Origin of the sequence: Thauera sp. SWB20, assembly GCF_000831325.1 — a bacterium.
Taxonomy (GTDB): Bacteria; Pseudomonadota; Gammaproteobacteria; order Burkholderiales; family Rhodocyclaceae; genus Thauera; species Thauera aminoaromatica.
The window spans coordinates 112203-168457 of the sequence record NZ_JTDM01000013.1; the positions used below are offsets into that span (position 1 = coordinate 112203).

General features: G+C 70.4%; 50 protein-coding genes (1 of these 50 only partly in view). 24 read left to right on the top strand and 26 right to left on the bottom strand.

All coding sequences use genetic code 11. From position 1 onward, the window contains the following. Positions 1 to 62 precede the first annotated feature (62 nt). Positions 63 to 668 (top strand): cytochrome c oxidase subunit 3 family protein, encoded by a 606-nt coding sequence (locus tag PO78_RS04450; RefSeq protein ID WP_043742329.1) that lies wholly within the window; start codon positions 63 to 65, stop codon positions 666 to 668. Positions 669 to 670: 2 nt separating this feature from the next. After that, complete coding sequence (locus tag PO78_RS04455; protein WP_043742331.1) at positions 671 to 979, top strand: hypothetical protein; 309 nt, start codon at positions 671 to 673, stop codon at positions 977 to 979. On the opposite strand, the gene PO78_RS04460 is transcribed toward PO78_RS04455, so the two are convergent. Beyond that, positions 974 to 2386: an aminotransferase-like domain-containing protein gene (locus PO78_RS04460; RefSeq protein WP_043742333.1), complete on the bottom strand. Its 1413-nt coding sequence runs from the start codon at positions 2384 to 2386 to the stop codon at positions 974 to 976. The two genes, PO78_RS04455 and PO78_RS04460, sit on opposite strands and share 6 nt — an antisense overlap. A 322-nt stretch (positions 2387 to 2708) precedes the next feature. Here PO78_RS04460 and PO78_RS04465 point away from each other — a divergent pair, with 322 nt between their 5' ends. Next, on the top strand, positions 2709 to 3239 hold the full coding sequence (locus PO78_RS04465) for a DMT family transporter (RefSeq protein ID WP_231570616.1): 531 nt from the start codon (positions 2709 to 2711) through the stop codon (positions 3237 to 3239). A 153-nt stretch (positions 3240 to 3392) separates the two neighbouring features. Here the strand turns inward: PO78_RS04465 and PO78_RS23140 are convergent, their stop codons facing one another. After that, entirely contained in the window at positions 3393 to 3776 is a 384-nt protein-coding gene (locus PO78_RS23140; RefSeq protein WP_043742335.1) for a hypothetical protein, read from the bottom strand. A gap of 208 nt (positions 3777 to 3984) precedes the next feature. On the opposite strand from PO78_RS23140, the gene PO78_RS04475 reads away from it, so the two are divergent. The 6 genes from PO78_RS04475 to PO78_RS04500 all read left to right on the top strand — a co-directional run bounded on the left by PO78_RS04475 (position 3985) and on the right by PO78_RS04500 (position 10854). Then, entirely contained in the window at positions 3985 to 5082 is a 1098-nt protein-coding gene (locus tag PO78_RS04475) for a hypothetical protein (protein WP_043742337.1), read from the top strand. Next, complete coding sequence (gene recJ, locus PO78_RS04480) at positions 5079 to 6782, top strand: single-stranded-DNA-specific exonuclease RecJ (RefSeq protein WP_043742339.1); 1704 nt, start codon at positions 5079 to 5081, stop codon at positions 6780 to 6782. Before PO78_RS04475 ends, recJ begins: the two co-directional genes overlap by 4 nt. Before the next feature lie 16 nt (positions 6783 to 6798). Beyond that, complete coding sequence (locus PO78_RS04485; RefSeq protein ID WP_043742341.1) at positions 6799 to 7479, top strand: histidine phosphatase family protein; 681 nt, start codon at positions 6799 to 6801, stop codon at positions 7477 to 7479. A 189-nt stretch (positions 7480 to 7668) separates the two neighbouring features. Next, positions 7669 to 8772 (top strand): pyruvate dehydrogenase (acetyl-transferring) E1 component subunit alpha, encoded by a 1104-nt coding sequence (gene pdhA / locus PO78_RS04490; protein WP_043742342.1) that lies wholly within the window; start codon positions 7669 to 7671, stop codon positions 8770 to 8772. Continuing rightward, complete coding sequence (locus PO78_RS04495; RefSeq protein WP_043742344.1) at positions 8765 to 9745, top strand: alpha-ketoacid dehydrogenase subunit beta; 981 nt, start codon at positions 8765 to 8767, stop codon at positions 9743 to 9745. The genes pdhA and PO78_RS04495 overlap by 8 nt, the downstream gene beginning before the upstream one ends. After that, on the top strand, positions 9742 to 10854 hold the full coding sequence (locus tag PO78_RS04500; protein ID WP_012585284.1) for a dihydrolipoamide acetyltransferase family protein: 1113 nt from the start codon (positions 9742 to 9744) through the stop codon (positions 10852 to 10854). The genes PO78_RS04495 and PO78_RS04500 overlap by 4 nt, the downstream gene beginning before the upstream one ends. A gap of 8 nt (positions 10855 to 10862) precedes the next feature. Here the strand turns inward: PO78_RS04500 and PO78_RS04505 are convergent, their stop codons facing one another. Beyond that, positions 10863 to 13517: a bifunctional diguanylate cyclase/phosphodiesterase gene (locus PO78_RS04505; protein ID WP_043742348.1), complete on the bottom strand. Its 2655-nt coding sequence runs from the start codon at positions 13515 to 13517 to the stop codon at positions 10863 to 10865. A 248-nt stretch (positions 13518 to 13765) separates the two neighbouring features. Here PO78_RS04505 and prfB point away from each other — a divergent pair. The 5 genes from prfB (at position 13766) to PO78_RS04530 (ending at position 20841) form a co-directional block, all read left to right on the top strand. Then, positions 13766 to 14870, top strand: a protein-coding gene (gene prfB, locus PO78_RS04510; RefSeq protein WP_012585282.1) for a peptide chain release factor 2 whose coding sequence is annotated in 2 segments (ribosomal slippage) — positions 13766 to 13846 and positions 13848 to 14870 — 1104 coding nt in all. Because the reading frame shifts where the segments join, the coding sequence is not laid out codon by codon here. A gap of 18 nt (positions 14871 to 14888) precedes the next feature. Then, positions 14889 to 16172 (top strand): hypothetical protein, encoded by a 1284-nt coding sequence (locus tag PO78_RS04515; RefSeq protein WP_043742350.1) that lies wholly within the window; start codon positions 14889 to 14891, stop codon positions 16170 to 16172. Positions 16173 to 16205: 33 nt separating this feature from the next. Next, positions 16206 to 16916, top strand: a complete 711-nt coding sequence (locus PO78_RS04520) for a hypothetical protein (RefSeq protein ID WP_004322461.1) — start codon at positions 16206 to 16208, stop codon at positions 16914 to 16916. Positions 16917 to 16920: 4 nt separating this feature from the next. Next, positions 16921 to 18027, top strand: a complete 1107-nt coding sequence (gene trmA, locus PO78_RS04525) for a tRNA (uridine(54)-C5)-methyltransferase TrmA (protein WP_043742354.1) — start codon at positions 16921 to 16923, stop codon at positions 18025 to 18027. Positions 18028 to 18048: 21 nt separating this feature from the next. Beyond that, entirely contained in the window at positions 18049 to 20841 is a 2793-nt protein-coding gene (locus tag PO78_RS04530; protein ID WP_043742355.1) for an AAA family ATPase, read from the top strand. A gap of 107 nt (positions 20842 to 20948) precedes the next feature. Here the strand turns inward: PO78_RS04530 and PO78_RS04535 are convergent, their stop codons facing one another. After that, positions 20949 to 22745, bottom strand: a complete 1797-nt coding sequence (locus tag PO78_RS04535; protein WP_043742357.1) for a methyl-accepting chemotaxis protein — start codon at positions 22743 to 22745, stop codon at positions 20949 to 20951. A gap of 326 nt (positions 22746 to 23071) precedes the next feature. On the opposite strand from PO78_RS04535, the gene lysS reads away from it, so the two are divergent. The 5 genes from lysS (at position 23072) to PO78_RS04560 (ending at position 28970) form a co-directional block, all read left to right on the top strand. Next, positions 23072 to 24613, top strand: coding sequence for a lysine--tRNA ligase (lysS, locus tag PO78_RS04540; RefSeq protein ID WP_012585277.1), 1542 nt, complete (start codon positions 23072 to 23074; stop codon positions 24611 to 24613). 64 nt (positions 24614 to 24677) lie between these two features. Continuing rightward, positions 24678 to 26612, top strand: a complete 1935-nt coding sequence (gene mnmC, locus PO78_RS04545) for a bifunctional tRNA (5-methylaminomethyl-2-thiouridine)(34)-methyltransferase MnmD/FAD-dependent 5-carboxymethylaminomethyl-2-thiouridine(34) oxidoreductase MnmC (RefSeq protein WP_043742358.1) — start codon at positions 24678 to 24680, stop codon at positions 26610 to 26612. Beyond that, positions 26609 to 27733 carry a PAS domain-containing sensor histidine kinase gene (locus tag PO78_RS04550; protein WP_043742359.1) on the top strand — a complete coding sequence of 375 codons (1125 nt, stop codon included), beginning with the start codon at positions 26609 to 26611 and terminating at the stop codon, positions 27731 to 27733. The genes mnmC and PO78_RS04550 overlap by 4 nt, the downstream gene beginning before the upstream one ends. Continuing rightward, a complete protein-coding gene (locus PO78_RS04555; protein WP_012585274.1) occupies positions 27730 to 28392 on the top strand; it encodes a response regulator in 663 nt (220 codons plus the stop codon). The genes PO78_RS04550 and PO78_RS04555 overlap by 4 nt, the downstream gene beginning before the upstream one ends. Positions 28393 to 28529: 137 nt before the next feature. Continuing rightward, complete coding sequence (locus PO78_RS04560; RefSeq protein ID WP_012585273.1) at positions 28530 to 28970, top strand: phasin family protein; 441 nt, start codon at positions 28530 to 28532, stop codon at positions 28968 to 28970. Positions 28971 to 29310: 340 nt separating this feature from the next. On the opposite strand, the gene gltX is transcribed toward PO78_RS04560, so the two are convergent. The 4 genes from gltX to PO78_RS04580 all read right to left on the bottom strand — a co-directional run bounded on the left by gltX (position 29311) and on the right by PO78_RS04580 (position 33603). Beyond that, entirely contained in the window at positions 29311 to 30729 is a 1419-nt protein-coding gene (gltX, locus tag PO78_RS04565) for a glutamate--tRNA ligase (RefSeq protein ID WP_004323764.1), read from the bottom strand. Between the two features lie 115 nt (positions 30730 to 30844). Next, complete coding sequence (locus tag PO78_RS04570; protein ID WP_004323766.1) at positions 30845 to 31639, bottom strand: ABC transporter ATP-binding protein; 795 nt, start codon at positions 31637 to 31639, stop codon at positions 30845 to 30847. A gap of 3 nt (positions 31640 to 31642) precedes the next feature. Next, a complete protein-coding gene (locus PO78_RS04575; RefSeq protein ID WP_004323767.1) occupies positions 31643 to 32533 on the bottom strand; it encodes an ABC transporter permease in 891 nt (296 codons plus the stop codon). A gap of 98 nt (positions 32534 to 32631) precedes the next feature. Continuing rightward, on the bottom strand, positions 32632 to 33603 hold the full coding sequence (locus PO78_RS04580; RefSeq protein WP_043742360.1) for an ABC transporter substrate-binding protein: 972 nt from the start codon (positions 33601 to 33603) through the stop codon (positions 32632 to 32634). 195 nt (positions 33604 to 33798) lie between these two features. Between PO78_RS04580 and PO78_RS04585 the strand changes: the two genes are divergently transcribed. Together PO78_RS04585 and PO78_RS04590 are read left to right on the top strand one after the other, a co-directional pair. Continuing rightward, positions 33799 to 37026, top strand: coding sequence for an error-prone DNA polymerase (locus PO78_RS04585; RefSeq protein WP_043742361.1), 3228 nt, complete (start codon positions 33799 to 33801; stop codon positions 37024 to 37026). 74 nt (positions 37027 to 37100) lie between these two features. Further along, the gene (locus tag PO78_RS04590) at positions 37101 to 37349 is read left to right on the top strand and encodes a hypothetical protein (RefSeq protein WP_043742362.1); all 249 of its coding nucleotides are present in this window, start codon (positions 37101 to 37103) and stop codon (positions 37347 to 37349) included. Between the two features lie 72 nt (positions 37350 to 37421). On the opposite strand, the gene PO78_RS04595 is transcribed toward PO78_RS04590, so the two are convergent. From PO78_RS04595 to PO78_RS04650, 12 genes are all read right to left on the bottom strand, one after another. Continuing rightward, positions 37422 to 38045 (bottom strand): acyl carrier protein phosphodiesterase, encoded by a 624-nt coding sequence (locus PO78_RS04595; protein ID WP_052484360.1) that lies wholly within the window; start codon positions 38043 to 38045, stop codon positions 37422 to 37424. Beyond that, positions 38042 to 39223 carry an MFS transporter gene (locus tag PO78_RS04600; protein ID WP_004305335.1) on the bottom strand — a complete coding sequence of 394 codons (1182 nt, stop codon included), beginning with the start codon at positions 39221 to 39223 and terminating at the stop codon, positions 38042 to 38044. Before PO78_RS04600 ends, PO78_RS04595 begins: the two co-directional genes overlap by 4 nt. A gap of 375 nt (positions 39224 to 39598) precedes the next feature. Beyond that, positions 39599 to 40105: a hypothetical protein gene (locus PO78_RS04605; RefSeq protein WP_043742363.1), complete on the bottom strand. Its 507-nt coding sequence runs from the start codon at positions 40103 to 40105 to the stop codon at positions 39599 to 39601. 172 nt (positions 40106 to 40277) lie between these two features. After that, positions 40278 to 41225 carry a radical SAM protein gene (locus PO78_RS04610; RefSeq protein ID WP_043742365.1) on the bottom strand — a complete coding sequence of 316 codons (948 nt, stop codon included), beginning with the start codon at positions 41223 to 41225 and terminating at the stop codon, positions 40278 to 40280. Further along, positions 41222 to 41740, bottom strand: coding sequence for a pyridoxamine 5'-phosphate oxidase family protein (locus PO78_RS04615; protein ID WP_043742366.1), 519 nt, complete (start codon positions 41738 to 41740; stop codon positions 41222 to 41224). Before PO78_RS04615 ends, PO78_RS04610 begins: the two co-directional genes overlap by 4 nt. A 124-nt stretch (positions 41741 to 41864) precedes the next feature. After that, a complete protein-coding gene (locus PO78_RS04620; RefSeq protein ID WP_043742367.1) occupies positions 41865 to 43409 on the bottom strand; it encodes an ATP-binding protein in 1545 nt (514 codons plus the stop codon). Then, a complete protein-coding gene (locus PO78_RS04625) occupies positions 43409 to 44068 on the bottom strand; it encodes a response regulator (protein WP_043742368.1) in 660 nt (219 codons plus the stop codon). The genes PO78_RS04620 and PO78_RS04625 overlap by 1 nt, the downstream gene beginning before the upstream one ends. 61 nt (positions 44069 to 44129) lie before the next feature. Then, on the bottom strand, positions 44130 to 44846 hold the full coding sequence (locus tag PO78_RS04630) for a tetratricopeptide repeat protein (RefSeq protein WP_043742370.1): 717 nt from the start codon (positions 44844 to 44846) through the stop codon (positions 44130 to 44132). Continuing rightward, entirely contained in the window at positions 44843 to 45649 is an 807-nt protein-coding gene (locus PO78_RS04635) for an SDR family oxidoreductase (protein ID WP_043742371.1), read from the bottom strand. Before PO78_RS04635 ends, PO78_RS04630 begins: the two co-directional genes overlap by 4 nt. Positions 45650 to 45660: 11 nt before the next feature. Further along, on the bottom strand, positions 45661 to 46314 hold the full coding sequence (locus tag PO78_RS04640) for a TenA family transcriptional regulator (protein ID WP_043742373.1): 654 nt from the start codon (positions 46312 to 46314) through the stop codon (positions 45661 to 45663). Continuing rightward, complete coding sequence (locus PO78_RS04645; RefSeq protein WP_043742374.1) at positions 46311 to 47831, bottom strand: AMP-binding protein; 1521 nt, start codon at positions 47829 to 47831, stop codon at positions 46311 to 46313. Before PO78_RS04645 ends, PO78_RS04640 begins: the two co-directional genes overlap by 4 nt. Further along, the gene (locus tag PO78_RS04650) at positions 47815 to 48483 is read right to left on the bottom strand and encodes a thermostable hemolysin (protein ID WP_043742376.1); all 669 of its coding nucleotides are present in this window, start codon (positions 48481 to 48483) and stop codon (positions 47815 to 47817) included. Before PO78_RS04650 ends, PO78_RS04645 begins: the two co-directional genes overlap by 17 nt. Before the next feature lie 199 nt (positions 48484 to 48682). On the opposite strand from PO78_RS04650, the gene PO78_RS04655 reads away from it, so the two are divergent. Then, a complete protein-coding gene (locus PO78_RS04655) occupies positions 48683 to 48940 on the top strand; it encodes a PepSY domain-containing protein (protein WP_043742377.1) in 258 nt (85 codons plus the stop codon). A gap of 65 nt (positions 48941 to 49005) precedes the next feature. Further along, positions 49006 to 49563 (top strand): cytochrome b/b6 domain-containing protein, encoded by a 558-nt coding sequence (locus PO78_RS04660; protein WP_043742378.1) that lies wholly within the window; start codon positions 49006 to 49008, stop codon positions 49561 to 49563. A 36-nt stretch (positions 49564 to 49599) separates the two neighbouring features. Here the strand turns inward: PO78_RS04660 and PO78_RS04665 are convergent, their stop codons facing one another. The 6 genes from PO78_RS04665 to PO78_RS04690 form a co-directional block, all read right to left on the bottom strand. Then, entirely contained in the window at positions 49600 to 50346 is a 747-nt protein-coding gene (locus tag PO78_RS04665) for a phosphatase PAP2 family protein (protein WP_043742379.1), read from the bottom strand. Between the two features lie 4 nt (positions 50347 to 50350). Next, positions 50351 to 52105, bottom strand: a complete 1755-nt coding sequence (locus PO78_RS04670; RefSeq protein WP_043742381.1) for a phosphoethanolamine transferase — start codon at positions 52103 to 52105, stop codon at positions 50351 to 50353. A gap of 113 nt (positions 52106 to 52218) precedes the next feature. Then, entirely contained in the window at positions 52219 to 53550 is a 1332-nt protein-coding gene (locus PO78_RS04675; RefSeq protein ID WP_231570617.1) for a sensor histidine kinase, read from the bottom strand. After that, on the bottom strand, positions 53519 to 54187 hold the full coding sequence (locus PO78_RS04680) for a response regulator transcription factor (RefSeq protein WP_043742386.1): 669 nt from the start codon (positions 54185 to 54187) through the stop codon (positions 53519 to 53521). The genes PO78_RS04675 and PO78_RS04680 overlap by 32 nt, the downstream gene beginning before the upstream one ends. 23 nt (positions 54188 to 54210) lie before the next feature. Then, entirely contained in the window at positions 54211 to 55128 is a 918-nt protein-coding gene (locus tag PO78_RS04685; protein WP_043742388.1) for a cation diffusion facilitator family transporter, read from the bottom strand. 4 nt (positions 55129 to 55132) lie between these two features. Beyond that, positions 55133 to 55579, bottom strand: a complete 447-nt coding sequence (locus PO78_RS04690) for a hypothetical protein (protein ID WP_043742390.1) — start codon at positions 55577 to 55579, stop codon at positions 55133 to 55135. A gap of 226 nt (positions 55580 to 55805) precedes the next feature. Between PO78_RS04690 and PO78_RS04695 the strand changes: the two genes are divergently transcribed. Then, a protein-coding gene (locus PO78_RS04695; RefSeq protein ID WP_043742473.1) for a ferredoxin reductase family protein crosses the window boundary here: on the top strand, positions 55806 to 56255 show its 5' end (the start). The gene runs 891 nt beyond the window's last position; only the first 450 of its 1341 coding nucleotides appear in the window; its start codon is at positions 55806 to 55808; its stop codon lies beyond the right edge, outside the window.

Below are 56255 nucleotides of genomic sequence, written 5' to 3' on the forward strand. Positions count from 1 at the left end.
TGTATCTGCCCTCCCGTTTTCGGACGCTCACAATGACGACATCGAATCAGGAGGGAAACACCATGATCGCCAGCACCATGAGCCTGCCCATGGCAGGTGACGCATCTCCCGGTACCAGCCGTGTGCCGGGCAACAAAGGCATCTGGGTCGGGATCTGCTGCGAGTTCGTCGAATTCATGCTGCTGTTCATCGTGTACTTCGTCGCGCGTGCGCACTTTCCGGAGGCCTTTCACGCCGGGGCGGAGCGGCTGTCGCAGACGGCAGGGGTGATCATCACCCTGCTGATGGTGACGAGCAGCTTCTTCATCGCATGTTCGGTCACCAGTCTGCGCGCCGGGCGCAGGCGCCAATCGATGGCGTGGCTGATCGCGGGGCTGGTCGCGGCGCTGGGCTATCCGGTGGCGAAGTACCTGGAGATCCAGTGGAACTTCGCCCACGGCATCGACGGGGAATCGGGGATCTTCTTCACCGTCTATTACTACCTGACCTTCACCCACATGGTGCATGCCTTCTGGGGCATCCTCGGCATCCTCTGGGTCCTGACACGCCACACGTTCGGGATCTATACCGCCGAAGAGCACAGCGGCCTGGAAGCGCTCGCAAGCTATTGGCACGCGACCGACATCATCTGGCTCGTCATCTTTCCCTTCTTCTACGTCCTGGCCTGATCATGGAAAACATCGAACGCAAACCCTCCACGTCGCTTCGTCCGCTGGTCCTGACCTGGCTGCTCCTGGTCGGGCTGACCCTGGTGAGTCCGCAACTCGGCGCAGGCTTCGGCGGCGATCACGCGGTGCAACTGGTCGTGGCCGCGATCATCTGGTTCAAGGGCAGCCTGGTTGCGCGCCATTTCATCGAGGCGGAGCTGGCCCACCCCTTCATCCGCAACGTGCTGCGCATCTTCATCGCCTTCGCGCCGATCGCGATCGTGCTGACGACCTTCTTTGGCGACAGCTTCGCTCGCTTTGCGAGCCTATAGCTGGCGCTTAATCAGACGGCCTAGCGTAGCCAGTGCATCCCCCTGGCGCTCGGTTGCGGGGTGGCCAAAATTGAGCCGCAGATAGTTGGAAAACTCGCGCTTTGCGGAGAAGATCGGCCCCGGTGCGATACTGATACCACTCACCAGGGCCTCTTCGTATAAGCGTAGAGTATCGACCTGACTGGGCAATTCGAGCCATAGGAAATACCCGCCGTCCGGTCGCGCCAATCGTGTACCTACCGGAAAATGCTCTTCAACCCCCGCAATGATTCGGGCCTCCTGCGTCATCAACTGTCGGCGCAACTTTCGCAGGTGATTGTCGAAGCCACCATGCTTCAGGTATGCCGCCAGCGCAATCTGCATGGGCACCGCTGTGGCAAGGCTAGTCGAATATTTCTGCCGTTGAACCTCTTTCGCGAAACGGCCTGCTGCGACCCAGCCGACGCGGTAACCCGGCGCGAGGCACTTCGAAAATGAGGAGACATGGAGGACTAGGCCGTCCTCATCCACTGCCTTGCTGGAAACTGGCGTATCACACCCGAAGTACAGTTCACCGTAGACGTCATCTTCAATCAACGGAACTTGGTGCTTGTGAAGCAACTCGACGAGCGCCCTCTTATTCTCATCCGAAACGCGGCTTCCCGTCGGATTCGCAAAATTCAGCATGAAAAGGCAAGCCTTGATCGAATGATGCCGCAGCGCGTCTGCAAGCGCGCTGATACTCACGCCTTCGCGCGGATGGCTTGGAATCTCGATCACCTTGAGACCGAGTCGTTCACTTGCCTGCAGCCCTGCATAGAAGGTTGGCGACTCGATAGCGATCAGATCTCCAGGCTTTGTCAAGGCTTGGAGGCAAAGGCTGAGTCCTTCCATCGCACCGGAGGTCACGATGACCTCGTGCGGCGAGACCGAAGCGCCATGCGCCAAGTAACGTAGAGCTAGCTGCCTTCGTAACTCCTCATTGCCCGGAGGAAGGTCCGTGACCGTCGCCAACGGATCGAGCCTTCGTGCAGCCGCTGCCAAGAATCGTCCAAGCCTTTCGAGTGGGAATAGTCGCGAATCAGGAAAACTCGAACCGAGTGGAACAATAGAAGGATCTCGCGCACTATCAAGGATCTGGAAGATGAAATCGCTTACCTGAAGGGCTGTCGAACCTCCAACCGGATGGGTCATCTCTGGTTCAGGCAACTTGTGACCGAGGCGCGCACGAACGAAGTACCCGGACTTCGGCCTCGCTTCGATCAAGCCACGGCTCTCCAGCAGATGGTAGGCTTTGGTAACCGTAACTGGACTGATTGCATTCACTTTACATGCTTGCCGAACAGACGGAAGTCGTTCTCCCGGACGCAGCACACCATCTGCGATCAGCTTTGCGGTTCGATCCGCGAATTCTTGATAGAGGCTCATGTTCGCATCGTAACAATCAAATAGTCCCGCGGCTTTGGCACAGATCATTCCTGACGATCACTCTAGGCGCTATATCAAACGTGTTTCCGCTGTCCCGAGCTCGTAGAACGACAACATTCGGGCGCCTCGAAAAACTGGCCTCCGCCCTCGAACATCATCGCGCCAGCGCTCTCTAAGCAACTGATCTTAAATACACTCCTCGCCGGATCCGAATCGCAGCGAGCGGCGAAGGAACCAAAATTCGCAGGCTTCGGCTAAGAGAAACTTTCGGGTGATACCGGCTCGGCGCCTTGATTTTATTGATGAAATCCATGGGTGCATTATGCAAGCCGAGTGCGGAGACCCTGGCTCTCAAAGCCTGTTCGCCCCTTCGGCCGAAGGCGTATGGATCGGCGATGGCCTCTTCCTCGTTGCAGCTCTGTGCTGGGCGATCTTCGGTCTCCTAATGCGGCACTGGCAGATCCGCCCCCAGATGGACATTATCGGCATCGCGAGCTTTTCGCTGGTGATCTATCTGCCAGTCTATCTATTTTGGCTGCCAAGTAACATCGCACACGCCAGCTGGGGTGAGATCGGCCTGCAGGCGATGTACCAGGGCATCATCGCCGCATTGCTAGCAGCGGGCATGTACAGCTACGCAAACCAGAAGATTGGCGCCTGTCAGGCGTCGATGATACTCGTGCTGGTACCCGCCTTCTCTGCCATCGGCGGCGTACTGATCCTCGACGAATTGCTGGGGATCACGACCGCGCTTGGGATCGTTGTTGTATCGATCGGCGCACTGCTGGGGGCACTGCCGACAGGCTCGATGGCCCGTCAAAAAACCATCCGTAAGAAAAACCAAGCCGCTTGACCGCTCACATCCGGAAGCCATTCGAGACACGTTAAACCAATCCGGGAAATCCCCCCAGCTCTGCGGGGGTGGCAGTAAAAGTTTGATTTTTACGGGAATCCATCGATGAAAACCTCCAAAGTGAGCCCCCAAGAGCTAATTCAAGTCATTCCGCTAACCAATCCCGTGGCGCCGCATCCACTCCCGGAACGCCGCATCTACCGCCCCATCGGCGCCTGCCGCCGAGCCCCCCTCCGCCCCGGCCCCCTGCGGCTCACCGCCACGCACCTTCGCCCGCTCATGCAGCGCCGCCACCGCGCGCAACTGCACCAGCTGCAGCAGCATGTTCTCGACCAACGCGTGCGCGGCGATCGCCGCCATCATTTCCAGCCGGTCCTCGAGCAGCAGGCCGCAGGCCGCCAGGCGCGCGTCGATTTCACAGAAATGGCTCGCCATCAGCCGCCGCGCATACTGCGCATCGATGGCCGCGGCGCTGAAATCGAGCGGAGTTTCCGCCTCGATCTCGGCGATCAGTGCGCTCAGGTGTTCCGGGCTCATGGCCTGTCCTCCTCGATCAACCCCATTTTTCTTCGACACACCGCGGCGCGCTCGGTTGCGCGCCCGGTCGCACACTCGGTTGCACACTCGGTTGCACACGCGCCGGCGTGTCGCCCGTCGGGCGCCCCCGTGCACGGCCCGTGGCCGGCACGGCAGCGCCCGACAGGTGCCGTGCTAGACTCGCGCCGCTTCTTCTCCTGCTCCCGTGATGCCGATCCAGCTCCTGATTCCCGGCCTGCTGTGGCCGTCCGCCAGTCTCGTCGGCCCCGCCAGCGGCCTCGCCCTGCCCGGACTGGAGCGCCTGCTCGGCCTCGGGCGCTGGCGGATCGGCGCCCCCGAAGCGCTCGACCGCCGGCTCGCGCGCTGCTTCGGCCTGCCCCCGGCCACCGCCGGCGCGCCCTTGCCCCTGGCCGCCCTGCGCCGCCTCGGCGAAGCCGGCGAGCATCCCAGCGATCCGACCCAGGGCGCCGGCACCGATGCATTCTGGCTGTGCGCCGACCCGGTCAACCTGTCCTTCGCGCGCGAACACCTGCTGCTGAACGGCTTCGCCGAAGACGAGCTCGACGCGGCCGAAGCCGCGGAGCTGGTCGCCGCGCTCGGCGAGGTCTTTGCCGGTCTCGGCCGTTTCGAAGCGTGCGCACCGACGCGCTGGTACCTGCGCCTGGCCGCGCCGACGCGGGTCGATCTGTACCCGCTCGACGACGTCGTCGGCCGCCCGGTGAAGCACTTTCTTCCCGAAGGCGAAGACGCCCGCCGGTGGCAGCGGACGATGAACGAAGCGCAGATCGTGCTGCACAACCATCGGCTCAACCGCCGCCGCGAAGAAGCCGGCCGGCGTGCGGTCAACAGCCTGTGGCTGTGGGGTGCGGGAGCGCTGGGCACAGCCCCGCGCGCACCCGCCGCCGCCGTCCAGGCGGTCGATCCGCTGGGCGCAGGGCTGGCCCGGGCCGCAGGCCTCGAACCCACCCCGCCGCAGCTCGAAACCGCCCTGCGCAGCGACACCCTGGTCCTGCTCGACACCCTGCACCGCGCGGCGCAGCAGCGCGACGTGAACGCCTGGCGCAGCGGCCTCGAAACGCTCGAGCGCGACTGGTTCGCTCCGCTTGCCGCGGCCCTCGGCGAAGGCACGCTCGATGCGCTGCACCTGAGCGCGCCGGGCGACCGCGGCACCCTGGAGCTCGACCTCCGCGCCCGCGACCGCTGGAAGTTCTGGCGCAAGCCCTGCGCCTTCGGCACCCTGCTCGAGACCCTCGCCCCGCTCCCCGCCCCGCCGCTTTCCGACGCCCCCACCGCCGCCTCCCGATGAGCCCCGCCGCCCCCCGCATCCAGCCCCGCGCCGTACCTCAGCGCGCCTTCGACCGCCTCGCCGACGCCGGCCTGCATCCGCTGCTCGCCCGCCTCTACGCCGCCCGCGGCATCACCCGCGCCGACGAGCTCGACACCGCGCTGAAGAACCTGCTGCCGCCCGAGGCGCTGCGCGGCACCGGCGAAGCGGCGCAGTTGCTCGCCGACGCGATCGAGGCCGGCGCGCGCCTGGTCATCGTCGCCGACTACGACTGCGACGGCGCCACCGCCTGCGCGGTGGGCATGCGCGCGCTACGCGCCTTCGGCGCCGACGTGCACTACCTGGTGCCCGACCGCATCACCCTCGGCTACGGCCTCACTCCGGCGATGGTGGAGATCGCCGCGCGGCTCGAGCCCGACGTCCTCATCACCGTCGACAACGGCATCGCCAGCGTCGAAGGGATCGCCGCCGCACGCGCCCACGGCATGGCGACGGTGATCACCGACCACCACCTGCCCGGCGAGGTCCTGCCCGCAGCCGACGTCATCGTCAATCCGAACCAGCCCGGCTGCGACTTCCCGAGCAAGGCGCTGGCCGGCGTGGGCGCGATGTTCTACACCATGCTCGCGCTGCGCGCCGAACTGCGCGAGCGCGGCGCCTTCGCCGGCGCCAAGGAACCCAACCTTGCCGACCTGCTCGACCTCGTCGCGCTCGGCACCGTGGCCGACGTGGTCAAGCTCGACCGCAACAACCGCATCCTGGTCGCGCAGGGCCTCGCGCGCATGCGCGCCGGGCGCCTGCAGCCCGGCATCCGCGCGCTGTTCGGGCTCGCCGGGCGCGACCCGGCGCGCGCCAGCACGATGGACCTCGGCTTCATGATCGGCCCGCGCCTCAACGCAGCCGGGCGACTCTCCGACATGAGCCTGGGCATCGAGTGCCTGATCACCGACGACCCCGGCCGGGCGATGAACATCGCCCAGGAGCTCGACAAGCTCAACCGCGAACGCCGCAGCATCGAGGCCGGCATGCAGGAAGAAGCGCTCGCCCGCCTGGCGGGTTTCGACGCCGGCAACCGCGCCACCGTGGCGCTCTTCGAACCCGACTGGCACCAAGGTGTGATCGGCATCGTCGCCGGCCGCATCAAGGAGCGGCTGCACCGCCCCACCATCGCCTTCGCGCGCGCGAGCGACGGCGAACTCAAGGGCTCCGGGCGCTCGATCCCCGGCCTGCACCTGCGCGACGCGCTCGACCTCGTCACCAAGCGCCAGCCCGACCTCATCGTGCGCTTCGGCGGCCACGCCATGGCGGCCGGCCTGACCATCCGCGAATCGGAACTCGCACGCTTCGACGCGGCCTTCGAGGAGGTCGTCGGCGAACTGCTCGAGCCCGCCCAGCTCGAGCGCCGCATCGATACCGACGGCAACCTGGAATCGGGCTACTTCGCGCTCGACGCCGCGCGCATGCTCGACAACGAGATCTGGGGCCAAGGCTTCCCGGCGCCGCTGTTCGACGACGTCTTCCGCGTGGAGCGCCAGCGCCTGTTGAAGGACAAGCACCTCAAGCTCGAGCTCGCGCGCGGCAGCACGCGCTACGAGGCCATCCGCTTCAACCACGCCGAGGGCGCCGCCGGCCAGATCCACGCCGCCTTCCGCCTCGGCATCAATGAATACAACGGCGTCGCCAGCGTGCAGCTGATGCTCGAACATTTCGAGGCGGCGTAGGCCCGCCGCCATCGCGATGAGCGCGCAAGCCTCGGACTGGCGGGTCCCCGCCGCCACCCTGCGCTGGCTGGACGCGGTGCCGGCCGACCGCGGCGTGGCCATGCTGGTCCGCCATTCGGTGCGCGACCCCTTGCCGCCCGGCGACCTCGGCTACGCCAACGCGCTCAACGCCGAAGGCGTCGAGCTCGCGCGCAGCCTTGGCGAGCGCCTGCACGGACGCCTGCGCAGCCTGCACACCAGCCCGCTGCAGCGCTGTGTGCACACCGCCGAGGTCTTCGCGCGCGTGGCCGGCGACACGCCACCGATCGTCACCGACCGCATGCTCGGCGACCCCGGCGCCTGGGTGCTCGACCGCGCGCTGGCGGGCGAGAACTGGAAACGCCTCGGCAGCGAGGGAATCATGGAGCAGTTGGCGACGACCGACGAGGACCTGCCCGGCACGCGTCCGGCGCGCGTGGGCGCGCAGAACCTCGCCATGCACATGCTCGCGATCGCCGCGGGCTCGCCCGGTCTGCACGTCTTCGTCACCCACGACATCCTGCTCGCGATCGCGGCGGCGCGCTTCCTCGGCCCGCCGCCGGCCGGCCCGGAGCGCTGGCCGGGCTACCTCGAGGCCGCCTTCTTCTGGCAGGACGACGACGGCCTCCACGCCGGCTATCGCGACCGCCACCGCGGCGGCCTCACCGGCGCGCGCTGACGAAGCGGCAACCGCGTCGGGAACATCCGCGCACGGGCGCGCTCCAACCCCGCAAACGGAAAACGTCGCGGCGCCGCCACCCGGTCGCCGACGACATCCACGCCCGGATGCCACCGGCGCCCAGAGGAGACCCACCCCGACCGGGGAGCGCAGGCATGCGGGGCCGACCGAGCCTGAAGGGAGCGCGCCATGAGCACTGTCGCCCGGTTCCAGATCGATCACGTCCGTTTCCTCGACCCGCAGGGCGAGGCGCTCGGGCCGCTGCCCGACTTCGCGCGCGATCCCGCGCGGCTGATCCCGATGTACCGCGCGATGCACCTCACGCGCAGCTTCGACGCCAAGGCGATCGCGCTGCAGCGCACCGGCAAGCTCGGGACCTTCGCGTCGGCGCTCGGCCAGGAGGCGATCGGGGTCGGGGTGGCGAGCGCGATGCGTGCCGAGGATGCGCTGTTTCCCTCCTATCGCGAGCACGCCGCCCAGCTCGTGCGCGGCGTGCGCATCGAGGAGAGCCTGCGCTACTGGGGCGGCGACGAGCGCGGCAGCGACTTCGCCCAGGCCCGCCACGACTTTCCCAACTGCGTGCCGATCGGCACCCAGGTCTGCCACGCCGCGGGCGCGGCCTATGTCTTCAAGCTGCGCGGCGAGGCGCGCGCGGCGGTGTGCTTCCTTGGCGACGGCGGCAGCTCGAAGGGCGACTTCTACGAGGGGCTCAACTTCGCCGCCGTCTGGAATGCACCCCTGCTGATCGTGCTCAGCAACAACCAGTGGGCGATCTCGGTGCCGCGCAGCGCGCAGAGCGCCACCGCCACGCTGGCGCAGAAGGCGATCGCCGCCGGCGTCGCGGGCGTGCAGGTCGACGGCAACGACCTCGTCGCGGTGCACCACGTTGCCCGTGAAGCGCTGGCGAAGGCCCGCGCCGGCGGTGGACCGACCCTGATCGAGGCGGTCACCTATCGCCTCGGCGACCACACCACCGCCGACGACGCCTCGCGCTACCGCGACCCTGCGGTGGTGCAGGAGCAGTGGTCCTTCGAGCCGCTGACCCGCCTGCGCAAGCATCTGGTCAAGCTCGGCGCCTGGGGGCCGGACAAGGAAGAGGCGCTCGCGCGCGAATGTACCGAGACGGTGAGCGCCGCGGTCGAGGCCTATCTGAACACCCCGCCGCCCACCACCGCGGCGATGTTCGAGCACCTCTTCGCGACCCTGCCCGCCGCGCTCGTGGCCCAGCGCGACGAGGCCCTGCGCTTCGCGCCGCGCAAGGCGGGCGGACAACCGGGAGGCGATCATGGCTGAGATCAATCTGGTCGAGGCGGTCAACCTGGCCCTCGCCCACGAGCTCGCGCGCGACGAGGCGGTCGTGCTGCTCGGCGAGGACATCGGCGCCAACGGCGGCGTGTTCCGCGCCACGGTCGGGCTGCAGCAGCGTTTCGGCGCCGGGCGCGTGGTCGACACCCCGCTCGCCGAGACCGCGATCGTCGGCACCGCGATCGGCATGGCGGCGATGGGCCTCAGGCCGGTGGCGGAGATCCAGTTCTCCGGCTTCCTGTATCCGGCGATCGACCACCTGATCAACCATGCCGCGCGCCTGCGCAACCGCACCCGCGGCCGCCTCAGCTGCCCGCTGGTGGTGCGCACGCCCTGCGGCGGAGGCATCCATGCGCCCGAGCACCACTCCGAGAGCCCGGAGGCGATGCTCGCCCACACCCCCGGCCTGCGCGTGGTCATGCCGTCCTCGCCCGCACGCGCCTACGGCCTGCTGCTCGCGGCGATCCGCGACCCCGACCCGGTGATGTTTCTCGAGCCGACGCGGATGTACCGCCTGTTCCGCCAGGAGGTGGCCGACGACGGCGAGGCGCTGCCGCTGGACGTGTGCTTCACCCTGCGCGGCGGCACCGACCTCACCCTGGTGAGCTGGGGCGCGATGCTGCACGAGACCCAGGCCGCGGCCGACGCGCTCGCCACCGAGGGCATCTCGGCCGAGGTCATCGACGTCGCCACGCTCAAGCCGCTCGACCTGCCGACCATCCTGGAGTCGGTCGCCCGCACCGGGCGTTGCGTGATCGTGCACGAGGCCGCGCGCACCGCCGGCCTGGGCGCCGAGATCGCGGCCGGCCTCGCCGAAGAGGGCCTGTATTCCCTGCTCGCGCCGGTGCAGCGCGTCACCGGCTACGACACGGTGATGCCGCTGTCGCGGCTCGAAACCCAGTACCTGCCGAGCGTCGAACGCATCGTCGCGGCGGCGCGCAAGACCCTGGAGGCATCATGAAGATCTTCAAGCTGCCCGACCTGGGCGAAGGACTGCAGGAAGCCGAGATCGTCGAATGGCATGTCAAGGCGGGCGACGAGATCGCCGCCGACCAGCCGCTGGTATCGGTCGAGACCGCCAAGGCGATCGTGGACATCCCCTCCCCTTACGATGGGCGGGTCGCGAAGCTGTACGGCGAGGTCGGCCAGCTCGTGCATGTGGGCGCACCGCTGGCCGGCTTCGAGGGCGGCGCCGAGACCGCCGACACCGGCACCGTGGTCGGCGAGATGCAGGTCGGCCAGGAGGTGCGCGCCGAGGCGCCGGCCGCGCTCGCACCGGCAGCCCACGGCGGAGCGGGGATCCGCGCCACCCCGGCGGTGCGCGCGCTGGCGCGCCAGTTGAAGGTCGAGCTCGAGATGGTGACGCCCTCCGGCGCCGACGGCGTGATCACCCGCGAGGACGTGCAGCGCGCCGCGCGCGTGCTCGCCGAGGCCGGCCCCGCCGAAGCGCTGCGCGGCGTGCGCCGGGCGATGGCGCAGAACATGAGCCTGGCGCAGAGCGAGGTCGCCGGCGCCACCGTGATCGACGACGCGGTGATCCACGCCTGGCCGCCCGGTACCGACGTCACCGTGCGCCTGATCCGCGCCCTGGTCGCCGGCTGCCGCGCCGCGCCGGCGCTCAACGCCTGGTACGAGAGCCACGCCATGGCGCGCCGGCTGGTGCCGCAGGTGCACGTCGGCATCGCGGTCGACCTGCCCGACGGCCTCTTCGTGCCGGTGCTGCGCGACGTCGCCAACCGCAGCCCCGACGACCTGCGCCAGGGCCTCGAGCGCATGCGCGCCGACGTCAGGGCGCGCAGGATTCCGCCCGAGGAGATGCGCGGCCACACCATCACGCTGTCCAACTTCGGCATGATCGGCGGCAAGTACGCCTCGCCGCTGGTGGTGCCGCCCACGGTGGCCATCCTCGGCGCCGGGCGGGTGCACGAGCAGGTGCTCGCGGTCGATGGCGCCCCGGCGGTACGCCGCGTGCTGCCGCTGAGCCTGTCCTTCGACCACCGCGTGGTCACCGGCGGCGAGGCCGCGCGCTTCCTGAAGGCGGTGATCGACGATCTGGAACGCGCCGACTGAGCGCTCCTTCAGCGCGCCGGCCGAGACCTTCGGGCGTCGAGGAAGGCCTCGAGCGCGTCGATCGGCTGCGGCGCACTGAAAAGGTAGCCCTGATAGGTCGAGCAGCCGTTGCGGGCGAGGAAGTCGCGCTGCTCCTCGCACTCCACGCCTTCCGCGATCACACGCAGGCCGAGGTTGTCGGCGAGCACGATGATCATGCGCGCGATCGCCGCGTCGTTGGGATCGACCAGGATGTCGCGCACGAAGCTGCGATCGATCTTCAACTGATCCAGCGGCAAGCGCTTGAGATAGGCGAGCGAGGAATAGCCGGTCCCGAAGTCGTCGAGCGAGAATCCCACGCCGAGCGCCTTGAGGGCCTCCATCTTCTCGCTGACCTTGTCGACGTCGGTCACCAGCGAGCTCTCGGTCAGCTCCAGGTCGAGCCGGCCCGGGTCGGCCCCCGAGCACTCGAGCGCGGCGACCACCCCGGCGACGAAGTCTTCATGGAGGAACTGGCGTGCGCTGACATTGACCGCGATCACCAGCCTGCTGCGCCACGGGTCGTCCGCCCACGCCGCCAGCTGCGCGCAGGCGGCCTCGAGCACCCAGCGCCCGAGTGGAAGGATCAACCCGCACTCTTCGGCGAGCGGAATGAACTCACCCGGCGGTACCAGGCCGCGCACCGGGTGATGCCAACGCACCAGCGCCTCCACGCCGAACACCGCACCGTCGGCGGCGACCTGGGGCTGGTAATGCAGCACGAACTGGCGCTGCTCGAGCGCGATCCACAGCCCTGCCTCCACGTCGGCCCGGGCGCGCACGTCGGCCAGCATCGAGGGGTCGAAGAAGCACACCGCGTTGCGTCCGCCGAGCTTGGCCCGGTACATCGCCATGTCGGCCCGTCGCAGGGGCTCGTCGACCGGTTCGTCGGCCAACTCGCCGAAAATGCTCACGCCGATGCTCACCGAGGTGCGATGTTCCGAACTGCCGAGCTGGAAACGCTGGTTCAGCGCCGCGAGGATCTTGCTGCCCACCGCCGCGGCCTGTTCCGCCGCCTCCCGCCCCTCCCCGCCCAGTTCCTCCAGCATGACGATGAACTCGTCGCCACCGAGCCGGGCCACGGTATCGTCCTTGCGCACGCAGCGTACGAGGATGGCGGCGACCTGCACGAGCAGCCGATCGCCCTCCTGGTGGCCCACGGTGTCATTGACCGCCTTGAAGTTGTCCAGGTCGATGAACAGCAAGGCGCCGACCGTGCCCTGACGCGCGCAGCTCGCCTGCGCCCGCTCCAGCCGCTCCATCAGCAGCCGCCGGTTGGGCAAGCCGGTCAAGGCGTCGAAGTAGGCCAGCTTCCTGACCTCGGCCTCCGCCGACTTGCGCGCGGAGATGTCGCGCGCGGAGTTGAACAGCACCGTCCTGCCGTCCACCTCGAGCGGGAACGCGGTCACCTCGACGGGATACACGCTTCCATCCTTGCGCCGATGTGCCGTTTCGAAGGTGTGCACTTCGCTCGAGGCGAACAGCTCGCTGATCAGCGCACGCATGTCGGGCTCCGGATGGCAGGCATCCCAGCTCCCCGCCCGCATGCCGATGACCTCGCTGCGCGATCGCCCGAGCATGCGGCAGAAGGCGTCGCTGGCCTCGATGACGATGCCCTCCGCATCGGTGATGTGGATGCCGTCGCTGGCGTTCTGCAGCAGGATGCGGCTGCGCTCGTTGGCACGGTCGTTGGCGTCGACCAGCCGATACAGCAGCCAGGCGGCCAGCCCGGTCACGCCGAGGAAAAGTGCCCACAGCAGCATGGCCTTGCCGACGTCCTCCTTCCACTGCGCGAGGTAGTCCTTCTCGCCCCAGCCGACGACCACGAAGGCCGGCAGGCGCTCGAGCCGGCGGTAGGCATTGATGCGCGCCACGCCGTCGGCCGTGCGCGCGCTATAGAAGGACTGCGCGCGAACGTCGGAGGCGACGATCTCGTTGAGCTCCTGCGACCCGCCGCGACTGCCGATCACGCCGGCCGGGGCATCGAGACGCGGCCAGCGCGCGATCAGCGTCATGTCGAGGTCGCGCACCAGGGCGATGCCATGCGGCCCGAGCTGCAGGCCCGAAAGCAGGCGCTGGAAATGATCGGCCGGCACGGCTGCGGTCACGACGCCCGCGAAGTCGCCATCGGGCGCGTTGTAGCGGCGCGAGAACACCACGATCCACGTATTTGAAATGCGCCCGTGCAGCAGCTTGCTGGCCTGCATCTCGCCATCGTCGAGCGCGCGATGATCGATGAAGAACGGGCGGTCGGCATAGCTTGTACGCGTCTCGGCCGTCACCTGGTCGCCGAGGACAACCGTGCCGGTGGCATCACTGACCCGGACCTGGGCGGTCTGCGACAGCCCGTCGCGATGCACGTCGATCACCGAGTCGAAATCGTCGCGCTCCAGGCGCCCCTTGTCGCGCAACGCACGCTCGATCCGGTTCTGCGCTCCGCGCAGCAGGAGGTCGATCTCGCGCACCGAGGAACCGACGCTCTGGTCGAGGAGCAGGGCCAGGTTCTCGACCGTGGTGCGCACCTCCCGCTCCTTGCGTGCCTTCGCCTCCAGCATCGCATAGCCCAGCAGTCCCGCAATGAATGCGTTGAGCGCCAGCACCGTGGCGATCAATACCCCGAGGATTTTCCTGCTGTTGTGCTGCATGTGCCCGCCAGACGAGTTCCTACCGCGTTCCCCGGGTCGATGACGGCACGCGGATCCTGAATTGGGCGTAATTGTAACCGTCCCGCCTGCAGGTACTCCAGCCTGGAAGCGGGAGGCGAACGAGGCTCTCGCTGCGTCTGCGCGGAGTCGGCGGGACGTCCCTGCTCATGAAGCTGCGCTGCAGCCGACGGCGCTGCTCCGGTAACCGGTATAATGTGCGGTTTCCCAGATTCCGCCGGAGCCTCGCCATGGAAGCCGAACGCCAGAACGCCATCGCCGAAAAACTCGCCGACCTCGCCGCCCGGGGTCGCGAACTACGGAGGTATCTTTGACTACGATGTGAAGGCATCGAAGCTCGAAGAGGTCAATCGCGCGCTCGAAGACCCGGCGGTGTGGAACAACGCCGAGCGCGCGCAGGAACTCGGCAAGGAGAAGCGCCAGCTCGAGGACGTGGTGCTGACGCTGCAGAAGATCGACGCGCAGTCGCGCGACCTCAAGGATCTGTTCGAGCTCGCCGAGGCCGAGGACGACGACGACACCTTCGAGGCGGTCGAGGCCGACCTGGTGGAGCTGCAGGGCGCGATCGAAAAGCTCGAGTTCCGCCGCATGTTCAGCAACCCGATGGACCCCAACAACTGCTTCATCGAGATCCAGGCCGGCGCCGGCGGCACCGAGGCGCAGGACTGGGCGGGCATGCTCGAGCGCATGTACCTGCGCTACGGCGAGAAGAAGGGCTTCACCGTCGAGCTCATGGAAGAGACCGAGGGCGAGGTCGCCGGCATCAAGAACTGCACGATCAAGTTCTCCGGCGAATACGCCTACGGCTACCTGCGCACCGAGACCGGCATCCACCGCCTCGTGCGCAAGTCGCCGTTCGACTCCAACGCGCGCCGCCACACCAGCTTCACCTCGGTGTTCGTGTATCCGGAGGTCGACGACTCGATCGAGATCGAGATCAACCCGGCCGACCTGCGCATCGACACCTACCGTGCCTCGGGCGCGGGCGGCCAGCACATTAACAAGACCGACTCCGCGGTGCGCATCACCCACGAGCCCACCGGCATCGTCGTGCAGTGCCAGAACGACCGCTCGCAGCACAAGAACAAGGCCGAGGCCATGTCGATGCTGAAGGCGCGCCTGTACGAGGCCGAGCTGCGCAAGCGCCAGTCCGAGCAGCAGAAGCTCGAAGACTCCAAGAGCGACATCGGCTGGGGCCACCAGATCCGCAGCTACGTGCTCGATCAGTCGCGCATCAAGGATCTGCGCACCAACTACGAGGTCGGCAACACGCAGGCCGTGCTCGACGGCGATCTCGACGATTTCATCGGGGCAAGCCTCAAGCAGGGCGTCTGAGGAAAGGGCGTTGCAGGCTTGAACGACCCCTTCCTCTCCGACTTCCTCGCCGCGGGCGTGGACGCCGACGAAGTGCCCGAGCTCGCGGCGCTGGCTTCGGCGCGCCCGCTGCTCGACGCCTTCATCACGCTGTTCCGCGGCACCGAGACCGAGGTGCTGATGCGCCTGCTGGTGCTGCGCGAGATCGGCCGCGAAGCCGACGCGCCGCGCTGGGCGCCCGAGGCGCTGCGCGCACGCTTCAGCTATCTCGACCCGGTCAAGCTCGAGACGGTCCTGAAGCGCCTGCGCGAGAACGGCCTGCTCGCGATCGGCGAGGACGGCCACTACGCGCTCTCCGACCATGGTCGCAACGCGGTGGCGGCGATCGCGATGCTGCTGCGCTTCGGCGAGGAAGAAGACGCCGAGCTCGGCTTCCTCACCGCCCAGCTCGCCGGCCTGCAGGCAGTCGGCGGCATCACCGCCGAGTCGCTCGGCCATCTGCTGTCCAAGCTCAACGACCTCACCTGGCACTTCGAGGAGGCGATCGCCTCCGGCTCCGAGTTCCGCATCCTCGACGCCCGCCGCCGCCTGTCTGCCAACGGGCGCTGGCTCGAGCGCGGCACCGAGCTCCTCGACAAGCTGCTCGCCGACCCCGAGGTCGACTTCGACATCGCCCGCATCGCGCAGCGCATCGGGCTGGCGCAGTCGCGCCTGGCGCGCGCCGACGCCTCCTTCCAGCGCGCGCTGAACAAGATCGAGGCGCAGCGCGTGACGCTGGGGGCCTCGGGCATCTCGTCCTCGGACGTCGCCGCCTGGCTGCGCGGGCTCGATGCCGCGGCGCTCGCCACGCTGGCGGCGGACGCCTGCGCGAGCGTGCCGGAGCTGCCTCTGCTCGCCGGCGGGCACGAGCTGCTCGACCGCGCCGAATCCTTGCTCGAGGGCGGCGGTAGCGCGGCCCCGGCCGACACCACCCTGCCCCCGGCCGACGACGCCGCGACCGGCTTCGCCCCACAGGCCGAAGACCTGCGCATGCTCGAACACTTCACCCATCGTCTCGGGGCCCTGCCCGCGCCGCAGCCCCTGCACCACGTGATTGCCGGCGGCGGTTTCGCCCCGGCGAGCTACCGCCTGTCGCTGCTCGCGCTGCTCGCCGACGGCGCGGAGACCGCTCCGGAGGGCGGCCCGGAGGATGGCCCGGTGAGCAGCTTCATGCGCCTGCCGGTGGAGGTCGAGTTCGGCGACACGCTGACCGCGGTCGGCGAGGACGAGATCGGCGCGATGACGCTCGGCGAGGTGCGCCCGCGCGCCACCACCGCGGCTTGAGCCCCGCCCCCGGCCCGAGCCCCCAGGATTTCCATGGAACACGAACTCAAGACCCTCACCGCGCGCCTGCTCGCCCAGCGCTGGCTGCCGCGCGGCGACAAGCTGGTGCGACGCGCACTGGTGGATGAAACCTTCCGCCTCGAACTCGACCGGCGGCTGGCCGACGTCGGCCTGCGCCTGCTCGACAACCCCTATGCCGCCCACGTCGGCGTGGCGCTGCAGCCCGAACTCGCCGAACCGGTGTTCGGCGCCGGGCGCGAGTACGCGGCCAGCAACCTCGGCCTGACGCGCGACGAGGTCGCGCTGCTGGTGATCCTCTGGGCGCTGATCGTGCTGCCCAAGCGGCAGCGCCAGGTGACCCGGCGCGAGCTCGTCGACGACGGCCAGACCGATCTCTTCGGTGGCGACAAGCCGGTGGCGCATGGCGATGCCGTCTCGGGCACGCTCACCGAGGCCTCCCTGATCGCCGACTTCGGCCCGCGCCTGGGAGGGCGCACCAAGGTGCGCAACTTCATGCTCGGCAAGCTCGCCCGCCTCGGCTTCATCGAGCGCCGCAACGGGCTCGTCACCGAGGGACCACTGCTCGACCTCGCGCTCGACTACCGCGTGATGGCCGACCGCATCATCCACGGCACCCTGGGCGAGATCCTCGAAGCCGCCGGCCACGCGCCGCCGGAGAGCAACGCCTTCGAACTCGCCGAGGTCCTGCCCGACGAAGCTGAAGCCCTCGACGAGGAAGACTGAGCCCATGCCCCTGCCCTGCATCGACCCCGCGCGCTACGAGGACCAGCTCGCCGCCAAGCTCGCGCGCTACCGCAGCGACTTCGCCGAGTTCGACCTGCCCGAGCCGGCGGTCTTCCGCTCCGCGCCGCTGCACTACCGCCTGCGCGCCGAGTTCCGCCTGTGGCATCACGAGGGCCGCATCGACTACGCGATGTTCGACAGCGCGGACCCGAAGCAGCCCATCCTGCTCGAGACCTTCCCCGCGGCTGCAGAACCGATCGCCAAGCTGATGCCGCGCCTGCGCGACGCGCTCCAGGCCAGCGAGGCGCTGCGGCGCAAGATCTTCCAGGTCGACTTCCTGGCCACCCTGAGCGGCGAGTGCCTGGTCAGCCTGGTCTACCACCGTCCGCTCGACGCGGACTGGGAAACCGCCGCGCGCGCGCTCGCCGCCGCGCTCGACATCCAGGTGATCGGGCGCAGCCGCAAGCAGAAGATCGTGCTCGAGCGCGACTGGGTACAGGAGGTGCTCGAGGTCGACGGCCAGCGTCTGCGCTACCAGCAGTTCGAGGGCAGCTTCACCCAGCCCAACGGCGGCGTGAACCAGCACATGCTGGCCTGGGCGCGCGCGCAGGCGAAGGCCGTGGGCGCGCGTCCGCAAGGCCCGGGTGACCTGCTCGAACTCTACTGCGGCAACGGCAACTTCACCGTGGCGCTGGCGCCGCTGTTCGGCCGCGTGCTCGCGACCGAGATGAGCAAGACCTCGGTGCGCGCCGCGCACACCAACCTCGCCGACAACGGCTTCGCCAACGTCACCATGGTGCGCATGGCGAGCGAGGAGATCAGCGACGCCCTCGCCGGCGGGCGCGAATACCGCCGCATGCAGGGCGTGGACCTGGCCGGCTACCGCTTCTCCACGCTCTTCGTGGACCCGCCGCGCGCCGGCCTCGACGACGGCACGATCGCGCTGGCGAAGGGCTTCGAGCACATCCTCTACATCTCCTGCAACCCGGAGACCCTGCGCGCCAACGTCGCCGCGCTGGCGACGACGCACCGCATCGCCGCGGCCGCGGCCTTCGACCAGTTCCCCTACACCCACCACCTCGAGTGCGGGCTGCTGCTGCAGCGGCGCTGAGCCTCACCGCGACCCCGGCCCATGTTCCACATCAAGACCCTCGAGCTCGTTCACTGGGACTTCTGGCGGCGCTTCACGCTGCCGCTGGATGCCCAGATCATCACCATCGTCGGCCCCAACGGCTCGGGCAAGACCACGCTGCTCGACGCCCTGCGCACGCTGTTCGCGCTGCGCTGCTCGGGCAAGCGCGATTTCCGCCGCTACGTGCGCCGCGCCGACCGCAGCTTCGCGTGGATCCGCGCGGTGGTCGCCAACCAGCCCGGCCACACCGGCAAGCGTCCCTTCTTCCCCTGCCTGGCCGACGAGGTCACGCTCGCCTGCCGCATCCGCAAGGCCGGCGGCGACTGGATCCGCGACTACACCATCGTCGACGGCAACCAGCCGATCGAGGCGCTGGAAGCCACCAACGACTGGACCGGCCTGCGCGACTACCAGCACCGCCTGGCCTGGGGCGGCCTCACCCCGGCGATCACCAAGGTGCTGGCGCTCGAGCAGGGCGACACCGACAAGCTGTGCGAGTACTCGCCCAAGGCCTTGCTCGAGCTCGTCTTCGACGTCTTCGGCGACAAGGAGGTCCTGGACAACTACCAGGCCGCGCGCGAGGAGCAGAAATCGGCCGAGCGCGAGCTCGGCGAGCTCGGCATCGACCTCGATCGCCTGAAGACCCAGGCCGAGGAGAAGAAGGCCGAGGCCAACCGCTTCCTGGAATGGAAACAGCTCGCCGACGAGATCCACGCGCTCGAGGCCGGGATCGTGCCGCGCCTGGAGATCGCCGAGCTCGAGCGCGCGCTCGCCGCCGAGCGCGAGACCTTGTTCCGCGTCGGCCACGAGCGCGCCGACAAGCTCGTCGAGCAGCGCGAATCGCGCCAGCGCCTGGAGATCGTGCGCGCCGAGCAGGAGTCCGTGCAGGCCGAGCGCAAGCGCCTGAAGGAGGACGACCGCGCCTCCGAACAGCGCTACCTCGCCGCCCACGACCGCGTGCGCGACCTCGAAAGGCTGCTCGAGGAGCGCGACATGCTGCGCGCCCAGCTCGCCAGCGAGCACGGCGCCGACGCCGTGGCGCTGGAGAAGGAGCACGAGGAGGCCGACGCCGCGCTCGCCGCGCTGCGCCGCAAGGAGCGCGAGCTCGTCGCCGCCTTCGAGGAGCGCAGCGAGACCCTGCGCGGCGAGCGTAACCGCGCCGGCGCGCCGGGGGACGCCGAGGTCGCACGCTTCCGCGTCCGGCTGAGCGCCGAGGGCATCGCCCACCGCAGCCTCGCCGAGGTGGTGGAGGTCACCGACCCCGCCTGGCAGGCCGCGCTCGAAGCCATCCTGCGCCCCTACCGACACCTCGTCCTGCTCGAACGCGAAGCCGACCGCCACGCCGCCTGGGCGCTCGGCGAGCGCGAGCGCTTCCGCCACTTCATCGTGGCCGAGCGCGAGAGCGCACCTCCGCCGCGCCCGATGAGCCTCGCCGAGGTGGTGGAATTCGGCGCGCCGGTGCCGCGCTGGCTAGCCGACCTGTTGAACCGCATCCGCCGCGTCGACGACGCCGAGGCCGCGCGCGATCTGCCGCGCGAGCAGGAGTGGATCACCCGCGACGGCTACCACCGCGAGCGCCGCGGCGCCCGCCACCTCGGCCGGCCGCAGGAGTTCCACTTCGGCGAACTCGCCCGCCAGGCGCGCATCGCCGCGCTGCAGGACGAGATCGGCGGGGTGGACAAGCAGCTCCAGGCCCTGCGCCCCAGGCTCGACGCCGCGAGCGCCCGCCTCACCACGCTGCGCCAGCGCCTGCTCGGCCTGCAGTCGGCACAGCTTCTCGCCGCCCGCGCCGAGGCCTACGCCAGCGCCGAGGCCGAGCTGCCCGCCGCGCGCAAGGCCCTCACCGAGGCGATCGCCGAACGCAGCGACACGCGCGGCGAGATCGACCGCCTCGCCGAGAAGGCGAACGGCATCCAGATCGAGCTCGACCGCCGCACCCGCGAACTCAAGGCGATCGACCTGCGCCTGGCCGACATCGCGCGCGAGCACGGCCCGCGCCGCCGCGCCCAGGCCGAGCGCATCCTCGCCCTGCGCCGGCGCCGGCGCGGCATGCCGGCGCACTGGCTGGACGCCGGCGAGCTGGCCCTGCTCGCCGAAAGATACGGCGACGCCCGCGGCGCCCGCCTGCAGCTCGACCGCCTGCGCCGCCACCTCGACGAGGGCGAGTGGATCACCGACCCCGCCGTGCTGGTGGTGCGCGACCGTCTCGGCGCCGACGTCGCCCTGCGCGAGCGCGACTACCTCAACCGCCAGGGCTACTGCACCACCGCGCGGCTGCACTCCGACAACGCCCGCGCCGCCTACATCGCCAAGCTGCGCGCCACCGTGCGCCAGTACGCGAAGAACCTGAAGGCGCTCGGCGAGCTCGCCAACGTCAGCGTCGACTGCCCCACCCCGCACCTGGAGAACGATGACCTCTCGCTCGCCCAGGCCGGGCTCGAGGTGCGCTTCGACTTCGACCGCAAGGGCGCGGTGGGCCTCAACGACGGCGAGGCCTCGGGCGGCCAGCAGGTCATGAAGTCGCTGATCCTGCTGATCGGCCTGCTGATGGACGAGTCCCGCCCCGGCGGCTTCGTCTTCATCGACGAGCCCTTCGCACATCTGGACGTCGCCAACATCGACCGCGTCGGCACCTTCCTGCGCGCCACCCGCGCGCAGTATCTGATCACCACGCCGGTGACCCACAACGCCAACGTCTTCGCGCCCGCCCAGCTCACGCTGGTCACGCGCAAGAAGCAGCCCGGCACCGACTGGGCGCCGCCGATCGGGGTGCTGCAGCGCGCGGTGGATTGAAGGACAAGGCCGTCGAGCACCCTGCGGCCGCGTTCGCGGCTTGCGCCGCTCCTGCAGGGGGCGCTGTTTCACGCAGGAGCGCCGCCAGGCGCGAACACGGCGCTCGTTCAGCGCTCCAGCAGGGCCTCGGCCGGCATGCCGACGCGCACGTTGCCCCAGTGGCGCCCGCCGATCACGATCGGCATGGCGAGGTCGCACAGCACCTCGCCGGTGTCGCGCAGGTAGGTCTGCAGCAGCATCGGCTCGGTGTTGCGCGCGGCGCGCAGCTCGGCGGGGTTCTCGAACTTGCGGCAGGTGCGGTTGCCGACCAGATCCTTGGCGGGATCGCCGGTCAGCGGCTGCGAGTAGCGGCTGTTGTGCGCGGAGAGGTAACCGTCGGTATTGACCGCGACCGCGAACACCGCGCCGCGCGCGCGTTCCAGGCTCTCGTCGAGGAGGCGCTGGCAGCGGCGGGTGAATTCCTCGCCCCAGGCCACGCGGAACTTGGGCGGGTTGCTGCCCGGCACGGGGCGGTAGGTGCGATCGAAGACGTCCACCCTCGCAGCCGCCATCTGCTCGAGTTCAGCCTGGACGCCGTCACGGAAACCGCGCGTTTCGTTGACCAGCAGGTCGAAGACCCCGGTGCCGATCTTGAAGCGCGACACCAGCTCCTGCACCGCCTCGGTCGACTTGGTGAGCGCGAGGGTGCGCTGCTCGCAGTTCTCCATGCGCCCGGCCACCTCGGCGGACAGACGGTGGATGTCGGTGACGTTGGCGTGCACATGGGCGTTGGTCTCGGTCAGCGAGGCCATGCCGGCGGCGATCTGCGAGAGCTGCCCGCCAGTGCGCTCGAACTCGCCCACCATGTGCTCGAACTGCGTGGCCGAGCGCGTCACCACGTCGCGCGTCTGCTCGACGTCGTCGTTGATCACGTCGTTCTCGGCGCGCGTGTCGCCCACCAGCTCGAGCATGCCGTTGATGTTGCCGACGATCTCCTGGGTGGCCTTGTTGACCCGCTCGGCGAGCTTGCGCACCTCGTCGGCGACGACCGCGAAGCCGCGCCCGGCCTCGCCTGCGCGTGCAGCCTCGATCGCAGCATTGAGCGCGAGCAGGTTGGTCTGGTCGGCGATCTCGCGAATCAGCGCGGCGATCTCCTTGACGCTCTCCGAGCGCTGCGAGAGCTCGTCCACCGTGTGGTTGAAGCGCTGCAGCTTCTCGCTCACCGCGAGGATCTTGGCGGCGACGTTCTGCACCTCGCCGAGCGACTCGCGCGCGATCTCGAGGTTGCGCAGGGTCGAGGCGTCGATCGCGCGTGCGCTCACCGACACGTCGCCGATCGCCTCGGTCGAGCGCGTGCTGGCCTCGAAAACGGTGTCGGTCATGTCGCCCTGGCGCTGCGCATCGCGCGCGGAGTTCTCCACGCCCAGCTTCACCTGCACCGCCTCGCGTGCGATGTTGACGCTCATCGAGCGCACCTTGCCGATGATCTCGCGCATCTTGCCGGCGAAACGGTTGTAGCTCGCCGCGAGCTCGCGCAGCTCGTCGTGCGTGGTGAGCGGGAGGTCGCGGGAGAAGTCGCCCTCGCCGCGCGCGATCTCGTCGAAGATGGCGGTGATGACGCGGATCGGGCGCACGACCAGGTGGCGCAGATAGAGGATCTGGCCGAGCAGCATCGCCAGCGCCAAGGCCGAGAGCGCAAGCATCGCGTAGAGGCCGGCGTCGAAGGTCGCGACCACCGACGAGAGGACCTCCGGCGCCACCGTACCCTTGGCAAGCGCCTTCTCCACGGCCTCGCGCCGGTCCTGCCAGATGACGAGATAGCCCAGGTTGATCGCGAACAACAGCAGGAAGCTGAAGAGTTTCTTGGTCAGCGAGTTCCAGAAGGTCTTCTCGATGCCTTCGTACATTTGCCGGAAGGTGCTCATGGGGGTTCCGCGGGGAGGTTGAATCGACCTCTGTCTTATCGGTCCCCGCAATGGGGACTTTAGGATCGGGCCCGGGAGATCACCGACTCATGCTGCGGATGGACGCCTCCGCAGCAGCCGATCGCGACTTGCGTCGCGCCTGCCGGAGACTCTCGAAGCGGGGACGATCCTGGGGCGGGACCGCGGATTCGCGGACATCTCCAGAAGATTCCGTGGGTCCGGGGCGCGTTGCGCAATTGCCCCGCCTTGCCGGCCCTGCCACAATCACGCCTTTCGCACGCGGCCCGCTGCGGCGCATCCCCTTTCAGAGCTTCGACACCCAGATCATGTCCGACCAGACGCAGACCACGCCCCAGCCCCAGGACGAAAACCACCTCATCGCCGAGCGCCGCGAGAAACTCGCCGCCTGGCGCGCGAGCGGCGGTGCCTTCCCCAACGATTTCTCGCGCGAGAACACCGCCGGCAAGCTCGACGAGCTCTACGGCGACAAGGACGCCGAGGCGCTGGAAGCGACGCCGGTCGAGGTCAGGGTGGCCGGCCGCATCATGTTGAAGCGCATCATGGGCAAGGCGAGCTTCGTCACCATCCAGGACCTCTCCGGCCGCATCCAGCTCTACGTGCAGCGCGACGGCGTGGGCGAGGACGTCTATGCCCAGTTCAAGACCTGGGACATCGGCGACATCGTCGGCTGCGTGGGCACGGTGTTCAAGACCAAGACCGGCGAACTCACCGTCAAGGCCGCGGAGATCCGCCTGCTCACCAAGAGCCTGCGCCCGCTGCCCGACAAGTTCCACGGCCTCACCGACGTCGAGCAGAAGTACCGCCAGCGCTATGTCGACCTGATCATGAACGAGCAGTCGCGCTTCACCTTCGTGGCGCGCAGCCGCATGGTGCAGTCGATCCGCAACTACATGACCGGCCACGGCTTCCTCGAGGTCGAGACGCCGATGATGCACCCCATCCCGGGCGGTGCCGCGGCCAAGCCCTTCACCACCCACCACAACGCGCTCGACATGGAGCTCTTCCTGCGCATCGCGCCCGAGCTCTACCTCAAGCGCCTGGTGGTGGGCGGCCTGGAGAAGGTCTTCGAGGTCAACCGCAACTTCCGCAACGAAGGTCTCAGCCCGCGCCACAACCCCGAATTCACCATGATGGAGTTCTACGAGGCGTACGCGAACTACAAGACGCTGATGGACTTCACCGAGGGCCTGATCCGCCACGCCGCGCGCGAGGCGCTGGGCACCGAATCCTTCGTCTATCAGGGCCGCGAGCTCGACCTGTCGAAGCCCTTCCACCGCCTCACCATCGTGCAGGCGATCCGCAAGTACCACCCGGGCTTCACCGCGGAACAACTGGCCGACGCCGCGTGGCTGAAGGAAAAGATCGTCGCCTTCGGCGAGAAGGTCAAGCCGGGCGGCCTGGGCAGCCTGCAGCTGCAGCTCTTCGAAGCCTGCGCCGAAGCCGAGCTGTGGGAGCCGACCTTCATCATCGACTACCCGGTCGAGGTCTCGCCGCTGGCGCGCGCCTCGGACACCGACCCCGAGATCACCGAGCGCTTCGAGCTCTTCATCGTCGGCCGCGAGATCGCCAACGGCTTCTCCGAGCTCAACGACCCCGAGGACCAGGCCGCGCGCTTCCGCGCCCAGGTCGAGGCCAAGGAGGCCGGCGACGAAGAGGCCATGTATTACGACGCCGACTACATCCGCGCGCTCGAATACGGCCTGCCCCCGACCGGCGGCTGCGGCATCGGCATCGACCGCCTGGTGATGCTGCTCACCGACGCGCCGGCGATCCGCGACGTGATCCTGTTCCCGCAGATGCGTCCCGAGGCCGCTGCGGGCCTGGTCATTCCGGAACCCGAACTCTGATCCCGGCGTCCGCCGCGCGGAGCGTCCCCACGCTCCGCAGCGGCGCCCTGTGCTTGCCCTTGCCATGCCGATCCATCCCGCCCGCCTCGAGCGCACGCCCGAGGGCGTGCTGTACTCGGGCGCCTTCGGCGACGTCTACCACTCGCGCGACAATGCGCTCGGCCAGGCGCACGCGGTCTTCATTGCGGGCAACGGCCTGCCGCAGCGCTGGCAGGGGCGTGAGCGCTTCACCATCGTCGAGACCGGCTTCGGCGCCGGACTCAACTTCCTCGCCACCTGGGCGGCGTGGCGCGAGGATGCCTGCCGCAGCGCCCGCCTGCACTTCGTCTCCTGCGAGCTGCACCCCTTCTGCCGCGAGGATCTCGCCCGCATCCACGCCGCCTGGCCCGAGCTCGCCACCTTTGCGGCCGAGCTGCGCGCGCAGTGGCCGGTGCTCGCGCCCGGGCTGCACCGACTGAACCTGGACGCGGGCCGCGTCACCCTGACGCTCTTCCTCGGCGATGCCGCCGACGGCCTCGCGCGCATCGACGCGCGCGCCGACGCGCTCTATCTCGACGGCTTCACCCCGGCGAAGAATCCCGCGCTGTGGTCCGAGCGCGTCTTCCATCTGCTCGCCGGCCTCGCTGCCCCGGACGCGACGCTCGCCACCTGGTCGGTCGCCGGCCAGGTGCGCGAAGGCCTGCGCCGCGCCGGCTTCACGACCGAAAAGGCGCCCGGCTTCGGCACCAAGTGGCAGATGCTGCGCGGCCGCCTCGCACGCGAGGCCCGCCCGCTCGCTGTACCGGAGGCCGCGACCAGCGGTCGCCACGCGCTGGTGCTCGGTGCCGGCATTGCCGGCTGCACCGTGGCCGAGCGCCTCGCCGGGCGCGGGTGGACGGTGGAGCTGATCGACCGTGCCCCTGCGCCGGCCACGGGCGCCTCGGGCAACCTCGCCGGCGTGCTGCGCCCGCTGCCCAGCCTGGACGACAACCGCATGAGCCGGCTCACCCGCGCCGGCAGCCTGTACGCCTGGCGGCGCATTCATCAGCTGCGCGTGCGCGGCCTGGCGCTGCGCGCCGACGACTGCGGCGTGCTGCACCTGGGGCGCGACGCTGCACAGGAAGTCAAGATGCGCGCGGTGGTCGAACGCCTCGCGCTGCCGCCAGAACACTTGCGCTTCGTCGGCGTCGACGAGGCGGCGGAAATCGCCGGCTGCGCGGTCGCCAACGGCGGCTGGTGGTTCGCCGGCAGCGGCTGGGTGCAGCCGCCCAGCCTGTGTGCGGCCAGCCTGGAGGCGGCGGGCGGGCGCCTGCGTGGGCACTTCGGCCACACCGTGGCGCGGCTCGGGTACGACGGCGGCGCCTGGCACGCGCACGGGCCCGACGGCAGCACGATCGCGAGCGCCCCCGTGGCGATCCTCGCGCCCGGCACCGGCATCGCCGACTTCGAGCAGGCCAGCCTGCCGGTGGTGAGCGCGCGCGGCCAGGTCTCCCATCTGCCCGCGGTCGCGGGCAGCGCGCCGCGGGTGGTGGTGTGCCGCGGTGGCTACGTGAGCCCGGCGGTGGACGGCCTGCGCTGCGCCGGCGCCACCTTCGCGGTGGACGACCCCGACCCCGGCCTGCGCCCGCAGGACCATGCCGAGAACCTGCAGCGCCTGGAAGCCATGATTCCCGGCTTCGGCGCCGGCCTGGGCGCGGGCTTCGACCCCGATCGGCTCGATGGCCGGGTGGGGTTCCGGCCTGCCTCACCCGACCGCCTGCCGATGGTCGGGGCCCTCCCGCTGCCCGACCGGCCTCCCGCCTCGGCCGCCCGCGGCCTCGACGAGCTGCCGCGCCGGCCCGGGCTGTACGCGCTCTCGGGCTACGGCGCGCGCGGCCTGGTGTGGTCGGTGCTCGCCGCCGAGCTGCTCGCCAGCGCGCTCGAAGGCGACCCCGCCCCGCTCGAGCGCGACCTGATCGAGGCGATCGATCCGGCGCGCTTCGTGCTGCGCCCGCTTGCCAGGACGGCGGTGCGCGAATGAGGTCGCCCCGGCTCGAAGCCTTGCGCAGCGCGCTCGAGAAGGCGGAGTTCCGCCTCGCCGCCACCCAGGACCTCGCCCGTGTCGGCGACTGGGAGCTCGACCGCCACACCGGGCGGATGTACTGGTCGCGCGAACTCTTCCGCCTCTTCGAGCGCCCGGAAGCGCTCGGCGTGCCCGACCTCAACGAGGCGCTCGGCTACTTCAGCCTGGAGTCGACGAATCGCACCCGCGACCTGTTCTGGGAGGCGATCGACAGCGGCCGACGCTGCGCCCTGGAGCAGGAGGTCCTGCTGCCCTCGGGCGAGGAGCGTCGCCATTTCACCGTGATCGTGCCGGTCGCCGACGAGACCGGGCGCGTGTTCCGCCTGTACGGTACGGTGCAGGACATCACCGAACGCCGGCGCCTGGAGGCCGAGCGCCTGGAGCATCTGGAACGCCTCGAAGAGCTCTCCCGCCACCTGGTCGAGATCGAGGAGCGCGAGCGCCGCGAACTCGCCAGCGCGCTGCACGACCGCGCCAGCCCCAACCTAGCCGCGCTGCAGATCCTGTTCTCCAGCCTGGCCGACGCCCTCCCCGAATCCGCCCGCGATGAGCTCGCCCCGCTGCTGGAGGACGCCTCGGCCCTGCTCGCCGACACCACCGCCGGCATCCGCGAGATCTGCACCAACCTGCGCCCGGCCACGCTCGACTACGCCGGCCTGGTACCCGCACTGCGCGAATACGTCGCCCAGTTCCGCGCCCGCACCGGGCTGGACGTGCGCGTCGACGCTGCGTCCGGCAGCCCCCCGTGCGCCCTCTCCCGCGCGACGCAGACGCTCTGCTTCCGCCTAGTGCAGGAGGCGCTCACCAACTGCGCCAAGCACGCTCGCGCCGGCAGCGTGCGCATCGGGCTCGGCGGCTGCGCCGGCGGGGTCCTGCTGCAGATCGGCGACGACGGCGTCGGCTTCGACCTCTCCCGTCTCGGCGAAGCGGGCAGCACCCCGGGGCTGGGCCTGATCACGATGCGCGAGCGCGTCGAGCTCGCCGGCGGGGACTTCCGACTGTATACCCGCCCCGGCGACGGCACCATCATCGAGGTACGGCTGCCCGCCGAGCTCCACCCCGCGGAAACGAACCGATGAGCCTGCGCATCCTGCTTGCCGACGACCACCAGATGTTCCGCCACGCGCTGCGGGCGCTGCTCGCCCGCGACCCGGAGCTCGAAGTGGTCGCCGAGGCGGCGAGTGGCGAGGAGGTGCTCGCGATCGCCGATGCCCAGCCGGTCGACCTCGTGTGCATGGACATCGCCATGCCGGGCATGGACGGCATCGAGGCCACCCGCCGCCTGCTCGCCCGCCATCCGGCGCTGCGCGTGATCGGCCTTTCGGCCTTCGCCGACCGCCAGTTCGTGACCGACCTGCTCGCCGCCGGCGCGCGCGGCTACATCACCAAGGGCGAAGCCGGCGACGAGCTGCTGCGCGCGATCCGCACCGTGTGCGAGGGGCGCAGCTACCTATGCCCCGAGGTCGCGGCGACGGTCGCGGATGCACTGCGCGACAGCCCCGGGGTGTACGCCGCCGCACCCCGGCTCACCGCGCGCGAGCGCCAGGTGCTGCAGCTGATCGCCGAAGGCCTGACCTCGGTGCAGATCGGCGATCGCCTGCACATCGCCGCCTCCACGGTCGAGGTGCACCGCCGCAACCTGATGCGCAAGCTCGACCTGCACAACGTTGCCGAACTCACCCGCTACGCGATCCACAGCGGCATCAGCCCGAGCGCGAGCCCGGGCGGCGCGGCTTGAACGCCTCCGCCCGCATCCGCGACTACCCTGAAACCGGTAGTCCAAACACTGCGAACGCTGTATATGCCCGAAACGGGGGGCCGCTTAACATCACAGGCTGAGAGATCCACCCGGCATCCTTTAGCGGAGACTTCGCCATGAACACCCATCCGGCCTTCCAGCAGTTCGCCCACTCGACCCGCAACGGCTTCGAGCAGTTCCAGGCCTATGCCCTGATCGCGCTCGACGCCTCCGAGAAGCTGTGCGCGCTCAACTTCGGCGCCGCGCGCGCGCTGTGCGAGGCCGCCTCGGCCGCGCCGATCGCCCAACCGGGCAGCGACCTGGAGGCCGGCTTCGCGAAGCAGCGCGAGACCCAGGGTCAGGTGCTCGAGCAACTGGGGAACTACCTGCAGCAGGTGAACGAGGTGGTGTCGGGCGCGCAAAACGAGCTGCTCGAACTCGGCAGCCGCCACTTCGAGGACTTCCAGGCCTCGATGCAGTCGATGCTGGAACAGGCGCGCAAGCTGGGCGGCGTCGAGGTCGTCCAGTCCGAAGCCGCCGAAGAGCCGCGCAGCCGCGCCATCCGCAAGGCCGCCTGAGCCCCCTGCACCGCCATCCCGACCGCCGCACTCGCGGCGGTTTGTTTTTGCGGGAGCAGCGCACGGACACGCGCCCGCACCCGCTTTCACCGCTGCAATCGCGACTGGCGTCGCTCCTACGCACACCGCTGGGGTCACGCCTACGCAGCCCGCTGCCCTGGCGGACGCGCCTGTGGGAGCGATGCAAGTCGCGATTCGCGCCCGCAATGCCCCGCCGACACCCGTCGCAGCCGCGCCGACATGATCGCGACTTGCGTCGCTCCCACACGTCGTTCCAAGGGGGCGTGTAGGAGCGACGCAAGTCGCGATACGGCGCACGAACTCGCGCCTGCGGCTGCGTTCAGAGGCGGCGGTCGAGGCGCTCGAGCACGCGCCCGCGGCCGAGCACCTCCAGCACGGCGTCGATCGCCGGGGTCTGGGGCACGCCGAGCACCGCCACGCGCAGGGGAATCGCAACCTGCGGCATCTTCAGGCCATGCTCGGCCATGGTGTCCTTGATCGCCTGGCTCAGCGCGGCCCTGTTCCACTCGGCTGCGGCCAGGCGGCCACGCAGGCTGGCGAGGGCGGCCTTGGCGACGTCGGTCAGGTGCTGGCCGACCACCTCCGGTGCCGGATGCACGTCGGCGACGAACAACTCCGCGGCATCCGCCAGTTCGTTGAGGTTGGCGACGCGGTCCTTGTACAGCGCCACCACCGCCTCCAGGCTCGGCCCCGTCTCGGGGTTCACCTCGCGGCGCGCGAGGCGGCTGGCGACCTCGGCGGCCAGGAAGGCGTCGTCCGCCTTCTTGATGTACTGCGCGTTGAGCCAATTGAGCTTCTCGGTGTTGAACTGCGCGGCCGAGGGCGTGATGTGGTCGAGGTCGAACCATTCGACGAACTGCCGACGATCGAAGATTTCATCGTCGCCATGGCTCCAGCCCAGGCGCGCCAGGTAGTTGATCACCGCCTCCGGCAGATAGCCCTCCTCGTCGTACTGCATCACGCTGACCGCGCCGTGGCGCTTGGAGAGCTTGGTGCCGTCGTCGCCGAGGATCATCGACAGGTGGGCATAGAGCGGCACCTCGGCGCCGAGCGCCTGCAGCACGTTGATCTGGCGCGGGGTGTTGTTCACATGATCGTCACCGCGGATGACGTGGGTGATGCCCATGTCCCAGTCGTCCACCACCACGCAGAAGTTGTAGGTCGGCGTGCCGTCGGCGCGCGCGATGATGAAGTCGTCCATCTCGGCGTTGGCGATCTCGATGCGACCCTTGACGAGGTCGTCCCAGCTCACCACGCCTTCGGCCGGATTGCGGAAGCGCACCACCGGCTGCACGCCCGCGGGCGGCTGCGGCAGTACCTTGCCCGCCTCGGGACGCCAGCGCCCGTCGTAGCGCGGCTTCTCGCCCCGCTCGCGCTGCGCCTCGCGGAGGCGATCGAGTTCTTCGGGCGACAGGTAGCAGTGGTAGGCGGTGCCGGCCGCCAGCATCTGGCCGATGACCTCCTTGTACCGGTCCATGCGCTGCATCTGGTAGAACGGGCCTTCGTCATGTTCCAGGCCCAGCCACTGCATGCCGTCGAGGATGGCCTGCACCGCCGCGGGCGTGGAGCGCGCGACGTCGGTGTCCTCGATGCGCAGGATGAAGGTGCCGCCATGGCGGCGCGCGAAGGCCCACGAGAACAGCGCGGTACGCGCGCCGCCGATGTGGAGGTAGCCGGTGGGGCTGGGGGCGAAGCGGGTACGCACGGGGGTACGGACGGGGCGGGAAGCGGAGGTCATCGTTGCTTTCGGTCGTGTTTCGTTTGAATTCGGGGATCAGGCGGGTCGCTTGGCCAGCCGGTGCGCGGAAGAGGCCCCGCCCCAGGCTCTTGGCCCCGAGACTCGACCCGGGGAATCAGCCCAGCAGCAGCGCGTCGTCGTCGATCTTCTCGCCGCGCACCTTCTCGAACATGTCGAGCAGGTGATGCACGTCGAGGCCCTCGCGTTCCTTGCCGGAGACGTCGAGCACGACGCGGCCCTGGTGCAGCATCACGGTGCGCTGGCCGACGTCGAGCGCCTGGCGCATCGAGTGCGTGACCATCATCGTGGTGAGCTTGTGCTCGGCGACGATGCGCACGGTCAGTTCCAGCACGAAGGCCGCGGTGCGCGGATCGAGCGCGGCGGTGTGCTCGTCGAGCAGCAGCAGGCGCGAGGGCTGCAGCGCCGCCATCAAGAGGCTCACCGCCTGGCGCTGGCCGCCGGAGAGCAGGCCGATACGGTCCGAGAGGCGATTCTCCAGGCCGAGACCCAGCGTGGCGATCTGCGCGCGGAACTCCTCGCGCAGCGCCGGCTTGACCGCGAACGAAAAACCCCGGCGCTCACCGCGCATCTTGGCGAGCGCCATGTTTTCCTCGATGGTGAGATCCTCGCAGGTGCCGGCGAGCGGGTCCTGGAACACCCGCGCGACGTGGCGCGCACGCCCCCACACCGGCTGGCGGGTCATGTCGATGCCGTCGATCTCGATCGTGCCGCTGTCGACCTTCTGCTCGCCGGAGACGGCATTCAGGAAGGTCGACTTGCCGGCGCCGTTGGAGCCGATCACGGTGACGAACTGCCCGGTCGGGATCTCGAGCGACATGCCGCGCAGGGCCTGGGTCTCGATCGGCGTGCCAGGGTTGAAGGTGAGACGAAGGTCGGTTGCTTTCAACATATTTCAGCTCACCCTTTTTCCGGACCAGTGCGCGCGCAGGCGCGGCACCACCAGCGCGACCGTCACCAGCACCGCGGTGACGAGGTTGAGGTCCTGCGCCTGCAGGCCGATGAAATCGGAATTGAGCGCGAGCGCGATGAAGAAGCGATACACGATGGCGCCAACGATCACCGCGATCGTCGCCAGGTAGAGCTTGCGCGAGGGCAGCAGGCTCTCGCCCACGATCACCGCCGCGAGACCGATGACGATCGTTCCCACGCCCATCGAGATGTCGGCGCCGCCCTGGGTCTGCGCGAACAGCGCCCCGGCCAGGCCCACCAAGGCGTTCGACAGGGCCATGCCGGCCAGGATCGCCATGCCGGTGTTGACGCCCTGCGCACGCGCCATGCGCGCGTTCGAGCCCGTCGCGCGGATCGCCAGGCCGCTCTGGGTGGCGAAGAAACCGTCGAGCGCGAGCTTGACCGCCAGCACCACGAAGACGAGCAGCAAGGGCCGGAACACGTAGTCGGCGAGCGCCTCGGGCTGCAGCAGGTTGAACACGGTGGGTTCGGTGATCAGCGGCACGTTGGGCTTGCCCATGATGCGCAGGTTGATCGAGTACAGGGCGATCATCATCAGGATGCTGGCGAGCAGGTCCATGATCTTGAGGCTGACGTTGAGCCAGCCGGTGATCAGCCCGGCGATCGCGCCGGCGAGCGTCGCCGCGATGGTCGCGGTGAAGGGGTCGTGGCCGGCGGCGATCATGGTCGCGGCGACGGCGCCACCGAGCGGGAAGCTGCCATCCACGGTGAGGTCGGGAAAGCGCAGCAGCCGGAAGGAGATGTACACGCCGAGGGCGACGAGGCTGAAGATCAGGCCGATCTCCAGCGCCCCGAGCAAGGTGTAGAGCGACATTGGGGGATTACCGTTGGTGAGGATCGAGCGGAACGCGCGCCGGGACGCGTCCCCCGCGGCCGGGCATCGACGGCCGCGCGGAGATGCGGGCGACCCGCTTACTGGACGACCTTGGAGGCCGACTTGACGAGCTCTTCCGCCAGCGTGATGCCCTGCTTCTGCGCCGCACCCGGGTTCACGTGCAGCGACAGCTTGTTGCTGGTCTCGGAGGCGATCGCACCCGGCTTCTCGCCCTTGAGGATGCGCACCACGATCTCGCCGGTCTGCACGCCGAGCGCCTTGTAGTCCATGCCGTAGGCCGCGACCGCGCCGCGCGCCACGCTGTCGGTGTCGGCAGCCACGAGCGGGATCTTGGCGTCCATGCCGACCTTGACCAGGGCCTCGTAGGCCGACACGACGTTGTTGTCGGTGCTGGTGTAGAACACGTCGGCCTTGCCGATCAGGCTGCGCGCCGCCGAGCCGACGTCCACCGAGCGCGGCGCCGCGGCTTCGACCAGGCTCAGGCCGTGCTTGGGCAGCAGCTCGCGCAGCTGCTCGACCACGACCACCGAGTTGGCCTCGCCCGGGTTGTAGACGATGCCGACACGCTTGGCGGCGGGCACGACACGCTTGATCAGCTCGACCTGCTTGCCGAGCTCGAGGGCATCCGACACCCCGGTGACGTTGGTGCCCGAGGGCTGCATCGAGGGCACCAGCTTGGCCACCACCGGATCGGTGACCGCCGAAAACACCAGCGGGATGTCCTTGGTCGCGGCCGCGACGGCCTGCGCCGAGGGGGTGGCGATCGCGACGATCACGTCGGCCTTGTCGCCGACGAACTTGCGTGCGATCTGCGCCGCGGTGCCGGTGTTGCCCTGGGCGCTCTGATACTGCCACTTCAGGTTCTTGCCGTCCTCGTAGCCGGCCGCGGCCAGCGCCTCCTTGACCCCGTCGCGCACCGAATCGAGCGCGGGATGCTCGACGATCGCGGTGATGGCGACCGACTTCTGCTGTGCGTACGCCGGCATCGCCGTCGCGAACGCGAGCGCCAGCGCGCCGAACAGGACCTTGCGGGACAGGGGGAAGGACATGGAGGTCTCCTTGGCAGCCTTGCGGCCGGGAATTCTTCGAAAAAGGCACCAGGCCGGCATCTTGGCCAGCACGGTGTTGCAAAGGACGCGAGTTTAACAGCAGGTCCGGATTGCGCGATTGCGGTGGACCCGCAATCGCCGTGGAGGGCACTCGCACGACTTGCCTGATGAACTGTATTTTTATACAGTCAACACATGCTTCCCGCCTACGCCGAACTCCACTGCCTGAGCAACTTCAGCTTCCAGCGCGGCGCCTCGCACCCCGAGGAGCTCGTCGCGCAGGCGGCAGCCTTCGGCTACAGCGCGATCGCCCTCACCGACGAATGCTCCTTCGCCGGCGTGGTGCGCGCCCACCGCGCGCTGCAGGCCCTGCCCGAAGCCGGCCGGCCGCGCCTGATCGTCGGCTGCGAGCTGCGCCTCGCCGACGGGCCCTGCCTCGTCCTGCTCGCCGCCGATCGCGCCGGCTACGGCCGGCTCTCGCGCCTGCTCACCCAGGCCAGGCGGAGCGCCGACAAGGGCCGCTACCACCTCACGCGCGCGATGCTCGACGCCACCCGCGCAGACGAGGCTGCCGCCGAAGCCCTGCCCGGCTGCCTGGCGCTGCTGATCCCACCCGAGGAATTCCCGCCGCCGGGTGCCGCCGGCGACGCGGCCATCGCCCTGCGCAGCGAAGCGCGCTGGCTGGCGAAGCGCTTCCCCGGACGCTCCTGGATCGCCCACACCCCGCGCCTGGACGGACGCGATCCCGCCCGCCTGCACTGGATCCTGCGCATCGCCCAGGCCACCGGCGTCCCTGCGGTCGCCGCCGGCGGCGCGCTCATGCACGAGGCCGCGCGGCGCCCGCTCGCCGACGTGATGAGCGCGCTGCGCCTGCACTGCAGCGTGGCCGAGGCCGGCCTGGCGCTCGCGCCCAATGCCGAGCTGCGCCTGCACGAGCGCGCGACCCTCGCCCGCCGCCATCCTCCCGAGCTGCTCGCCGAGACCGTGGCGGTGGCGGCGCGCTGCCGCTTCGACCTCGACGAGCTGCGCTACGAGTACCCCGCCGAGCTCGTCCCCGCGGACGAGACCCCGACGCGCTGGCTGCGCCGGCTGGTCGAGGGCGGGCTGGCCTGGCGCTACGGCAAGGCCGGCAAGGAGCGCCGCGCAGCCGCGCCTGCCACGATCGCGGCCGCACCGCCACCGGCCGAAGACCCCGCCCCGCCCACGGTGCGCGCGCAGATCGAGCACGAGCTCGCGCTCATCGCCGAGCTCGGCTACGAGCCCTACTTCCTCACCGTGCACGACATCGTGCGCTTCGCCCGCGAGCGCGGCATCCTGTGCCAGGGCCGCGGCTCGGCGGCCAACTCGGTGGTGTGCTGGGCGCTGGGCATCACCGAGGTCGACCCGCAGCTGGGCATCATGCTGGTCGAGCGCTTCATCTCGCGAGAGCGCGACGAGCCGCCCGACATCGACGTCGACTTCGAGCACGAGCGCCGCGAGGAGGTCATCCAGTACCTCTACCGCAAGTACGGCCGCGAACGCGCCGCGCTCGCCGCCACCGTGATCCGCTACCGCGCACGCAGCGCGCTGCGCGACGTCGGCCGCGCGCTCGGCCTCGACGAGACGCAGATCGAGCGCCTCACCCGCGAGCACCACTGGTTCGACGGCCGCCACATCCTGCCCGAGCGCCTCGCGGAGGCCGGGCTCGACCCCGCCAGCCCGGTCACGCAAAGGCTGGTCGCACTCACCGAGGAACTCATCGGCTTTCCGCGCCACCTCTCCCAGCACGTCGGCGGCTTCGTCATCGCGCGCGGCCGGCTCGACGAGCTGGTGCCGGTGGAGAACGCCGCCATGTCCGATCGCACCGTGATCCAGTGGGACAAGGACGACCTCGACGCGGTCGGCCTGATGAAGATCGACGTGCTCGCGCTCGGCATGCTGTCGGCGCTGCGTCGCGGCCTCGCCCTGGTGTCGGCATGGCGCGGCGAGGCGCTGACGCTGGCGACCATCCCGCGCGAACGAAAGGAGGTCTACGAAATGCTGTCGCGCGCCGATTCGGTCGGCGTGTTCCAGGTCGAGTCGCGCGCGCAGATGACCATGCTGCCGCGCCTGAGGCCGCAACGCTTCTACGACCTGGTGGTGGAAGTCGCGATCGTGCGCCCCGGCCCGATCCAGGGCGGCATGGTCCATCCCTACCTGCAGGCGCGCGAGCGTGCGGCGCGCGGCGAGGATCCGTTGGACGGCCTGCGCGAAGAGATCCGCGGTGTGCTGGCGCGCACGCTGGGCGTGCCGATCTTCCAGGAGCAGGTGATGCAGCTCGCGGTGGTCGCGGCCGACTTTACCGGCGGCGAGGCCGACCAGCTGCGCCGCGCGATGGGTGCCTGGCGGCGCAAGGGCGAGCTCGAGCGCTACCGCCAGAAGCTGCTCGACGGGCTGGCGAACAACGGCTACGACCCCGACTTCGCCCAGCGCCTGTGCCAGCAGATCGAGGGCTTCGGCAGCTACGGCTTTCCCGAATCCCACGCCGCCAGCTTCGCGCTGCTGGTGTATGCCTCGGCCTGGCTCAAGTGCTTCGCGCCCGCGGCCTTCCTCGCCGCGCTGCTGAACAGCCAGCCGATGGGCTTCTACGCGCCCGCGCAGCTGATCCAGGACGCCCGCCGCCATGGGGTGGAGGTGCGCGCGGCGGACGTCGGCGCCAGCGCGTGGGACTGCATGCTGGAGGCCGCCGACAGCGCGCAGCCCGCGGTGCGCCTCGGCCTGCGCATGATCCGCGGCCTCGGCCGCGAGGCCGCCACGCGCATCGCCGCCGCGCGTGGCGAACACGCCTTCGCCGACACCCAGGACCTCGCCGCGCGCGCGCGGCTCGACACCGGCGAGCTGCGCACCCTCGCCGCCGGCGGTGCCCTCGCCAGCCTCGCCGGCCATCGCCGCCAGGCCCTGTGGCAGGCGAGCGGCGCCGCGCCCCTGCCCGGCCTGCTCGCCGAAGCCCCTGGCGGCGACGTCGCCGCCACGCTGGACGCCCCCGCCGAGGCCGAAGACCTGCTCGCCGACTACGCCCGCCTCGGCTTCACCCTCGGTCGCCACCCGCTCGCCTTCGTGCGCGAGCAGCTCGCCCGCCTGCGCTTTCTCACCGCCGCCGACATCACCGCCGCGCCCGACCGCATGCTCGCCCGCGGCGCCGGCCTGGTCACCTGCCGCCAGCGCCCCGGCACCGCGAAGGGCACGCTCTTCCTCACCCTGGAAGACGAGACCGGGCTCACCAACGTGATCGTCCGCCCCGAGCTCTTCGAACAGCAGCGCCGCATCCTGCTCGGGGCGCGCCTGATGGGCGTGTTCGGCCAGATCCGCCGCCAGGGCCGGGTCGTGCATCTGGTGGCGAGCCGGGTGGTCGACCACTCGCCCCTGCTCGGCAGCCTCGCCGCGCGCAGCCGGGATTTTCACTGACGGCCCGTACGCGCCTCCTACCCGCCGGTGCTATCCTTTCCCCCGTTGCGATTCCGGTTCGAGGAGCCTCTTCCATGAACGCGCACAAGATCGACGACCCCTTCGGATTCCGCGAACACCCGGGCGTGTACGACACCGGCACGGGAGCGATCAAGATCGTCGAAGCCAACCGCGGCATCCCCGGCATCGAGCGCGTCGTCATCCGCAGCTATTGCGGGCGCACGCAGGACAACCGGGTTTTCTATCGCCTCAGCGCCGACCGCAGCCGCGAGTTCGCCACCCTGGCGGAGGCCTTCGCCGCGCGCCCGGTGCACCTGACCTGAGGCGGCGCGACACCACCCGGCCCAGTTCGCGTGGTGACGTGGCTTCGCCCCACCTCGCTCGCAGCACTTCGCTCACGCCGCGTCGTTCAAGCCGGCCCGGCGCCCTCCGCGCGCGCGCCCGTCCCGCCACTCCGCCACGAAGCGCCGGGCATCCGGCACCCAGTCGGCGAAATCCTGCGCGAAGCCCGCCGGGTCGGCCACGAACTCCACCTCCGCGCCCGCGAGCGGGTTGGGCTGGCGCGCCCGCCGGCCCATGCGCGCGAGCACGTCGGCGATGCCCTCCAGCCCGGCGTAGCTGCCCAGCCAGTCCTCGCGCGCCATCCGCTCCAGCGCAAGGTGAGCCGACGCGGGCAGGTCCGCCCTGCGCGCCGCGAGCTGCCGGTACACCCCGGCGCAATAGGACGCCAGCGCCCCTTCCCCATGCTCCGCCCAGTCGCGCGCCAGCAGATGGTCCCAGAAGATGTCGACCAGCACCCCGGCGTAGCGCCGCCGCGCCGCCGACACGCGGGCGCGGCTGGCGCGGAAGGCCGGGTGGGTCTCGGCGAAGGCGTCGATCGCGCGGTGCAGCGCCACCCCGCGTGCGAGGTCGGCGGGCAGCGCGCCCGGGAGTGTCCCCTTGACCCAGTCCCCGAAGACCCCGCCCACCACCAGCGCGGGCGACTCTCCGGCAAGCCAGGCGTGGGCGAGGAAGTTCATGCGCCCTGCCCGTCCGCCGCACGCCGCCGCAGCAGCGCAAGCCACCCCAGCGCCGCGGCGGTGAGCGCGAGCGGCGCGATCGAGCCCACGTTGAGCAGATTCCAGCCCTGCGTCGTCACCAGCGCGCCCGAGGCGAAAGAAGTAAACGCCATCACCGCGAACACCACGAAATTGATCGCCGCCTGCGCCTTGTCCTTCTCCTCCGGCCGGTAGGCTTCCATCGACAGCGTGGTCGCGCCGGTGAACAGGAAGTTCCAGCCCACGCCGAGCAGGAAGAGCGCGAGCAGGAACTGGTGCAGGTCCTGGCCCGAGAGCGCCACCGCCACGCAGGCGAAGTTCAGCACCACGCCCACGCCCATGATGCGCAGCACGCCGAAGCGCTTGATCAGGTGGCCGGTGAAGAAGCCGGGCGCGAACATGCCGATCACGTGCCACTCCAGCACCAGCGCCGCGTCCGAGAAGGGCATGCCGCACACGTCCATCGCCAGCGGCGTGGCCGCCATCAGCAGGTTCATCACGCCGTAGCTCATCGCCGCGGCCAGCACGGACACGATGAACACCGGCTGGCGCAGGATCTCGCCCAGCGGCCGTCCGCCGTCGGCACCCGCCTTCTTCACCGGCTGCGGCGGAAACCGGATTCCGGCCATCACCGCCATCGACACCAGCGCCACCACCGCGAGCGCGAGATAGGAGCCGAGGAAGGGCACGGCCATCGCCTCGCGCGTGTGGTTGGCGAGGTTGGGACCGATCACCGCACCGATGAGGCCGCCTGCCAGCACCAGCGACACCGCCTTCTCGCGGAAGGACGACGGCGCCAGCTCGCCGGCGGCGAAACGGTAGAGCTGGCCGTTGGCGCTGTAGTAGCCGGCGACCACCGTGCCCGCCACGAGCAGCCAGAAGCTGCCGAGCGACAGCGCAAAGGCGCACAGCAGCGCGGTCAGGAAGGCCACCAGCAGGCCGAGCTGAAAGGAGACCTGCCGCCCCCAGCGCCGCTGGCTGCGCGCCACCAGCCCGGTCGACAACGCCCCGCCCACCACGTAGCCCATCACCGGCAGCGTCGCCATCCAGCCCACCGGCGCCAGGCTGAAGCCCACCAGGCCGTTGATGGCGATGAACACCACGTTGTTGGTCAGGAACAGGCCCTGCGCGATCGCGAGCAGCCAGAGATTCTTCTTCATCGTTGAATGCTTATGTACACGAGAGACTGAACTCTACTCGTTCTGTCCGAGCCACGCCTCCGCAAGCGCGCAAGCCAAGCGGTGGCTCGGCGCGGAGGCGGCCGTGGCGTTGCCAGTCGGCGCCATGCAGATCCGTCCGCGATGATCGCGACTTGCATCGCGCCTACACGGGAGCCCTCGCGCATCTCGTGCATGCGGCGGCTGCGATTTTCGTGGGAGCGACGCAAGTCGCGATCGGCCGCCCCCCGCGCCCGGCTCGAAGCCGACGGCCAGGGCGGTTTCGACAAGATCACGCACGATCGCGTCCTCGGAGGCAAGCCTGGCGTGCCCCGGCCTGCAGGGCGACAGCTCGAGGACTTGGGCGCAGACCGCGCCTCAACGCGCGGGAACGTCTCCTCCGGGCGCGGCGCCGCCGCCAGATCCCATGCCCGCTCCGGATCCCATGCCCGCTCCGGATCCCATCCCCGCTCCGGATCCCATGCGTCCTCCCGGACCCATCCCCCCTCCGAGCCCCATACCCGCTCCGGGTCCCCGTCCTCCGCCCGGCCCCATGCCACCGCCCGCCCCCATCCCGGCTCCCGCCCCCATGCCACCGCCCGCCCCCATGCCGCCGCGCATCGGCGGCTCGTCGGGGAGGGTGACGCCGCGCTCGCGTGCACGCTCGACCATCTGCTTGTGATGCTCGAGCCGCAGCTGCTCGCGTTCCTCGGGCGTACCCGCAGCACGCATGCGCTCGCGATGTTCCACGCGCTCCTGCTCGGTCATGATCTGGGCGCCGAAGACGGGCGCCTCCTCCCCCGGCGCCGCGACGGGTTGCTGGGCGAAGGTCAGCCCTGCGCACAGGACACCCATTGCCGTTGCCATCAGCGTACGCGTCTTCATGGTCTTCTCCTTTACGACGTTGGACATTGCTCGCCGGCCCTCCCGGAGGGCATGGCAGCTCTCAGGCTCGTCCGCGTCAAATGTAGTCTTCCCGCGGGGGGCGTGTGTACCGCAGTGTATCGCCGTCCCGTCAGCCGCCACACCACTGCCACGACGCCCGCCCGCCAGACCTTCATCCCTCCCGCAGGCGCGCCCGGGCAAACCCGACCCCTGCCCGCAGCAGCTCGCGGGGACCATAGCGATGGCGCATGTTGCAGCCCTCGCACAAGGTCGGGAGCGCCGCCATGCCCTCGCGGCGCCGCAACACCGCAGCCACCGGATCGGCGGCGACATGGCCGATCGGATGGCGGTGCGCGACATCGTTGTAGCAGTAGAGATAGTCACCGCCCGCGGCGACGAACAGGTCGACATTGCGCGGAATGCAGCCGAAGCGGTTGCGCCGCCACTGGCGGAAGATCTCGGCCGCGCTCGGCACGAAGTCGAGTTCCTGCGAGCGCAGCCCGTGCCGGCGGATCATCCGCCGCAGCTCCGCGCTCGCCAGGCGATGGGCCTCGAGCTTGCCGCCGCGGTTGTAGAGCGTGGGCGACATGGTCAGCCGCTCGATCCCATGCGCGCGCAACCACGCGATGGTGTCGCCCAGCGCGGGCAGGCAGTCGGGCATCGGGGTGAGGCTGATCGCAAGCCGGGTGCGGCGCAGGACGCGGCTCGCCGCCTGCAGGTTGTCCATCACGCGGCGCTGGTCGAGATTGACGTGAACGCGGGCATAGACGTCCGGGTCGATGCTGGAGAACGACACCATCAGCAGGTCGATCGCACCGTCGAGGTGCCGCAGGCGCTCGACGTCGAGCAGGTGACCATTGCTGACCATGTCGAAGCGCACCGGGTGCGGGCGCAACTCGTCGATGAACTCGAAGAAACGGGGATGCGTGGTCGGCTCGCCGTAACCGGCCAGCACGACCCGGAAGATCTCGTCCGGCGCCAGGCGATCGAGCACCTGCCGCCAGGTCGCCATGCTCATCGACTGCGGGCGGTCGATGGCCTCGCGCGGACACATCGCGCACGCGGCGTTGCACTTGCTGGTCCACTCGACGTTGGCGGCGATGCGGTAGGGAATCTTCATGCAGCGCCCCGCGCGTCGGCAGTGGGGGGGTGCAGTGTGGGGACGTGGCGGGCGCAGTTGGGCACGACCTGCTCGACGTCCACCACCACGGCGCGGTCCTGCCCGGGGAAGAGCCTGGCCGCCGCCTCGCCCTCGAGCAGCGTCGCCCGTCCATTGACGCGCAGGCGGGCGCCGTCGCCGAAGTCGATGAACAGGCAGCCGACCTGCGGATTCTGCCGCAGGTTGCCCAGGCTCATGAACGCGCCGTTGCCGTCGAAATCCGGGAACGCCAAGCGGCGCGCATCGAGGATGCGCACCAGGCCGGGGCCGCCCCCCTTGAAGGAACAGTCGCAACGCCCCGTGGCATCGCTGGTGGCGAGGAAGAAGAACGGGGCCGCCGCGAGCCGGGGCTGCACCCAGTCCGGGAGGTGATCCCACAGCAGCCGCTCCCGGCGCGCCGCGTCCCACAGCGATGCGGTGCCCCAGCGCTGCTGCAGGGCGCGCTCGCCGGCATGGAAATCTTCATTCGATGGCATCTTCCCGTCCCCGCTCGCAGGTTCACGCCGGGCGCTCGGCAACGGCCGGAGGGCCGACTTGCACCCGACGAGCGCTCCCACGCGGAGCGCAGGTTCACGGTAAGGACGCCGTCTTAAGCGACGCTTAAGGGCGGGCCGCTCCGCCGGACGTGGAGCACGGCAGCACCTTCCCCTCATCGCCCTTCACCCGGCGCGGCACGGCGGCATCCCGCGGCAGCACCACCCGCACCTCCAGCCCGCCGAGCGCACAGCCGTCGAGCGCGATCGTGCCGCCATGCAGTTCGACGATGCGCGCGACGATCGCCAGCCCGAGACCCGCCCCCTGCCCGCCACCAGCGCGGAAGAAGCGCTCGAACACCTTCTCGCGCAGCTCCGGCGGCACGCCATGGCCGCTGTCCTGCACCCGCAGCACGATGGCTGCGGGCGTGGCCTCGAGCAGCACGCGGATGCAGCCGTCGGGCGGCGTGTGCCGCACCGCGTTGCCCACCAGATTCTGCATCAGGATGCCCAGGCTGCCGGCATCGCCGAGCAGGTGGAAGTCGGCCCCCTCGTCCGCCTCGAGGGCGAGGTCCTGACCATGTTCGTCGGCGAGCGGGGTCAGCTCGGCGAGCTGCTCGCGGACAAGCGCGAGCAGCTCGATCGGCAGCCTCTTGGGCCGGCTCGCGTCGGGTTCGAGGCGGGCCAGCGTCAGCAACTGCGCCACCACCCGGGTGGCACGCTCGATGCCCGAGCCCAGCAGCCGGAGCGCCTCCTCGCGATCGGCCGGATCAGGCGCCTGCAGCGCATTCTGGGCATGGATGCGCAGCACGGCCAGCGGCGTGCGCAGCTCGTGCGCGGCATAGGCGAGGAAGCGGCGCTCGCGTTCGAGCAGCTCGTTGACCTGATGCAGCAGGCGGTCGAGCGCGGCCACCATCGGCTCGAGCTCCTGCGGCACGTCCTGCAGCGCGAGGGCGGAGAGGTCGTCCGGCCCGCGCGCCTGCAAGGATTCGACGATGCGCGCGAGCGGGCGCAGGCCCCAGCCGATCGCCAGCCACACCAGCACGGCGACCAACGGCAACCCGACGAGATCGGGCAGCACGCTGCGCAAGGTGATCCTGCCCAGGAGTTCTCCCCGCACGTCCTCGCGCTCGCCGACCAGGATCCACTGGCGGTCGCGCGCATCCCGGAGCAGGAAGAGCCGCCAGGCGCCATCGTGCAGACTCACCGTGTGATAGCCCGCAAGATCCTCTCCCACCTCGCCGAGCCCCTGCTGCTCGGCGCCCCTGGTGCGTGCGCCGAGCAGCAGGTCGAGCGCACCCATCGGCGCCGCGGCGGACTGCAGCAAGGCCAGCCCCTGGTCGTCGACCACCACGAAGCCGAGCTTGCCCTCGTACTCGTGGCCCAGCGGCAGCGCCTCGTCACCGTCCTCGCGTTCCGCGTCCGTCCCCTCCCCCACGGCCGCACCGAGCCCCCCCGCATCGAGCGCGTCCTGCAGCGCCGCACGTGCATCCGGTGCCATCCCGCCCGGGATCATGCCCGCGAGCAGGCGCGCCTGCTGGGCGAGACGGGCATCGAAGAGTTCGCGTACCTCGTGGCGGGCATCGCGATAGCCGAGGTAGGAGATCGCACCCAGCGCCACGCCGAGCAGGCCGAGCACGAGCAACAGGGTGCGGCGACGGATCGAGCGCATCAGGCCTTGTCCGCCAGATAGCCGACGCCGCGCACGGTGCGGATCAGCTCGGGGAAGAGCTTGCGCCGCAGATGGTGGATATGCACCTCGAGCGTATTGCTCTCGGCCTCCTCGCCCCAACCGTACAGGGCCTGCTGCAGCCGGTCGCGGGTCAGCACGCGGCCGGGCTGGGCGAGCAGCTCGTGCAGGAGCAGGAACTCCTTGCGCTGCAGGAGCACCGGCTGGCCACGGTAGCTCACCTGCTGGTTCACCGGGTCGAGGAGCACCTCGCGGTGGTTCAGCACCGGCTGCGCGCGATTGGCGCTGCGGCGCAGCAGCGCGCGGATGCGGGCCTTGAGGTCGTCGACGTCGAAGGGCTTGACGAGGTAGTCGTCCGCGCCCGCATCCAGCCCGGCGATGCGGTCGCTGGTGGCGTCGCGCGCGGTGAGCACCAGCACCGGCACCGCGTTCGCGGTGGCGCGCAGGCGCTGCAGCACCTCCAGCCCGTCCATGCGCGGCAGCCCGAGGTCGAGCACGGCGAGCGCGAAGTCCTCGTGGGTGAGCGCATGCAGCGCGCTCGCCCCGTCCTGCACCCAGTCGACCGTGTACGCCTCCGGCTTGAGCGCGACGCGGATCCCCTCGCCGAGCGCGGCATCATCCTCGACGAGCAGGATGCGCATCCCTTCCCTCCCTCGTGTTCCCTGCATTCATGGGCGCTGCGTTCATCCGCATATTGGACCCTTACTGCGCGCCTTGCGCCAGCTTCGCGACCACCTGCTCGAGCAGGCGGCGCGCTTCGGCGCGCCGGCCGGCGTCGGCGCTCGCGCGCCCGGGGCGGTCGGGGGCGGCGAGCGCCTTCTCCAGCGCCGTGCGCGCTTCGGCGTAGCGCTTCTGCCGCGAGAGGAAGTCGCCGTAGAAGTAATTGGGATCGATGCCGCCGGGGTTGATCGCCAAGGCCTGCTTCAGCAGCTTTTCGGCCTGCGCGTCGTCGCCGAAGCCCAGCGGCCATCCGGGCACCTGATAGTAGAGGCCGCCCAGGCTGGTGTAGGCCGAGCCGTCGAGCGCGCGCGGGTCGAGCCGCAGGGCGGTCTCGAGCTCGGCCTTGGCCTCCTTGACGAGGCCGAGCGCGCCGAGCCCGCCCTTCGCCCCTGCCCAGGTGCTCACGACGATGGCGTGCCAGATGCGCAGCTCGGCCGCCTCGGGCTCGACGGCGACCGCCCTCGCGGCGCGCTCGGCGAGCTCGGCGAAGGCCGCTTCGCGCTGCTTCTCGGGCAGGCCGTAGTGGATGTCGGCCCAGCGGCCCTGCACGGCCTGGAGCTCGGCCTTGCCGGTGTCGGCGAGCGCGAAGGCGGCCGGCGCGGCCAGCAGGGAAAGGAGCGGAAAGGCGAGCGGGAGCGCGACGCGGCGGGCGAGCCGGAGTGTCGCGGTGGCGAACGGTTTGTGGTCGGGCATGTTCATGGGCGGTTTTCCTCCGGTTCGGAATGGGCGAAACGCTGGATGGTGGCCAGCTGTCCGCGCAGGGCGCGATCGACCACGCGCGGCAGCAGCCGGTTGAGGCGGGCGAAGAAGCGCTCCGGCCAGCCGAGATGGCGCTCGGGCGACTCGTCGCGCAGCGCCTGCACGATCGCGGCGGCGACCTGCGCCGGCGGGTCCATCGCCACGCGGAGCGCGCGGTTCATCTCGACCACCGCGCCGGCATTCATCGCGGTGCGGGTGGCGCGCGGCGCCAGGTAGAGCACGCGCACCGGGCCGTCGGCGAGTTCCCGGCGCAAGGCCTCGGCGAAGCCGCGCAGACCGAACTTGGTGGCGCTGTAGGGCGCGAAGCCGGGATAGCCGATCGCGCCGAAGGTCGAGCCGACGAACAGCAGCAGCGCGCGCGGGCGCTCGCGCAGCAAGGGCAGCAGGCGCCGGGTGAGCAGCATCGGCGCCACCAGGTTGAGCGCGACCTGGGCCGCGATGGCGTCGTCGTCCTGCTGCTCGACGAGGCCGAAGCGGTTGAGGCCGGCGGCCTGGACCACGCAGTCGACGCCGCCGAAATCCCGCGCCGCGGCAGCCACCGCATCGACGCCGGCGGGGGTGGCGAGATCGGCGGCGAGCGCGCGCAGCGCGTGCGGAAAGCGCCCCTGCGCGGCCGCGAGCTTGTCCGCGTCGCGACCGACCGCCAGCACCTGCGCGCCCGCCTTGCAAAGCTGCTCGACCAGCGCGTCGCCGATGCCCCCGCTCGCGCCGGTGACCAGCACGCGGCATCCGCTCAGTTCCATCGCGGCGCTCCTCAGGCCGCCAGCGGCAGGCCGCGGAAAATGTCGCCGTACAGGCGATAGACGACGCGCGCGGTATGCACCACCGCGGCGCGGTCGTCGTCCTCGTCGAGCCGGTTCATCAGGGTCGCGAAGAAATCCATGTGCTCGAGGTCGAGGCTGCCGTGCGAGTTCAGGTAGCTGAAGGCCTCGGGCGGCAGCCCCAGGCTGCTGCGGATCGTTCCCGCCGCGCGGGTGGCGAGCGCGATGCTGGTGCCTTCGAGTACGTTGACCATGCCGAAGAAGCTCACCGGGTTATGGCGCGCGATGCGATCGTAGACATAGGCCACCATCAGTTCGGTGGGGAGCGCCGGCTGGCTGCGGCGCACCGCCTCGGGGTCGGCGCCGCAGGCGGCGAGGTCGTTCAAGATCCACTCCTGGTGGCCATACTCCTCGTCGATGTAATCGGCGATCGCGCCGCGCAGCCATTCGAGCCGTGCGGGCAGACGCGCGCCGCAGGCCATCAGCAGCGGCACGGTGTGGCTGACGTGGTGATACGCCTCGGTGAGGAAGGCGATGTAGCTCGGCAGCGCGACCTTGCCGACGAGCGCCTGCTGGATAATCGGCGCGGCGAACAGCATGTCGCGTTCGGCCACGGTCTGGTCCTGGAGTTGCTGGAAGAAGCTCATGTTTCGGTCTCGTCGCTGAAGGAGGTGAAGTGGACGCCCGGGGCGCCGCCATCGGCGCCGCTGCGCGGCAGGTAGTGCGCCGCGAGCGCAGCGCGGCGCAGGCGGCCGTTGGCGGTGAGGAGGCCGTTTGCCGGGGTGAAGGGCGCCTCGGCGCGCAGCCAGCGGTGCGCGCGCGCGTAGTCGGGCAGGCCCGCGTTGGCGGCGGCCACCGCCGCCTCGAGCTCGACGTCGCTGCAGTCGGCGCGGCGCGGCACGAGCACGGCGAGGTTCTCGGGGCGGGCCTCACCGTGCACCCAGGCCTGCGCGATCGCTCCCTGCTGGACCAGCTCCGCCTCGACCCACTCGGGGTTCACGTTGCGCCCGAAGGCGGTGATGAACTGGTGCTTCCTGCGTCCGTGCAGGACCAGGAAGCCGTCGTCGAAATGGCCGAGGTCGCCGGTGCCCAGCCACGCGTCCGCCGCCAACGCGTCCGCGGGCGGCGCCTCGCCGAGGTAGCCGAGCATGCGCGCGCCGCGCACCTGCACCTCGCCCTCGTCGCCGATGCGCACACCAGCGTGCGGCAAGGGCCGCCCCACCGTGCCGATACGGCGCGCCGACGGGGTGTTGAGACACACCACCGAGGCGCACTCCGACAGGCCGTAGCCCTCGTACACCGGCAGCCCGAGCGCTTCGGCACGCTGCAGCAGCCGCGGCGACACCTGCCCGCCGCCCACCGCGACGAAACGCAGCCCGGCGGGCAGCGCATGGCCTTGCTCGGCGGCTCCGACCAGGGCGAGCAGCATCTGCGGCAACAAGATCAGGCTATGCGGTCGATGCGCATGCAGGGTCTGCAGGAAGCGCGCCGGATCGAACCCCCCGCCGCCGCCGAAGCCGATCGTGCGCATCGGCAGCAGCTCGACGCAGGCGCCGGCGAGCAGGCCGGCGTACAGCCCGGCGATGTTCTCGAGCAGCGTCGCCAGCGGCAGCACACCCAGATGACGCTCGACCGCGCACGCCGCGCCGATCTGTGCCACGCTGCGCGCCACCGCGAGTTGCGCCGCCGCGCTCAGGCAAACCCCCTTGGGCTGGCCGGTGGTGCCGGAGGTATAGGTGATCTTCACCGTCCCCGCGGGCAGCGCCGCGACCTGCGCCGGCGCGCGCCGCAGGATCCCGGGCGCGACCGGCACGAAGCCCGGGAACACCGCCGCGCTCGCGCTGGCGGCCACTGGGTCGACGATCAGCGTATCGACGCCGGCACTGTCGAGCACGTGAGCCTGCTGCGCCGGCGAGAAGAAGCCCGGCAGCGGCACGCACACCCGCCCGTCGGCAAGCAGCGCGAGATCCCAGAGCGCCCACTGTAGGCCGTTGTCGAGCGCGAGCGCGACACGGCGCGCAGCCACCGACTCGAGCACACCCCTGCACGCGGCGACGGCCTCGGGCAGGCGGTCGAAGGCAATCTCCCCACTCTCGCCACGCAGCGCGGGCCGGCCGCCATGGCGGGCGAGGCCGGCCAGGAAGAACTCAGACGCATCCGGCACGGAGCTGCCCTCCACGCCCGGATTGGAGCTCGCGGCCGGCGCCCGCGAGGGTGCGATCCCCGCCCCGGATCTCGCCCGCCATCACCAGCGGGCCGGCGTCGTAGTAGCGGCCCCACTCCGGCAGTTCGGCGCCCATGCGGCGCGGATCAGCGGGACCGAGCGTGAGCGGATCGAGACCGAGGCGGCGAAAGCTGTTGATCAGCGCTGGCGTGCCGGTGAAGCACACCCAGCGCAGGCCCTCGGCGGCGAGGATGCGGGTGAGGGCGATGATCAGCAGGCGCGCGGTGCCGGCTCCGTGGGCGGCGAGGTTGCCGACCTCGACGATCCCCTCGCGCTCCACCCGCTCGCCCGCTCGCCGCGCGATGACGCGCTCGACCGGCTCGTCGAAGTAGCGTTCGAGGAAGAGCCCCTGCTCCGCCGCGCCGCGGCAGCCGACCGCGCCATGCAGGCTGCCATCCGCAGCTTCGAGGGCGAACAGTCGGGGCATGAAGTGGCGCACGCGCGCCTGGTAATGCGCCGCGAAGCGTTCGCGCACGAAGTCTTCCACCGCCGGGCGGCGGGCTTCATCGACCTCGAGCAGGCGAAGGCTGCGCGCCGCGGGCTGCGCGCCCGGGGCGGCGCTGGAAGGGTGGTCGAGCCATGGGAGGTCCATGTGTGTCCGGGTCCATTGATGAGAACTGGACCGGATCCTGACCATGCTGGCTTAAGTGCAGCTTAAGGAGGCCCCGACCGCGCGCGGCGCGCGCCGAAACCACGCGCCGGGCTGTTCAGCTTGCCTTCATGTACGCGGGTTTAGATTGCACTCGCGTTCCGCATCGGAGCGCGATCGATCGACAAACCGGAGAACCGACATGAACCGCATTCTCGCCCTCGCCGCCGCCGCGCTCGTTTCCACCTCGGCCCTCGCCGGCCCCACCTGCACCGCCCCCAAGGAGAAGTGGATGAAGGAGGCCGACTTCAAGGCCAAGGTCGAAGCCCAGGGCTACAAGATCAAGACCTTCAAGGTCACCAAGAACGACTGCTACGAGATCTACGGCTTCGACAAGGATGGAAAGAAGGTGGAGATCTACTTCAACCCCGAGACCGGCGCCGAACTCGAACGCAAGTGAGTCGCCATCGGAGGGCGGCGCGCGATCGTGCGCCGCCCTCCTCCACCCCCACAGGAGCGCCTGCCATGCCCCCGCCCGATTCCGATCTTGCCCTGCGGGTCTGGGACCCGTTCGTGCGCGTCTTCCACTGGAGCCTGGTGAGCTGCGTCCTCGTGAACTTCTTCGTCGTCGATGACGGCGAGACGCTGCACCAGTTGGTCGGCTACACCGCCTCGGCGCTCGTCGTCGCCCGCCTCGTCTGGGGCTTCGTCGGCAGCCCGCACGCGCGCTTCGCCGATTTCTTCCCGACGCCGGCGCGGCTGCGCGCCCACCTGGCGGCGATCCGCGCCGGCAGGCATGACTTCCAGCCCGGCCACAATCCCCTGGGCGCGCTGATGATGCTCGCGCTGATGACGCTCGTCCTCGCACTGGGCCTGACCGGCTTCCTGCAGACCACGGACCTGTTCTGGGGCGAGGAGTGGCTGGAAGAGCTGCACGCGGGCCTCGCCACCACCCTGATCGCGCTCGCTGGCATCCATGCCGCGGCGGCCATCGTCATCGGGCGCCTGGAGCGGGTCAACCTGGTCGGGGCGATGATCACCGGGGTCAAGCGCACGCGGAACGGCCGCGTCGACGTGCGCTGAAGGACAGGGGCTGCGCTCCGGCGCAGCCCGATCGCATCACGCGCGGCGCCGATCGCCGAAGCCGAGGTCGGCGCGCACGGCGAGCGCGAGGCTCACGCTCACCGCCCACGCCAGCCACAGCGTCCACAGCGTGTGCGAGAGGAAATGCGCGCCCTGCAGCATGCGCGCCGTGCCGAGTAGGGCGCCGGCGAGCAGCCCCACCGCGAGGGCGCCGCGCGCCGCGCGCAGTCCGGCCGGCCGCAGCGCCACCGCCCACACGATCCACAGGAAGCCGGTCGATGCATGCCCCGCCGGGAAGCACTGCCCGGCCTTGATGCCTTGCGGCGCCGCTTGGAACAGGCCGAGATAGGGCGCATAGCCGCCGAAGTCGATGATGTCCCACGGGCAGTAGCGCGCGGTCAGCAGCTTGGCGGTCGAGGTCGCGAGCGGGATCGCCACCATGCCGAGCGCGGCGAGCAGCGCATTGCGCGGCGGCAGCCAGCTCAGCCGGCCCTTCCAGCCCTGCCAGCACAGCCACAGGCTGGCCGCCACCAGCACGTAGGTGACCTGCTTGGCCGTCTTGTGCATCACCGCCTCGAGGAACCAGTTGTGCCGCAATGGGAAGAGGCCGAGTTCCGCATCGAAGAGGGTGTGCGCCAGCCTGCGGTCGAGGTCGGTGCCCTCGAAGATCCAGTAAAGCAGCAACGCGCTCAGCGCGAGCAGCGCGGACTGTGCCAGCAGCCAGCGGCGCGATGCCTCGAGCGGGGGCGCGGGCAGCGCGGTGGCGAGTTCGGTCGTGGACATGGGCTTAGCTCCGGCAGGCGGCGGTGAGATCGAGCGCGTCGTCGCGCACCGCGGTGCGCACGTCGAGCAGGCCGAGCACGGTGTGGAAGAGGTTGTCGTGCGCGGCGGGCTTGTCGGCCTGGGTGCGCAGGCAGGCGGGGTCGAGCCGGGTGCGCGCGGCGAAGCCACTCGAGATCCACATCACCATCGGCACCTGGGTCTGCTCGGCGGGGGCGATCGAGTACGGCAGGCCGTGCAGGTAGAGGCCGTTCTCGCCGAGCGACTCGCCGTGGTCGGAGACGTAGAGCAGCGCGGCGTCGTAGCGCGGCGCCAGTTCCTGCAGCATGTCGATGCTGCGCGCGAGCACGTGGTCGGTGTACAGCAGGGCGTTGTCGTAGCTGTTGGCGACCTGCTCGCGGCTGCACTTGGACAGGTCCTCGTCGTCGCAGGTCGGCGTGAAGCGGCGGAAGGCGTCCGGGTAGCGGCGGAAATAGGCCGGGCCGTGGTTGCCGAGCTGGTGCAGCACGAGCACCAGGTTGCCGTCGGCGTCGCGCAGCAGGCTGCGGCTGCTCTCGAGCAGGGCCTCGTCGAGGCAGCGCTCGCCGTCGCACAGTGCGGGCAGGGCCGCGGGGTCGGGGCGCATGCTCTCCACGCCGGCGCACACGCCCTTGCAGCCCGACTGGTTGTCGTTCCACACCACGCGCAGGCCGGCATGGCGCAGGGTGTCGAGCAGGGATTCGCTGCTGCCGATGGCGTCCTCGTCGTAGTGGCGCCGCCCCTGCAGCGAGAACATGCACGGCACCGACACCTCGGTGTTGGTGCCGCAGCTCGTCACGTCGGGGAAGTTGATGACTTCGCGGCGGGCGAGCTCGGGTGTGGTGTCGCGGGCGGGCGACTGGCCGGACGCACGGTTCAGCCCCCAGTTGGCTGCGCGCGCGGTCTCGCCGACCACGATCACGAACAGCGCCGGCTTCTTCGCCGCGGCCCAGCTCGCCCCCAGGCGGGCATCGGCGCCAATCGGCTGGCGTGGCAGATTGGCCGCCTGGGCGTCGCGGTTCAGCACGCGCGCGAGCGACCACAGCGGCGCGGCCGGGGTGATCAGGTAGCGCAGCTCCTTGTGGTTGCGCATCTGCGCGGAGAAGTCCTTGAACACGCTGCCGAGCGCGCCCGCGGCCACGATCAGCGCGAGCACGACGGCGGCGGCGCGGATCGCCAGCGCGCGCTTGAGCGGGCGCCGGCGCAGGCGGGCGCGCTGCAGCACGAACAGCGGCGGCAGGGCCAGCGCGGCCACCTGCAGGAAGAAGCCGGGGGTGAGCAGTTCGCGCGCCTCGGCAACGTCGGTGCGCAGCACGTTGCGCAGCATGCTCGGGTCGAAGTACACGCCATAGTGGCCGGCGTAGTAGCTCGATACCGCGGCGACCAGGATCAGGGCGCCGAGCAGCGGCTTGGTCGTCCATCGGTTGAGCAGCGGCGCGAGCAGCAGCACGTTGAGCGCGGTGAGAGCGACGCCGGTCGCCAGCACGTAGAAAACGGCGCCGCCTTCGCCGCCGCGGCTGGCGAGCAGGGCGCGCCAGAACGGGATGTTGCAGGCGAGCGTGAAGTAGAGGCCGATGCCGAGCAGCAGGGCCTCGGTCGATAGCTCCGGGCGCCAGCGCCGCACGGCGGCCCAGGCGGAGGAGAGCGCCGCGGGGAAGGGGCCGCGCGCGCGGCGGCCGCTGGACGACGGGGCGCCCGCCGAGGGGGCGAGGGGTGGGACGAAGGACAGACGCGGTTCGGACATGGTTGCGCAGAGCCTGGGGAGGATCGGCGCAATCTACGCAGGCGCGCGTGAGGAAAGCGTGATGCGGGTGTGAGGAAAGTGTGAGCGCGCCCGTGGCGCCGGGCGCTGGCGCGCTAGGCCGAGCCGGAGCCGGCGCCGGCGCCGAAGTCGATCGTCAGGCAGGCGCCGCCGCCCGGCCGGTTGGCGGCGTGGACCGTCCACCCGCAGGCGGTGCAGATGTGCTGCACCAGCGCCAGGCCGAGCCCATGGCCCGGCTTGCCGCCGCCGCGGCGGAAGCGCTCGAAGCTGCGCATCGGCTCTTCCGTGCCGAAGCCGGGGCCGCGGTCGCGCACCTCGAGGCGACGCCCCTCCAGCGCCACCTCGAGCGCACGCCCTTCGCCATGGCGCAGCGCGTTCTCCAGCAGGTTCTGCAGCACCAGCGCCAGCAGGCCGGGGTCGGCGGCGACCTCGGCTGTGGGGTCGATGTCGATGGCGAGCGCGTCGACCTGGGCGCCGGCGCCGTGCAATCGCGCCCAGGCATCGCGCACCGCTGCGCCCAGGTTGACCGGCTCGACCGCCTGCGGCCGGGCCTCGCGCGCGAGCAGCAGCAGGCTGTGGGCGAGCGTGGTGGTGCGGTCGGTGGTGGCGATGATGCGCTCGGCGCGGCGGCGGACCTTGGCGGACAGCGCGGTGTCGGTCAGCAGCATCTCGGCGTCGCTGCGGATGCCGGCGAGCGGGGTGCGCAACTCGTGCGACAGGTTGGCGTTGAAGTCGCGCTCGCGCGCGAGCACGGTGGCCTGGCGCGCCTCGGCGCGGTCGAGCGCGCGCGCCACCACCAGGAGCTCGGCGTCGAGCCCATCCTCGGCGAAGGGCTCGCCATCGCGCCCCTCCTCGACACGTTCGGCCAGCGTCTCCAGCCCGCGCGTGAGCCGTGCGGCGATGGCGTACACGAGGAGGAAGGACAAGGCGGTCAGCACCAGGCCGCCGATCACCACGGTAGCGACCACGGCCGACTCGCGCTCGCGATGTTCGGATTCGTCGTAGATCAGCACGTAGCGCTGGCCGTCGGCCTCGCGTACCGCGACGTGCAGCTCGCGCCCGGCGGACCAGTCCTCATGGTCGCCGACCGCCAGTGCGGCCAGCTCGGGGCGGAGCCCTTGCGGCGGCGTTTCGCCGGGGGCGAAGCGGTAGAGCGTCATGTTCGGCGTCTGCGGCCCGATCAGGGTGCCGAGGCGGCGGCTGTGCTCGATGCTGTAGTGCAGCTGCTCCTCGAGCGTGCCGTCGATGAACTCCTCCTCCATCTCTTCGTTGAGCCGCACCAGCGCGAGCGACTGCGCCACGATGAGCACGACCAGCACGGCCGTGACCGACACCGCGACGCGAAAACGCATGCCGCCCGGCAGCCAGCGCCGGCCACCGCGGCGCGCGCCGCCCTCAGCGGCCGACGAGCTTGTAGCCGAGGCCATGGACATTCACCACCTGGATGGGCGCGTCGTCGCCGAGGGCGCGACGCAGGGTGTGCAGCACGCTGCGCAGGTTGTCGCTGCTGTCCTGCTCGTGGCCCCACACCGCGATCTCGAGCTCGCGGCGCGAGAACACGCGCTCGGGCTGGGCGAGCAGCTCGGCGACCAGGCGCAGGGGCTTCGGCGGCAGCGTGAGCGGGCGGCCGTGCAGGCACAGCGCCTGGGTCGCGGCCCGGAACTCGAGCGCGCCGTAGCGCAGCACCGGGTCGGCCGCCCGCACGGCGCTGCGCCGCGCCAGCGCCAGCAGGCGCACCTCGAGCTCCTGCAGCGCGAAGGGCTTGACCAGGTAGTCGTCGCCACCGGCCTCGAAGCCGAGCAGCTTGTCTTCCAGCGTGTCGCGCGCGGTCAGCACCAGGATCGGCGTCGCGCGCCCTTCGGTGCGCAGCCGGCGTGCGAGCGCGAGGCCGTCGCCGTCGGGCAGGTTGCGGTCGAGCACCAGCGCGTCGAACGCGCTGCGCGCGAGCAGGGCCGAGGCCGCCGCGATCGAGTCGGCGTAGTCGCACTGGTGGCCGCGCGCCTCGAGGTACTCGTAGAGGTTCTCGGCGATCGTGCGGTCGTCTTCGATGATGAGCAGGTGCATCGGCGGGATGGGGTCTCGTTCGTCTATGGCCCTTCGTCGGGCACGCGGCCCAAGTCCACACCCGCGCCCTGCGGGAGGTTCGGCGGGAGGGGCTCGAGGTGGGTCGAGAGGCGGGTGCCGGTGCGCTCGAGCACGATGCCCTCGAGTGCATCGGCCACCGCGTGGGCCTCGGCGACGGTCCACTCCCCGGGAACGCACAGCTCGACGTGGGCGAAGTGCAGCGCACCCGCGGCCCGCGTGGCGAGCCTGCCGTGGAAGCAGCCCGGCGGCGAGGCCTCGGCCAGGGTACGCTCGATCGCCGCCACCTCGGCCTCGGACAGCGCGCGGTCCATGAGGCCGTCGATCGAGCGCCGCATCAGCTCCCAACCCTCGCGCAGGATGTTGAGCGCGACCGCGCCGGCGACCACCGGGTCGAGCCAGCTCCAGCCGGTGGCGCCCGCCAGGCCGACGCCGCAGACCACGCCCGCGGTGGTCCACACGTCGGCCATCAGGTGGCGCGCGTCGGCCTCGAGGGCGAGCGAGCGGTGCGCGCGGCCGACCTGCAGCAGCACGCGCGCGACCAGGAAGTTGATCAGGCTCGCGCCGACCGACAGCAAGGTGCCGAGCCCCAGCGCGCCGATCGGCTGCGGATGGAGCAGGCGTTCCCCGGCGGTGAGCAGGATGATCAGCGCGGCGATGAAGATCAGCCCGCCCTCGAACGCAGCGGAGAAGTATTCGGCCTTGCCATGGCCGTACTGGTGATCCTCGTCCGCCGGGCGCTGCGCGTAGGACACCATCCACAGCGCAAAACCCGCGCCGGCCAGATTGACCACCGACTCGAGCGCGTCGGACAGGTAGCCGATCGAGCCGGTCAGCCACCAGGCGCCGGTCTTCATTGCGATGGTGCCGAGCGCTGCGGCGAGCGAGAGCAGCAGGGCCTGGCGCGGCGTGATCGAGGTCATCGGTTCAAAGTGCGGTGGGTCGGGTGGCGGAGCACCCCAGGGTCTCCAGGACGCGATTGTAGAGCCGTCGATCGTCCTCGAGGCGCTGCACCGCGAGCAGGCGGGCTTCGAGGTGGGTGGCGCCGCGCACCAGGACCAGGGCGTCGCGCATGTCGCTCAACAACTCGCCAGCCTGCGCGCGCTGTGTCGCCGGCGTCGGCAGGCCGGCCTTCAAGGCATCGAGGTGGGCCTCCAGCGCCTGCGCCAGCGCCGGGTAGGGTGCGTCCGCCTGTGCGGCGCCGCTCGCGCGCGCCGCGCGCACGTGGGCCGCCATGGCATCGAGTTCCTGTTGCAGCGCCTGGCAGGCCTGCGGCGACAGCGCCGTCGGTTCGTCCCCGGCTGCGCGGGCGTGGGTGGCGATCCCGGCGGCAAGCGCCAGTAGCAGCGTCGAAATCAAGCTCTTGGTCATCATTGGAAAGGCTCCGTGGTCGGGACAGCCCGCAGCATGCGGCCGCGATCCTTAAGCGGACCTGAACGGCCGGCCCCGGGACGGCGTCGCCATGCGATGCGCACCGGCCTTGTCCGGCGACAAGGCCGGCGGCGGGCTCGGCGCGGATACTAGCGGGAGGTGGCGCTCGACGAGGCACGCTGGCCGCGCCTCGGTGCGGGCGCCGAAATGCGATCGAACGGAGAACATGATGAAGAACATCCGGTTTGCGTACGCGGTGCTCCTGCTGCTGCTCAGCCTGCTGTGGTGGATGGCCGATCCGCTGCTGCCCAACGGCTACGAATACTTCGCCCTGCGCACGGTGGCGATCAACTACACCGGCGTGATCGGCATCGGCGTCATGAGCGTGGGGATGATCCTGGCGCTGCGCCCGGTGCGGGTCGAGCCGCTGCTCGACGGGCTCGACAAGACCTATCGCCTGCACAAGTGGCTGGGCATCACCGGCCTGGTGTTCGCGGTGATCCACTGGCTGTGGGCGCAGGGCACCAAGTGGGCGGTGGGCTGGGGCTGGCTGGTGAAGCCCGAGCGGGGGCCGAAGCCGACGCTCACCGCCCCCGTCGAGAGCTTCTTCCGCGCCCAGCGCGGCCTGGCGGAATCGGTCGGCGAGTGGGCCTTCTACGCGGCGGTGGTGCTGATCGTG

What these genes read in the sequence shown, in the direction of transcription:
- PO78_RS04450 (WP_043742329.1), top strand. Translation starts at nt 63, where the DNA reads ATGATCGCCAGCACCATGAGCCTGCCCATGGCAGGTGACGCATCTCCC.
- PO78_RS04455 (WP_043742331.1), top strand. Translation starts at nt 671, where the DNA reads ATGGAAAACATCGAACGCAAACCCTCCACGTCGCTTCGTCCGCTGGTC.
- PO78_RS04460 (WP_043742333.1), bottom strand. Translation starts at nt 2,386, where the DNA reads ATGAGCCTCTATCAAGAATTCGCGGATCGAACCGCAAAGCTGATCGCA.
- PO78_RS04465 (WP_231570616.1), top strand. Translation starts at nt 2,709, where the DNA reads ATGCAAGCCGAGTGCGGAGACCCTGGCTCTCAAAGCCTGTTCGCCCCT.
- PO78_RS23140 (WP_043742335.1), bottom strand. Translation starts at nt 3,776, where the DNA reads ATGAGCCCGGAACACCTGAGCGCACTGATCGCCGAGATCGAGGCGGAA.
- PO78_RS04475 (WP_043742337.1), top strand. Translation starts at nt 3,985, where the DNA reads ATGCCGATCCAGCTCCTGATTCCCGGCCTGCTGTGGCCGTCCGCCAGT.
- recJ (WP_043742339.1), top strand. Translation starts at nt 5,079, where the DNA reads ATGAGCCCCGCCGCCCCCCGCATCCAGCCCCGCGCCGTACCTCAGCGC.
- PO78_RS04485 (WP_043742341.1), top strand. Translation starts at nt 6,799, where the DNA reads ATGAGCGCGCAAGCCTCGGACTGGCGGGTCCCCGCCGCCACCCTGCGC.
- pdhA (WP_043742342.1), top strand. Translation starts at nt 7,669, where the DNA reads ATGAGCACTGTCGCCCGGTTCCAGATCGATCACGTCCGTTTCCTCGAC.
- PO78_RS04495 (WP_043742344.1), top strand. Translation starts at nt 8,765, where the DNA reads ATGGCTGAGATCAATCTGGTCGAGGCGGTCAACCTGGCCCTCGCCCAC.
- PO78_RS04500 (WP_012585284.1), top strand. Translation starts at nt 9,742, where the DNA reads ATGAAGATCTTCAAGCTGCCCGACCTGGGCGAAGGACTGCAGGAAGCC.
- PO78_RS04505 (WP_043742348.1), bottom strand. Translation starts at nt 13,517, where the DNA reads ATGCAGCACAACAGCAGGAAAATCCTCGGGGTATTGATCGCCACGGTG.
- PO78_RS04520 (WP_004322461.1), top strand. Translation starts at nt 16,206, where the DNA reads ATGGAACACGAACTCAAGACCCTCACCGCGCGCCTGCTCGCCCAGCGC.
- trmA (WP_043742354.1), top strand. Translation starts at nt 16,921, where the DNA reads ATGCCCCTGCCCTGCATCGACCCCGCGCGCTACGAGGACCAGCTCGCC.
- PO78_RS04530 (WP_043742355.1), top strand. Translation starts at nt 18,049, where the DNA reads ATGTTCCACATCAAGACCCTCGAGCTCGTTCACTGGGACTTCTGGCGG.
- PO78_RS04535 (WP_043742357.1), bottom strand. Translation starts at nt 22,745, where the DNA reads ATGAGCACCTTCCGGCAAATGTACGAAGGCATCGAGAAGACCTTCTGG.
- lysS (WP_012585277.1), top strand. Translation starts at nt 23,072, where the DNA reads ATGTCCGACCAGACGCAGACCACGCCCCAGCCCCAGGACGAAAACCAC.
- mnmC (WP_043742358.1), top strand. Translation starts at nt 24,678, where the DNA reads ATGCCGATCCATCCCGCCCGCCTCGAGCGCACGCCCGAGGGCGTGCTG.
- PO78_RS04550 (WP_043742359.1), top strand. Translation starts at nt 26,609, where the DNA reads ATGAGGTCGCCCCGGCTCGAAGCCTTGCGCAGCGCGCTCGAGAAGGCG.
- PO78_RS04555 (WP_012585274.1), top strand. Translation starts at nt 27,730, where the DNA reads ATGAGCCTGCGCATCCTGCTTGCCGACGACCACCAGATGTTCCGCCAC.
- PO78_RS04560 (WP_012585273.1), top strand. Translation starts at nt 28,530, where the DNA reads ATGAACACCCATCCGGCCTTCCAGCAGTTCGCCCACTCGACCCGCAAC.
- gltX (WP_004323764.1), bottom strand. Translation starts at nt 30,729, where the DNA reads ATGACCTCCGCTTCCCGCCCCGTCCGTACCCCCGTGCGTACCCGCTTC.
- PO78_RS04570 (WP_004323766.1), bottom strand. Translation starts at nt 31,639, where the DNA reads ATGTTGAAAGCAACCGACCTTCGTCTCACCTTCAACCCTGGCACGCCG.
- PO78_RS04575 (WP_004323767.1), bottom strand. Translation starts at nt 32,533, where the DNA reads ATGTCGCTCTACACCTTGCTCGGGGCGCTGGAGATCGGCCTGATCTTC.
- PO78_RS04580 (WP_043742360.1), bottom strand. Translation starts at nt 33,603, where the DNA reads ATGTCCTTCCCCCTGTCCCGCAAGGTCCTGTTCGGCGCGCTGGCGCTC.
- PO78_RS04585 (WP_043742361.1), top strand. Translation starts at nt 33,799, where the DNA reads ATGCTTCCCGCCTACGCCGAACTCCACTGCCTGAGCAACTTCAGCTTC.
- PO78_RS04590 (WP_043742362.1), top strand. Translation starts at nt 37,101, where the DNA reads ATGAACGCGCACAAGATCGACGACCCCTTCGGATTCCGCGAACACCCG.
- PO78_RS04595 (WP_052484360.1), bottom strand. Translation starts at nt 38,045, where the DNA reads ATGAACTTCCTCGCCCACGCCTGGCTTGCCGGAGAGTCGCCCGCGCTG.
- PO78_RS04600 (WP_004305335.1), bottom strand. Translation starts at nt 39,223, where the DNA reads ATGAAGAAGAATCTCTGGCTGCTCGCGATCGCGCAGGGCCTGTTCCTG.
- PO78_RS04605 (WP_043742363.1), bottom strand. Translation starts at nt 40,105, where the DNA reads ATGAAGACGCGTACGCTGATGGCAACGGCAATGGGTGTCCTGTGCGCA.
- PO78_RS04610 (WP_043742365.1), bottom strand. Translation starts at nt 41,225, where the DNA reads ATGAAGATTCCCTACCGCATCGCCGCCAACGTCGAGTGGACCAGCAAG.
- PO78_RS04615 (WP_043742366.1), bottom strand. Translation starts at nt 41,740, where the DNA reads ATGCCATCGAATGAAGATTTCCATGCCGGCGAGCGCGCCCTGCAGCAG.
- PO78_RS04620 (WP_043742367.1), bottom strand. Translation starts at nt 43,409, where the DNA reads ATGCGCTCGATCCGTCGCCGCACCCTGTTGCTCGTGCTCGGCCTGCTC.
- PO78_RS04625 (WP_043742368.1), bottom strand. Translation starts at nt 44,068, where the DNA reads ATGCGCATCCTGCTCGTCGAGGATGATGCCGCGCTCGGCGAGGGGATC.
- PO78_RS04630 (WP_043742370.1), bottom strand. Translation starts at nt 44,846, where the DNA reads ATGAACATGCCCGACCACAAACCGTTCGCCACCGCGACACTCCGGCTC.
- PO78_RS04635 (WP_043742371.1), bottom strand. Translation starts at nt 45,649, where the DNA reads ATGGAACTGAGCGGATGCCGCGTGCTGGTCACCGGCGCGAGCGGGGGC.
- PO78_RS04640 (WP_043742373.1), bottom strand. Translation starts at nt 46,314, where the DNA reads ATGAGCTTCTTCCAGCAACTCCAGGACCAGACCGTGGCCGAACGCGAC.
- PO78_RS04650 (WP_043742376.1), bottom strand. Translation starts at nt 48,483, where the DNA reads ATGGACCTCCCATGGCTCGACCACCCTTCCAGCGCCGCCCCGGGCGCG.
- PO78_RS04655 (WP_043742377.1), top strand. Translation starts at nt 48,683, where the DNA reads ATGAACCGCATTCTCGCCCTCGCCGCCGCCGCGCTCGTTTCCACCTCG.
- PO78_RS04660 (WP_043742378.1), top strand. Translation starts at nt 49,006, where the DNA reads ATGCCCCCGCCCGATTCCGATCTTGCCCTGCGGGTCTGGGACCCGTTC.
- PO78_RS04665 (WP_043742379.1), bottom strand. Translation starts at nt 50,346, where the DNA reads ATGTCCACGACCGAACTCGCCACCGCGCTGCCCGCGCCCCCGCTCGAG.
- PO78_RS04670 (WP_043742381.1), bottom strand. Translation starts at nt 52,105, where the DNA reads ATGTCCGAACCGCGTCTGTCCTTCGTCCCACCCCTCGCCCCCTCGGCG.
- PO78_RS04675 (WP_231570617.1), bottom strand. Translation starts at nt 53,550, where the DNA reads ATGGCCTCGGCTACAAGCTCGTCGGCCGCTGAGGGCGGCGCGCGCCGC.
- PO78_RS04680 (WP_043742386.1), bottom strand. Translation starts at nt 54,187, where the DNA reads ATGCACCTGCTCATCATCGAAGACGACCGCACGATCGCCGAGAACCTC.
- PO78_RS04685 (WP_043742388.1), bottom strand. Translation starts at nt 55,128, where the DNA reads ATGACCTCGATCACGCCGCGCCAGGCCCTGCTGCTCTCGCTCGCCGCA.
- PO78_RS04690 (WP_043742390.1), bottom strand. Translation starts at nt 55,579, where the DNA reads ATGATGACCAAGAGCTTGATTTCGACGCTGCTACTGGCGCTTGCCGCC.